This window comes from Anabaena sp. WA102, from assembly GCF_001277295.1.
Lineage (GTDB): Bacteria > Cyanobacteriota > Cyanobacteriia > Cyanobacteriales > Nostocaceae > Dolichospermum > Dolichospermum heterosporum.
The window spans coordinates 4518807-4576477 of sequence record NZ_CP011456.1 but is presented as its reverse complement, the minus strand read 5'-3'; the positions used below and the strand labels follow the sequence as shown (position 1 = coordinate 4576477).

Sequence of the window (57671 nt, the reverse complement as noted above, 5' to 3'; positions counted from 1 at the left end):
TCTTCACGATCAATTCAGTGAATGATGTACCGGAAATAGTTAATCCTATTCCCGATATTAATTTCTATAGCAACACTTTCTCTAATTTCAATATTTCTGAAAATGCTTTCCGCGATGCAGATTTGGGTGATTCCCTCACCTATTCGGCAACTTTAGCTGATGGTAGTCCTTTACCCAGTTGGTTAACCCTTAATAACAAGATTTTTAGCGGTACACCACCAATTTCTAGCACTGGAAAATTAGAAATTAAGGTGACAGCTACAGATCCAAATAATGCTTCAGTTGCCGATAACTTTATTTTGACTGTTATCAATAGCGCACCTACATCCATCTATCTCAGCAAGAATACAATTCCCGAAAATAGTGCCAATAATACTGTAATTGGTAATCTTATTTCAGTTGATGCTAACGCTAATGATACCCACACTTATACTCTAATTAATGATGCTGGTGGCAGATTTGCACTGAATGGTAATCAAATAGTTGTTGCTAATGGCGGATTGCTGGATTATGAAACTGCAACAGGGCATATTATTCGGGTAAAAACCACTGATAGCACTGGTTTATCTTATGAGGGAGATATTAGTATTTCCATCTCCAATGTTAATGATGCTTTTACAGGTAGTTTCTCTTTCACCGCAGCAACCTACAATATCAATGAACGTGGTACAGCGATTATTAGTCTGACTCGTACAGGGGGAAGTGATGGTGAAGTTAGCGTTACTGTAACTGCTACTGATGGTATAGCTACAGCAGGTAGTGATTATAATAATTCAAATTTACCAGTTACGTTGACTTTTGCTAATGGAGAAACGAGTAAAAACGTCATCATTCCTATTATTGATGACAATGTTTACGAACCTACAGAAACCGTCAATTTAGCTTTATCCAATCCTAGCAATGGCGCAACATTAGGAACAGAAACAACAGCCATTTTAAACATCATTGATAATGATCCTAATACTAATTTACCTGATTTGGTAGTTAGTAATATTGTTGCTCCAATTAATGCCCAATCTGGAGAAGTAATAAATATTAGTTGGACATTAACTAATCAAGGAATTGCTACCGCTTCTGGAAGTTGGGTGGATTACGTTTATCTATCCGATGATGATAAGATAGGGAATGATAAATTGTTAGGATCGTTTACTTTTGATGGAGCGATGGCTACGCCCGCCGCAGGCATCGCAGCAGGGGCTTCTGTTGAACGGACTCAATCAATCACGCTACCTTTAATACTTAGCGGTAATCAACAAATTATCGTCTCAACTGATGCCAATAATCAAATTCTAGAATATTCAGGAACAGAAACTAATAATACAACAATTGATGATATACCAATTGCCGTTACTTTAAAAACCTTCCCTAATCTTCAAGTATCTAATGTTGCTGCACCTCTAACGGCCTTTTCTAGCCAATCAACCGCCATTCAATGGACGGTCAAAAACGTTGGTAATGGGGCAACCAGTTCCCCCTACTGGAGTGATTCCGTTTATTTGTCCCTAGATAATACTTTTGATGATACGGATATTTATTTGGGACAAGCGAATAATCCCAGTTATCTCAACGCAGGAGATAGTTATACCAATCATCTGGATGTAACTTTACCGCGTGGCATTAGTGGTAATTATTATTTCCTAGTCAAAACAGATGTTCGTAATAATGTCTTTGAAAATGACAAGGAAAATGACAATCTAACAGTCGGTAGTCCAACAAATGTTTCCCTTACACCACCACCCGATTTCCAAGTTACTAATGTTACGATTCCCTCCCAATCTTTTTCAGGTCAGTCTTTGAATCTCAGTTGGACTGTCACCAATAAGGGAATCGGCAAAAATCTGGAAACCGTCTGGTACGATCAGGTTTTCTTGTCCACTGATGAGGTGTTAGATGCAGATGATCGCAACTTAGGGACGTTTTCTCAGAATGGAATCCTTAACAGTAATGATAGTTACACCTCGTCACAGACGGTTTCCTTGCCCATTGGCATTAGTGGAGACTATTACTTCTTTGTGCGGACGGATGCGGGTAATCAAGTCTTTGAAAGTGTATTTGATGGCAATAATACGGGCTATAAAGCAACCCCAACTCGTATCAATCTGACTCCACCGCCCGATCTAGAAATTCTTTCGCTGACGCTTCCAACCCAAGCAACAGCAAGTCGCGCCCTAAACTTCAGCTATCAAGTTACCAATTTTGGCTCAACGACAACCCCTAATTATTATTGGACTGATCGTTTCTATCTTTCTTTAGATAATCAACTTGATACTAATACCGATCTGCTTATTGGCGATCAACCCCATTACGGAAGTTTGGCTCCTGATGAGTCCTATACCAATAATTTTAGTTACACTCTACCCAATACCTTGACAGGTAATTACTATCTCTTTGGTATTACCGATAGTAATAATGAAGTCTTTGAATTGAATAATGAAAATAATACTTTTCTAGCAACAACTCCCATTGTCATTACCTCTCAACCTGCGGATTTAGTAGTGGTTTCGGCTTCTGTACCCATGACAGGAGAAGCGGGTAAGGCTCTGCGGGTAGAATGGACGGTTCGTAATCAGGGAACTGGGGATACGGCAATCAGTAGTTGGACGGATCAGGTTATTCTTTCTAAGGATGCTCAAATCGGTAACAGCGATGATCTTGTTTTGGGATCGTTTAGTCGTGGGGAAATTCTGGCTCCCAATCAGTCCTATACTCGTAGTGAATTAGTCACCCTTCCCATTGACGCGATCGCGGGGTATCAAGTTTTTGTGGTGACGGATGCGGGTAACTCTGTCTATGAGGCGACCCAGGAAAATAATAATAGTTCTACTGGTCAGCCCCTAACGGTGACACGAGAAACAGCCGATCTTCAGGTCACTGAGGTTAGTTCGCCGAGCAGTGGCCAATCGGGGCAAGCTTTAACGGTTAATTGGACAGTTAAGAATTTTGGAAGTAGTACTACCAATAGCAATTATTGGTATGACGGCGTTTATCTTTCGACCGATAACCAAATTAGCAGTGATGATATTTTCCTGGGCTATGCCTATCGTTCCGAAGCTTTGGATGTGTCTGAGCAGTATAGTGTTTCGCGTAGTTTTAATTTGCCGAATAACTTGCAAGCAGGGAATTATTACACCCTGGTTCGGACTGATGCGTTGAGCTACGTTTATGAAGGGTCTTTAGAAAATAACAATGACAAGGCCACCCAGGGAACCACCACAGGAACGGGAGGAGAAACCACTGGGGGAACAAGCGTTGGTGTCACAGCCAGTCCAGACCTGGTGATGGTCAGTGTGGATGCGCCCACAACGGGTATTGGTGGTCAAAATCTCACGGTTAGTTGGACGGTGCGTAATGCGGGAACGGTGGAAACAGGCGATCGCAGTTGGTACGAAGCTTTTTATCTGTCCCGCGATCAGGTATTTGATCGCAACAGTGATATCTATCTAGGCTATCGCTCCTACACAGGAAATCTTGCAGCAGGGGCGACCTACAGCCAAACTGAGTCCTTCCGTTTACCCCAAGGTATATCGGGATCATTTTATCTATTTGCTAAGACCGATGCAGGTAATTCGCTCTATGAGGGAACTGTCGAAAACAATAATGTCGCCTATGATCCCACTTCTGTTGTGGTGTCGTTAGCCCAGCCTGCGGATTTAGTGGTGGGTACGATTACGATCCCAGCCAATGGGGTGACAGGACAGAGTGCCAGCATTACCTATACGGTGACAAATGAGGGTAGTAATGCGGTTGTGGGGAATTGGTCAGATTCTCTTTATCTCTCGAAGGATGGTCAATGGGACATCAATGATCTGTTCTTGGGACAGGTTGACAATTCGAGGGAAGTCCTCAGTGGCAATAGTTATACCAATACGCTGACGGCTTCTTTGCCAGGGGTGGTTCCAGGGGATTATCAGGTCATTATTCGCAGTGATATTCGCAATGAAATTCCTGAATCGAATGAAAGTAATAATCTGAAGGCGACTCTGGATAAGGTGAATATGGATGTGGAGCGTTTGATCTTGGGAACACCGAGTACAGGGTCTTTGGCTCAGGGGCAGGGGGGTACTACCGCTTTGAGGTCGGCGCGGGGGAAACGCTACGGTTGAAGTTGGACAGTGTTTCGACGGAGGCGGTGAATGAGCTATATCTGCGTTATGGAGAAGTGCCGACTCGTTCTGCCTTTGATCTGGGTTTTTCGGAGGCTTTATCTCCCGATCAAGAAATTGTTATACCCGAAACACAAGCAGGAACCTATTATGTTTTAGCCTATGGACAAACGGTTGCCGAATCTACGCCAAGTTTTTCGATTGAAGCAAAACTTCTCGATTTTGAAATCCACTCTTTATCAACAAAAGTAGGAGGAAATTCAGGTAAGGTAACAGTCGTAATTTCAGGCGCAAAATTTGATAGTGGAACAACCTTTACTCTTGTGGATAAAAATCTCGGTATAGAGATAGCTACTAGTCGTTTAGATTTACTGGATTCGACTAAAGCATTTGCCACTTTTAATTTAAAAGGAAAGAAAGCAGGAAGTTACAATTTGGTTGCTAAGAATAAAGACAATCAAACCGTTACTTTACAGGATAGCTTCTCGGTTGTAGAAGGAGGTAAAGCTAATTTTGAGACTGATATTATTGCCCCCTCAGCAGTGAGACCTGGTGATATTATTTCCATAACAATTCAATATGCCAATAATGGTAATGTTGATTTTGAAAGTCCTTTAGGGTTGTTGGTTAGTGAAACAGAAGCTCCCGTTTCTTTTACAAAAGAAGGCTTAACCAATGAAACAACTCTAGATTTAGTCTTAAAAGCAGAAAATAGTCCTTTTGGCGTTTTGGCTCCAGGAGCAACAGGTTCAATTACTTTTTATACCAAAGCTCTCAGTTCTCTTAATTCTCTTGAGTTTTCTCTCAGTGTTCTTGATGATCCGACCACTCCTTTAGATTGGAGTCCATATATTAAAAGGTTTGAAAGTGAGTTTCCCGAATCATTTACTGATCCGACCTTAACTGCGAATTTTTGGAATATTTTCCGTGCTTCAGTCGGAGAAACTGTAGGTGATTTACAAACTAATTTAGTGGCTGCTCAACAATTATTATTGTCGAGTTTGCAAGATGCAGCACAAAGCGCAGGAACAACACTTTCAAAAGATAACTATGCGACTGTTTCTATTGAAGATTTTTACAATGCCGCCTTTTTAACAGCCAGTTCTTATGCCGATCAGCCCATTACCGCTCAAGCAGTAAATAATCTCAATATAGCTCCTTTTAGCGAGAGTTTGTCCGATTCTTCCTTTTCTCAAGAGGTAAGTAAATTAAATTTAGCATCCTCAGAGGGAGCTTTATCTGCCTTATCGGCAGGCGATCCGCCCCTAAATAATGGCTTGACAGATCATAAACAAATTAACGGTAAAGATATCTATTTCAACATTTGGAACAAGGGAGATGTTCAGAAGAATGAAACTTACGTCATTATTCATGGATTAAATAATACTGGGGGGAACCCTGGTAATAATTTTCAGGCGGCTGAGTGGATGCAACAAATGGCGGCGGCAATTAAAGCAAAAGATAAAACTGCCAACATTATTTTAGTGGATTGGCAAGCAGCCGCTGGTTTCGGGCAAGTCAGTTTGGGCAGTCAATTGTATTACAAAGCTGCTGATAATTCGCAGCTTTTGGGAAATGTTGTTGCTCAATACCTAAAAGAGAAAAATTACGCACCGGGGAAAGTCACTTTAATTGGGCATAGCTTAGGTGCTCAGATGGCAGGTGATGCAGGCAATGTCTATGATGCACAAAACGGTACAAGGTTGAATCGAATTATTGCCTTAGATGCGGCTGGCCCATCATTTGAAAAAATACTTAATTTAATAAAGACTGGCCCAGACAGACACGTAGATGCCTCTGATGCTAATCAAGTGATCGGCATTCATAGCTCAAATTGGTTTGGTTATGACGATCCTTTTGGCACGCAGGACTTATACCTTAATTCAAGGATGAGAATTGGCGGTATATTTTATGCTCATCCAACAGCACCAAATGTAAAAGAAGAAAAAATTTATCAAATTTACAATCATGGCTATGCAATTAAAATATTTAACTCAATCTTGAATGGAAATACAATTAAAGATAATTCAGGCTCAAATCAGGATTTAAATTGGAATACGTTACTTAGTTCATATCCAGACAACTACAAAAAGTTGACCTCTTCTCCAGGTGTGTGGGATTTTCAAGAGCAGAAAATAGGAGTTGTTTTAGATCCTGCTTCTCCTAAAGCAGATTATCCCTCTATTAAAGAAAATCATATCCCAGCGTCAGCGTTAATTGGGACATTTAAAACCTATGAAAAGAACGCATCTTCCACAAATTTTCAATATAAGCTTATTGGTAATCCAGAAAACGGATTCGAGATAAAAAATAACGATGAATTATGGTCTACTAAACCGTTTGATTACGAAACAGTCTCGTCCTACCAAATTGAGGTTGAAACAACTCAAACAGACCCTTTTGATTCAAAATCTTTAATACCCTATGATGATTCTGAATTTTTTACCATACGGATTTTGGATATGCCTGGCCCCGATGATCCGAATGACGGTGCAGGTGCAGGTGGGGGTGCAGGTGGGGGTGCAGATGGTGGGGGGATTACATCTGCGTCCTACCGTTCTCAACCATATACTCCACTCCCGCCAAAACCAAAACCCAATAAAAGGAAACGAATACCCGTCGTTTTCCCCCGCGACCCCAACGACATCATTGGCCCCACAGGCTTTGGCGAAGAAAAATGGACTTCTGCCTCTTCTACCCTGCCCTACACCATTCGCTTTGAAAACATATCTACCGCCACCGCACCCGCCCAAACTGTCACTATCACCCATCCCCTCGATACCGACCTAGACTTCCGTACCTTCCGACTCGGTAGCTTTGGTTGGGGAGGACTAATCTTTGACGTACCCACCAACACCCCCTTCTATAACCAACGCCTTGATTTAACCGCCACTCGCGGCTACTTCGTTGACGTAACAGCAGGTATTGACCTTGTAAAAGGAGAAGCCTTCTGGATAGTCACCACCATTGACCCCGATACAGGTGAAGTTACTACAGATGCGCTCACAGGCTTCTTACCTCCCAACAACGCTGATGGTATTGGCGATGGCTTCGTTAACTACACCATCAAAGCCAAACGAGACGTGCCAACAGGTACAGTCATTGATGCTAAAGCCACCATTATCTTCGATACCGAAGCTCCCATTGATACTCCCCCCATCTTCAACACCCTCGACGCAGGCAAACCCACCAGTAGCGTTAAGGCTCTCCCCACAATCGTTCCCGACACTGAATTTTTAGTCAACTGGACAGGAAACGATGACGCTAACGGTTCAGCCTTAGCTACCTACGCAATTTATGTATCCGATAACGGTGGTGAATTTACAGCTTGGTTGGATAAAACTACGCTAACCGAGGCAACTTACGTAGGTAAAATCGGTCATACTTACGCCTTCTATAGTGTGGCAACCGATAACTCAGGCTTGACAGAAGCAGTCCCAAATCAAGCTGATACCATAACAAGTGTTGGCAGTATTGTTGATGTGAATCATCCGCCAACAGTACTGCAATCAATTGCAGATCAAAGCACTATAGAAGATACGACATTCAGCTTCACCATCCCAGCCAATACCTTCACCGATATTGACGCGGGTGATGTTCTTAGTTATTCAGCAACCTTAGAAAATGGTAATTCTCTACCAAGTTGGTTGACTTTTAATTCCACAACTCGCACCTTTAGCGGTACACCAACTAATGATCATGTAGGGAATTTGAATGTTAAAGCGATCGCTACAGATAAAGCCGGTGCAACTGTTAGTGATGTCTTTGTTCTCGCAGTTGAAAATATTAACGATGCACCAACATTATTAAATGCGATCGCAGATCAAAACGCCAAACAAGGAACTGCTTTCAATTTCCAAGTTCCCAGCAACACCTTCACCGATATTGACGCTGGTGATGTTCTTAGCTATTCTGCAACCTTAGAAAATGGTGATGCTTTACCAAGTTGGTTAACCTTTAATTCCACAACTCGCACCTTCTCTGGTACTCCCACTAATGATAATGTAGGGAATTTGAATATTAAGGCGATCGCTACAGATAAAGCCGGAGCAAATATTAGTGATATCTTTGTAATTACCGTTGAAAATGTCAACGATGCACCAATAGTTGCTAACCTAATCGCCGATCAAAACGCCAAACAAGGTAACGCTTTCAGTTTCCAAATTCCTACCAATACCTTTACCGATATTGATGCTGGTGATGTTCTAACTTATTCAGCAACCCTAGAAAATGGCAATGCTTTACCAAGTTGGTTAACCTTCAATTCTACAACTCGCACCTTTAGCGGTACTCCAACTAATGATAATGTAGGGAACTTTAATGTTAAGGCGATCGCAATAGATAAAGCCGGAGCAAATGTTAGTGATATCTTTGTAATTACCGTTGAAAATGTCAACGATGCACCGATTCTAAATAGTGCGATCGCAGATCAAACCGCCAAACAAGGTGACGCTTTCAGTTTCCAAATTCCTACCAATACCTTCACAGATGTTGATGCTGGTGATGTTCTAACTTATTCAGCAACATTAGAAAATGGCAATGCTTTACCAAGTTGGTTAACTTTCAATCCTACAATTCGCACCTTTAGCGGTACTCCCACTAATGATCATGTAGGGAATTTGAATGTTAAGGCGATCGCTACAGATAAAGCCGGGGCAACTGTTAGTGATATCTTTGTAATTACAGTTGAAAATATCAACGATGCACCGACATTAGAAAATACAATTGCAGATCAAAACGCCAAACAAGGAACTGCTTTCAGTTTCCAAATTCCCACCAACACCTTCACAGATATTGATGCTGGAGATGTTCTGACTTATTCAGCAACATTAGAAAATGGTAATGCTTTACCAAATTGGTTAACCTTCAATTCTACAACTCGGACTTTTAGCGGTACTCCCACTAATGATAATGTAGGGAATCTGAATGTTAAAGTAGCAGCTACAGATAAAACAGGAGCATCTGTTAATGATACGTTCACTATTAAGGTACAAAACGTGAATACCGCACCCGTTCTCAAAAATCCACTTTTAGATCAAACAGTTAAGGTCAATTCTACCTTTACATTTACACTACCTCAAAATACCTTCTCAGATCCAGATGCAGTTAATCCTTATAAAAACCTTGTCATCTTTGGTGATAGTCTCTCAGATACAGGTAACGCCTACAAAGCATCTGGTAACACCTTTCCACCATCACCTAATTATCAAGGTCGTCTTTCTAATGGCTTAATTTGGGTTGATTACTTTGCCCCTGATTTACAATTTACAAACCCATCAATTCAAAATTACGCCTTTTTGGGCGCAAATACAGGAGTAAGTAATACTTTTGGGCAAATAACCGTACCTGGATTATTAACACAAATTCAGCAATTTAAAACTGTAAATACCAATTCCATTGGTAAAGATGGACTTTATGTAATTTGGGCTGGTGCTAATGATTTTCTAAATCTTGCCACAGATCCTACTCAGGCTGTGACTAATGCAGTTACTAATATTAGTAGTGCAATTACAACCTTAGCCGGATTAGGTGCTAAAGAAATTGTTGTTGGCAATTTAACAGATTTGGGTGCTACTCCTTTGAGTATTGCTAATAACAATGTAGCGAATGCCAGAGCAATTTCTATTGGTTTTAATGCAGCTTTAACTCAAGCTTTAACTAACTTAGAACCAGCCCTCAATGTTGATTTATCTTTAGTAGACATCTTTGGTTTGAGTACAGCATTTCAGACTAATCCTGCTAATTACAAATTCACGAATATTACCCAACCTCTAATTACAGTCACTACTCCAGTTAATCCTGATCAATATGCTTTTTGGGACGATGTTCATCCCACAAATAGACTGCATCAGTTAGTAACAGATACATTTGAAAATACACTGCTTAATGATGCAGTAATTCCTGATTTAATTAAATATTCTGCCACTTTAGCTGATGGTAGTAAGTTACCAGATTGGCTGAATTTCAACTCTACAACTCGCACCTTTAGTGGTACTCCCAACACAGGAAATGTCGGTAAATTAGATGTCAAGGTAATTGCGACAGATAAAGCCGGGGCAACTGTCAATGATATCTTTACTCTCGCAGTCAACCAATCTACAATTGTAGGAACTCCAGGAGATGATAAATTAATTGCCACTCCTGGTAGTCAATTCGATGGTCAAAGCAACATTGTATTTACAGGTGCAGGTAAAGACGAGGTAGACCTGTCCACTGTATCTGCTTTTCCCAACTCAGGTAACAATATCGTTGATCTGGGTAGCGGTGAAGATACAATGTTTGTGAATAAAGGCGATCGCGCTTTCGGTAGTGATGGTAATGACATCTTTGATGCTAGAGATGGTCAAGGTAATAATCGGATGTCCGGTGGTGCTGGTGATGATATCTTCTACTTAGGTGCAAATGACCGGTCTTTAGGTGGTGATGGTAAAGATATCTTCAGAGTTAGTCTTGGTGGTGGTAACTTAATTTCCGGTGGTGCTGGCGCTGACCAATTCTGGATTGTCAATGCTGAATTACCAAAAGCTGCAAATACCGTGCTTGACTTCCAACTGGGTACGGATGTTATCGGTATTCAAGGTGCTGTTAGCTTAGGTATTACCACCTCTACACTCCAGTTAAATCAAGTTGGTGCAGATACTGCGATCGTCTTCAATAATCAAACTTTAGCTACTCTGACTGGGATTCAAGCCAGTAGTTTGAGTTTGACAGATTCTAAACAGTTTGTTTTTGCTTAGAATCTAACTCACCAGTTAGGGGTTTAACGCAATGCGTTAAACCCTGATGGGCAAAATCTCTGTAATTTGGTTTGCATCTTTTTGAACCACTGTGAAAAGTGTAATCAATCTCAGAAACCTGGGTTATTTTCTAACAATTCTTCTAACATACCTCTAAGATACAAAGCTATCGCTTGACAATCAAGACAGTCGCTACAAAAGTTATAATTATAACTTAGTCGAGAAACTTGTAAAAGCGATCGCCAACCCATAAAACCTATAAATTAAAATTATGACCCTCGCACAAGAAACACGCTACTATTCACCTGAAGAATACCTAGAATTAGAGGTAAACTCGGAAATACGTCACGAATATATCAACGGATTAATTATACCATGACAGGTGGAACACCCAATCACAACCAACTTGCAGGCAATTTTTACGAAATGTTAAATTTTGCGCTCAAACGTCAACCTTATCAAGTCTTTGTTCCAGATCAACGTCTTTGGATTCCCACCAGAAAAATTCATACCTACCCTGATATTATGGTTGTGAAAAATCCCTTAGAATATGAAGAAGGAAGAAAAGACACTTTAGTAAATCCCGTGATGATTGCAGAAGTATTATCAAAATCTACCAAAAGCTATGATAGAGATGAAAAATTTGCAGCTTATCGGACAATTCCCAGCTTACAAGAATATATTTTAATTGACCAATACACAATGCACATTGAGCAGTATTTTAAAACCGATAATAATAAATGGATATTTTCTGAATTTACAGACGGAGATAGTAGCTTAGAGACTTCCAAATAAAAAAATGTCCCAAAACTGATGCAGAAATTCTCTCTCTGTGTACTCTGTGCCTCTGTGGTTCGTTTCTTAGGATAATTTATTTCTTGGAAGTCTCTTAAACCTATCTTCTATTCCCTGCCAAATCTTGTTAGCAGATATTTATGATAAAGTAGATTTCAACACCGAAGAATAAAAACTCAATCTTCCTCTCCGCGTCTGGAGCGCCTCTGCGTGAGATAATCATAATTCTAAATACCAAAGGAGTCAATAAAAATGAGTCGCATTAATCCCTACACATTACAAATGCAAATTACCCAAATGTTTGCACAAGGACAATCATTTTTTGCCCTTACTAAAGTTCAAGATTGGTTAAAAGAACATAATCAAAACCCATTAGATTTTGAGATTTTCTTTCATAAAAAACCTGCACCTCCCGGTTCTAAGGAAGTCATGGTCATAGAAATAGAACTCAAACGCAAAGACGGACAACCCGTAGATCCCTGGTTACAAGAACAGGCTAATTTACACGCTTAATTTAGATATTGCATCTTGATTACCCTGTAAACCTCCCGTATGGATTAATAGCAAAGATTCCGATTTAAAAAACCCTTTTGCAATTAAATCCATCACTCCATAAAACATTTTTCCCGTGTATATATAATCTAAAGGTATATCATATTGTTGTTGGAAATCTTGACAAAATAGCTTTAATTTATTAGTCACTTTAGCGTAACCACCAAAATGATAATCACATATAAGTTGCCAAGGTGCAGGAGTATTAACAAGTGTTGGTAAACCAGAAGCTAGATAATTTGTTAATAAGTTATTGATATCTTCGTTGAGAAAATCACCACCTTTCAAAACAGGAAAACCAATTACTTTTTGTTCTTGACTTAATGATAGTGTCATTCCTGCTAATGTTGTTCCTGTCCCGCAAGCCAAACAGATAGTATTAAATTTTCTAACTGTTTGTAATATCTCTATACAACCGCGCAGACCATTTAAGTTACAACCTCCTTCAGGAATAATAAATACTTCTCCAAATCGCTGTTTTAACTGATTTTGTAATTCTTCTGTATGACGTTTTTTATATGTTTGACGATCAATATATACTAATTCCATTCCCTGTGCTACGGCAAATTGTAAAGTAGGATTGAGAGGGATATTTTCTTCTCCACGAATTAAGCCAATAGTCCGAAAACCAAACAGATTTCCTGCGGCTGCGGTAGCATAAATATGATTAGAATAAGCGCCACCAAAAGTAAGAATTGTTGAGAAATTTTTCTCTTTAGCTTCCACTAGGTTATACTTTAGCTTAAACCATTTATTACCGTTAACATGAGGGTGCATTATATCCAGTCGTAAGACATATAATCTAGTATCTGCAATAGCACAGATTTCACTATGAATTTGTTGAATAAGTGGCGGAAAAAAAATTGATGACATTTCCAATAAAAGTTAATCTTTATTAGTATAGTATAAAATACTAAATTTATAAAAAACATCCACCAATTATGGCTAAACTTTTTGATTTAATCACCGAAGAACTGCAAAAGTTTATTATTAATCAAAAAATATTTTTTGTCGGCACAGCACCGCTAAGTTCGACAGGTCATGTTAACCTTTCTCCCAAGGGTTTGGAAAGTTTTCGGATTCTCTCCCCCCACCGAGTTGGTTATTTAGACGTAACAGGTAGTGGTAATGAAACATCTGCTCACTTGCAGGAAAATGGACGAATAACCGGCGTTGCTGATTAAGGGTATGAATTTTAGTCTCACGCAAAGGCGCAAAGACGCAAAGGTAAGATTTTTAAAGGTTCAATTTGGAAATTTCATACCTCGATTCAGCAACGCCTGGACGGATAACCTTGATGTTTTGCGCTTTTCAAGAACCTGCTTGTATTCTCCGTCTTTATGGTCAGGGACAAACTATTTTACCGGGTTCTCCCGAATGGGATTCTCTTTATCCTTTATTTCCTCCGCTTCCGGGAACTCGACAAATTATTATTGCAGATATTGAAAGAGTGCAAACTTCTTGTGGTTTTGGTGTCCCGCTGTATGAATATCAAGGACAAAGAGATACTTTAGTTAAGTAGGTAAACAAAATAAAAATGAGGGGTATTGCGTTTTGTAAAATGGCTGAAACCCAATCAGAATCTCGCATTGAGACAACTTTACATACCGTTATATACCTTTAAATTTTTCTGTTCACCTACTTAATTGGGCTAGTAAGAAAGGGGAAAAAGGAGTTAAGGAATATCAACAAAAGAAGAATCTTATTAGTATTGATGGATTATCAACGCCTTTGAGTAAATCCCAGAGTGTGGATGATTGCGGATAGGAATAGATAAATAAGATTAGTTGGTTTTACCGCTTTTATTGTGATCAAATATCCTTTTTGTTAATCCAAAACCATGACTGTACATGGATTTTAATTATATCAGTAAAGGATGAATCTGGATGCGTTTCCCCTGCCTATTTTTGATTCAGAGTTATATATACTTATTCCTGCTTCCTTAAATAAGTCCTAGAAGACCCTGGAAAAGTTTTTTGCGAATATCAATATGTCCTTAGCACGCTTTATAAACGCTACGACGCAAATGAAGTTCACGCAGTTAAAATTATTAATAATTATGCTACCCATTTACAAAATACTATATCAGCAGGTATATTGGAAAGTTAAGCCTGAAATATAAAATTACGAACTCAGAATCAAATTAATAAAAAATGAATTCTAGCCCCCTATTGTCCAACATTTTAAACCCGCCAGTGTTATTCTTCTTTTTAGGAATGCTGGCGATTTTTCTGCAATCTGATTTGGAAATTCCCCAACCATTACCCAAATTATTTTCCCTTTACCTGCTACTCGCAATTGGTTTTAAGGGTGGATATGAAATTGAAGAAAGTGCCATTAATCCAGAAATTGTCCTCACTCTTTTAGCGGCTATATTCATGGCTTCTGTTGTTCCTATTTACTCATTTTTCATTTTAAAACTGAAACTAGATACCTATAATGCAGCCGCTATTGCTGCAACTTATGGTTCTATTAGTGCCGTTACTTTTATTACGGCTCAATCTTTTCTCAAAGTTCTCAATATTGATTCTAGTGGACACATGGTAGCTGCTTTAGCACTCATGGAATCTCCAGCAATTATTGTGGGAATTGTCTTAGTGAGATTCTTTGCTAAAAGTCAGTTAGAAGCAGGAGAAGGAGAAGGAAAAGCAGAAAAGTTTTCTTGGGGTGAAGTATTAAGAGAAGCCTTTTTAAATGGTTCTGTATTTCTCCTCATTGGTAGTGTAATAGTGGGAATTCTCACAGGAGAAAAGGGTTGGGAAAAATTACATCCATTTACCCAAGATATATTCTATGGAGTGCTATCATTCTTTTTACTAGATATGGGTATGGTAGCTGCTAGAAGAATCAAAGACTTGAGAAATACAGGTCTTTTCTTGATTGCTTTTGGCATTTTTATGCCTGTATTTAATGCCATTATTGGTATCTTTATTAGTAAATTAATTGGGATGTCTGAAGGAAATGCTCTTTTGTTTGCCGTACTTTGTGCTAGTGCTTCTTATATTGCCGTACCGGCAGCAATGCGAATGACTGTTCCTGAAGCTAACCCCAGTTTATATGTATCTATGGCTTTAGCTATCACTTTTCCGTTTAATATTATTGTTGGTATACCTTTGTATTTCAACATTATTAAGACAATAGGAGTATAATTAGGTGCAAGTTTTCAAAAAAGTCGAAATAATTATCAATTCTTTAGAACTACAAAAGGTGTTAAAAATTCTAGATCATATAGGTGTTTCTGGATATACAATTATTGAGGATGTCACAGGTAAGGGATACAGAGGTCGAGTTATTGACGATTTAGAAGGTCATGCACTTACCAATGGTTATGTAATGACTATTTGCAATGAAGAACAAGAACGGCAAATAGCTGAAGCTGTTCGACCAATCATCAAAAAATATGGTGGTGTATGTATTGCTGCTGATGTTAAATCAATCGTAGATTAATTAACTTTTGTAAATAACAATTAGCAAATAAAATCTAATTTTTCGATGAATTTTGGCGAATGCTCCGGTACAAAGGAAATAGATGCAGGATTACCCGGTAATAGGTTATAACCCTACATTACTATAATCATTGTACAGATTAGAGAATAATCTCTGGAGTGTACAAAATGAAATCTTTAATTGCAACTTTCACCGAAAAGTTAGATTTTTCGGAATCGGAAATAGAAGCAATACTTTCCACACCCTTAAATGAGGTGCTGAATTCACCGGCTTTAAAACAAGAATTAGACAGTTTAGATATTAGCTTACTCAAAAAAACCTTACCCACAGCCGGTGCAGTTTTATCTGAACATTTACCACTTTTTTATGATTGGCTAAAAAATGAATTAGGTGTTCAGAATGTTCCTGATAGTCCAGACCATACAACAAAATGGGTAGTTGGTTTTCTTAATAATCAGGAAAGTATCAGTCATCTGGTTGAATTACACCGTCCCGTTCCCCACGCAGCTTTAGAACAAGCTGTTCCCCGGTTGGTGGGTTTGTTTGATGGTGTGGAAGATGAAAAGGTGCGTGAAGAATGGGAAAAAGCAGTTGCAGCACTTTGTTTAGTTTTGGTTGTTGATGCTCGTGAACAGGCAAAACTGGCTAGTTAAAATGTCTGAATCAGGATGCTCAGGATTGAAGGATTAACAGGATTGAATATGGAAATATTTGCCAACTTTCTGTTTTTTAGATCGTTTCTATGTCTGAATCAGGATACTCAGGATTGAAAGATTAACAGGATTGAATATGGAAATATTTACTAACTTTCTGTTTTTTGAGATTATTTTATGGATAAGAGGATGTTTGAAAAGTCGTATCCCGTAATTTTCATCACATTGTTACCCCCCTTTCCCCTTATAAAGCTACGGTGTACACACAAGTTATCTAATCACCATTATTCCTCAAATTACCCCACCCTAACCCTCCCTGATGCTTTGGGGAGGGAACTAATTTTTCCAGTTTCCCCCCAATGCTTTGGGGGGATTAAGGGGGGTAATTTAACTTGTGTGTACACGATAGCCTTATAAAGGGGGGAAACAATAAAAATCCAGTTCCCTCCCCGATGCTTTGGGGAGGGTTAGGGTGGGGTAAAAAATATTTGATACATCAACCATAACTTTTCAAACACCCTCTAACAATCCTGTAAATCTTTAAATCCTGTAAATCCTGATTCTGACATTTTGTAAATCCTGATTCTGACTTAAAGTGATGGCTGGTGTTGAATCCAAGGGTTAGCGGCTTCTAATTGGGCTGCTAGACTAATGAGGGTAGACTCAGCCGCAGGTTTACCAATTAGCTGTACACTCAGGGGTAAACCATTGCTATCAAAACCGACGGGAAGAGCGATCGCAGGTAATCCGGTAGCATTTGCGACAGGACAAGGCGCGACCCAGTGGACAATTTTGGCGAATGTCTCTTCTGGACTCAAATCTGCCCATTCACCGACGCGAATGGGAGAATGTAAATAAACTGGTAATACCAATACATCTACAGTATCAAAAAAGGCGATAATTTGCCGAGAGACTATTTGCATTTGGGAAAGTGCTTGCAGATATTCAGCCACAGAACCGCTTTTGGCGAATAACCATTGGTTCAAAGGTTGCAAAGCTGGTGACGGGATTCCCGCTGCTGCGATTCCCGCTTGCCAAACTACTTTAAATGGTTCGATTAAATTGCTAAAATCTGGGTATTTTTCCTCAACTTGATGTCCAAATTGTGCCAATAACTCGACGGTTTTAAATACTCCTTGTTGACAGTTAGCGTCAGCTTCTCCAAAGGGGAGAATATTGGTACTAAAAGCGATTTTTAAAGGATCTAATTTAACTTGAGTTGCAGACAGAAATGATGGTTGGGGATCTGGTAGCCAATAAGGATCACCAGTGACATAGCCAGAGATTACATCTAACATAGCGGCTGCATCCGCCACTGTGCGGGCAAGGGGACCATCAACAGCGATGCCCCCCAAGCGATCGCCTACAGGGGCTTTAGAAACTCTTCCCCTGGCTGGTTTGATGCCCACAACACCACAACAAGCCGCCGGACCACGCACCGAACCACCACCATCTGAACCTTGAGCGATCGCACTTAATCCTGCTGCTACCGATGCCGCTGCACCACCACTAGAACCACCTGGAGTATATGCCAAATTCCAAGGGTTTCTGGCTGGGGGAAATCCCATAGGTTCGCTGTAAGGATAAGAACCTAATTCAGAAGTTGCGGTTTTACCCAGAATAATAAATCCCGCTTGTTTAATTTTCGTCACCACGCCATCATCATGATTGGCAATATTGTTTAACAGTGCTGGATTTCCATAAGTACAAGTAACACCTGCAACTGCACTTAAGTCTTTAATAGAAATTGGCACACCAAAAAACGGCGGTAATTCTGAAGTTGTAGTTAGTAATTCTGTTTTATTTGTAGCATCAGCGATCGCTAAATCTGCCGTAACTGTAAAATAGCTCCCCAATTGAGGATTTAAGCGTTCAATTCTTTCCAAATATACTTCCACCAACTCCAACGGCGACACTTCCCGTAGACGGATTAATTGTGCTAACTCTAAAGCCGGAGTAAAAGCTAAATCATTGTTATTCATTGCAAAAAAGGGAACAGGTAATGGGTAATGGGTAATAAACACTCATTTTCACCAGTTTAGAGCTTCAGTCAAAAAAAAGATGCTTAGTCTGAAAAAACAGTCCCATTATTTCCATCTTTTCAAAAACATGAGTTTTTTCTGTTCCCTCTGAATTTAGCAGGATTTTTGGGCGTTGCTGATTAAGGGTATGAATTTTAGTCTCACGCAAAGGCGCAAAGACGCAAAGGTAAGATTTTTAAAGGTTCAATTTGGAAATTTCATACCTCGATTCAGCAACGCCGATTTTTGAAGCTTTTGTTGCATCAACTTCATAGCAATAGGTGAAGGTTGAAAATGCCTATTTTCCCAACGGTTAACTGTTTGGCTCTGATGTATGGGCGATCGCTCAATTATTGGTTAAATTGTATCTTCTAAGTATTGCAATCCCCATTGATACAAAGAGCGCATTAATAGATTGTTGAGATTGGGGGGAGTGCTAACTTCCTTGAGTAGTCCCATCATCAGCTTTTTAATGATTTCTGGTGTTGTTGGTATCTTAACTCCGTCAAATCCATTGTTAGCCCAAAGATAGCTAATTTTCGTTGAAGTTATAGATTCGCCATCATGAATAATTGTGTTGCGCTTTTTCCTAATATCGGTCATTAATTTTGACCATTTATTATCTTCTTTGAATTTTTTGTAAATACACCAACCTTGCATTAATTGTTGTAGGGTAGCCTCATCTTGATGATTAACTATCCAACCTTTGACATACCATTTTTGATTGATAGATTGCAGATATAATAATTGTTCTAAAATCTGCACGAATTGAATAAATGCTGTGGTGTAGTTTTCCCGATTTAATGCTAATTCTAATATCAGGGTAGACTCCCATAAATTAGTAATTTTGTCATCTTGCAGCTTTTGCAGTTGGGTTTTCCAATTTTCAACTTGTTCTGCATTGACTAATTTAGATGCATCCTTAGAACTCACCCAATCTTTGAGTTTTTGGTAAAAATCTTTATTAGATTCCCAATTACTATATTGTGCTAAAAACCCTGCTAATTTATATAATACTGGATGACGATGTTGATGGACTTTCAGCCAAATTTGTGCTTCTGAAAAATCTCCCCGTTCCCAAGCAGACTGAATTTTTACTTTTTCTAGTGACCAAAAATATTCAGCCATAGAAATTAAACTGAAAGTTTGGGAATGATTAGCAGTAACTAAACCATTTTCTAAAGTGGTGAAAAACTCCTTTGGTTCATTAGGACTAGCATTAAATACTTGATATTGACGTACTAAAGCGGCTGCACATATTTCTACATTAGAAGCAATGACAGGGGTACATCCTTTAGTTTGTATCCATAGAATAAATTCTTGATTTTCGTTAATACTTATAGCTTCTTTTAAAACCAGTTGTTCTAATTCTTCTCGGATTTCATCACTATTACCAGCATTAATTTTTGGTGAGTGAATATCAACTCTAACATCAGGAAATAAACTTTTAATTTTTCCTTTCATTAATTCTGCTAACCATAAAGTATCTAATCGGCGAAAGTTCCAAGTAATACTTTCTGGTTGGTCTGTTCCCCATAAAATAATATGTTTTAAACCTTGGTTTACTCCTCCTTCAATCACAATTTTATCTAATAATAATTCAACATTACTAAAATCGCCACCTAACCATTCTTTACAGTATTCATAATAACGTTGACCTAAATCTCGACCACTCCAAGGATAGGTTTTACCATCTTCATCTTGATGTTTACCGCGTTCTATTCCTAGTTCTTGGTAGAGTTCGTTGATATGCTTAGGATAACTAATATTACCATCTGCACCAAAGGAACGAATGATACCATCTTTACACCGCCATCCTATTTGTCGAGTTCCTACGGTGATGATTAATGTACTAACTTGATTTGTGTTATTTGTGGTTTTCATAGTGGGAAGATTTGAACTTTATTTTGTAATGTTTCTAAATATTTTTGACGAGGATCTGCATTAGCGCCAAATACTGTTACTACTTGGTAATCACCTAAGTCTGTAATCCATATAGGCGAAGGTTTAACTTCTCTACCTACTTTTCCGCAAAGATTACCATCATAATTACCATTGAATTTCAATTCTTCACTATGCAATACTGATAAAGCATAAGGTTTACCAAAATTTTCATTTCCAGAACAAACAATTATCCGACAATTAGCATCAATAGCTTCTGTCCATTGGTTATTTCTAACTATTCCACAATTCCTGATCTGCCGATAATTTAAATTAATACCTAACCCTTGCAATGCTTGATAAAATGCTTCTATTCTTTGTCGGAATAATTTCTGAAAATGATGTGTAGTTTCCGGTAATTCCCAAAATGAATCTTTACTATCAGGTATTAAAGTAGACCCACGCCACCAAGGGGCATAAGGGCGGGTTTTACGAGAATAACAAGGTCTTCTTGCACCTTGACCAATACCACCTAAATGAAACATTAACCAAGTCAGATTTTTGATTAATTTCTGTAAATTATCCTGGTTATCTTGCGGTATTCCTGGTGAGTAATTTAATGTTAAAATTCCCTCTTGTTCACCACATTGATCATTCTTATGCTGGGCTTCTTTTTGGGTAATTCTTCCTTCTAAAACTCTAACCATTAACCAACCATATTGTTTACTAGGATTAATCCCACCAAAGATTTTATTTTCCCATTCTTGAACTTGTCCAGTCTCTAAAATTCCTAGTGCAAAAGTTCTAAACCAATAACGTAACATTGATTTAAAAGCAACCGGGCGGACTTCTGGATGATTAATTGTTTCCGTTCTTATGTTTCCATTATTAGCTATTCTATAAGGTTGATTAATATTTCTAAACTTCTGCTGCCCGTGAATTAATTGACCTTCTATAATAAATTTAACCCGGAAAAATTCACTGTTATTCTCAAGTTTACCTGCGGGATTTAGTTGACCATAACCTGTGTTAACCTGAGAACCCACACCAGCTTGTAAACCCTTGATTAACCACTGTTTTACTTGTTCTAATATCTCTTTATCTTGACACAGAAATGTTGAATAGCGTAATAAAACTTTACATATTGAAATAAACTTAGCCTATAAGTGCTATTTTTCATCTTATCCAAATAAGTTTTCTAAACCAATGAACATAACTTATTTCCTGACACATATAGGACTGAAGATAACGGAGTTTATCTAATAAAGTTTTGCCAAATTCTTGCGGTATTTCTATTAGTTGCAATATCAAATAAGCGATTAAACAGCACATTATCTGAATTCTAATTCCATTCTCATTCTTTGTCATAAGTCTGTCTAACTTGAGGTGCATTTTTAAGAATTTCCATAACAATTCAATTTGCCATCTTTGTATGTAAATTTCCATAATCTCTTGATTACTAACTTGCTCTTCTCCTTCATTTAATAAGTTTGTTGCTAAACGAAATTCACTCTTAGTTTCTATATCACAAAATGCTACTACTCTAATTTCCACTTCTCTTTCATCTTTGCCAACTTTACAATTACCATTTTCTAGCATTTCTAAAGTGACATTATTTTTAATTCTTAAGACAAAAGCTTTATTTTTTTGTTGTTTTAATTCAGATATTCTTTCGGAGGATGCAAATCCTCTATCCATTATCCCTACTCCTTTTGACGGAATTGCTTCTACTGTTTCTTGTCCATATTTATGGTCATGTCCTTGCCCAAAATGAATCACCATTCCACCAACTTCTGATGTCAAACTATCTAACCCACAAAATAGTTTTACTTGATGATATCCTTGACTCCATAATAATTTACTTGTTAATGTAATAATTGTTGAATCTATAGGAAATAATGCTTGGGTTTCTTCCTTTCCTTTTTTCTTTCTCAGTTGATTGTTTAATTCAGTTATTATCTCCAAAAATACTTGAGTATCTCTCTTTTTACTTGCCTTGGAAAAATTTGATATTTTTAAATCTATCCCTTGATTATTTAGTCTTTGAAATAAATCTCTCATACTCACTATACTTTTATCCATGACATACTGTAACCACACTGATACAAATGAAAATGTGTCCAGAACTGGATAATCTTTTTTGGGCAATGGTTTCAATATTGTTTTGACCACTTCTGGGAAATTCTTTAAGCGCATAATTTGATAATTCTTTATCTAGATTTTTTTAGATTGTATCAAATTATGGTACTTTTTTTTAATCTTTTCCTAACATTCAACACTTCTGGTTTACATCCATTGTTGGACAAATCCACGTCCTAAACTTTCTTGTCCACCAATCTGTAAGATTTCATTAGCGGCTAATAAACTTTTGAAATCATCGTAAGATTTTTGTGATGTACCATTAGCTTGTGATGTAATTCCCCAAGGTAAATACATAAGTGTATCCGGTGGAATTGCTTCTTCATAACGGAAACCACCATCTACAGATTTATGTTCATCAAGTTTAATTTTTACTTGTCGCCATAAACTCATTTGAATTAATGTAGCACAATGTTTATCTGGTAAAACTAATAAACGATTTATAGAAGTTGTTGCTGATGATTGGGGTACAAATTCTTCTGAGTTTGTCCAAGATTTTAATTCATTACTTTTAATAATTGCATCTTTGAGATAAACAGCAGAACCATTAGCAAAGTTACAGCTATATTCAGAAGGTATAGTTAATTTACTACTCTGTAAACGTTGCCAACGTTGTAATAAGAGAGGACAACTAACCCAAACTACACTATGACTTAATGAAGGTACTGGCAACCATAATATGGAAGCATCACCAATCCAAATATTACCTTGTTCTAATTTGCCATCTTTTAAGTCATTGCCAAATAGTTGATATTGTGTATCTTTGTCTGTGACAGTTGACCGAACTTTACCACGAACTGTACTGGACGGAATGTAAGGTAAATTAGTATGTGATTCACGGGCAATTCCTAGCAAGTTACCTTCTTGAGTTGTGCCGCCTGTATGTAATGGTGACAATAGATATAAATAGATGTATTCAATCATGAATTTTCCTCACTTTTTTCTTAATATTTAATCCACAACATTTCCGAATAACCCAGTTGTCTCCAGTTATTGATCCGAGAACCAGTATTATCCTGAAATAATCCTTGAGGTTTATTCAAATAGTATAAACTCCCCGGTGGTGCTGCAAAAACCTGGGGTGCAGGAATACTTCTTTCATCATCTTTATCCCTGATTCTACAACTGATTGGGACTGGTCTATCTGTGGACATACTCACAAAATTACCATCTTTGATTTTCCATTCCCAAGGATAAGGACGACATAAATTCATTCTTTGTTGGTGCTTATCTGTATGTGGTCTTTCAAAAACCCCAGGGGTAACTAAATAAGCAATTGATTTATCATGATGATTAAAATTATCACTGGAAATCTTCTGTAATTCTTGCCATTGCTCCCCCAATTCTGGACAAGATTCTACAATTACTCTGTGTCCTTCTCCTCCTAATCTGATTGTAGCAGGTGTTGTAATTTCGTGATTAATTCCTATAGCAAAACTCCAATTTTGATGTAGTCTAATAGCATTTTCCACAAAGTACCCATCGGCATCTTTGACTTGTTTAGTTCCGGGTTCGATACTATTATGAGAACGGGTTTCTATTGTCCAGGGTTTGTCTTCGTGAGTACCATCAACTACCTTCCAATTGTCTTTATTAATTTCTCCTGTTTCTAAATAGTTCTTAACAACACAATAAGGTAAATATTGTCTAAATTTTACCTCAGAACTTTCTTCACATTTCTGTAAACTATTTATTTTCTCCTCATCTTTCTCATCTTCCTCATCTTCATCTTTAGCATTATGAGGTTTGACTAATGGACAAGGTTGAGTTTCATCCCATAACGCATTATTTATATGAGATTTGGTTTCCCATTTCAAAGGTAAAAGGGCTGTAGATTTCACAAACCCCAACGGACGCGGAAGATATAAGGTGTTTTCTGTATTTTCATAGCAGAGGAACGGACCAACTATATTAAATGTTTCTTTTCCTAATAAACCCCGTAATGCCCCAGCAATAGTATGACCATTGGGAGGAAATACACTACCTGCCCAAGCCCTTTCTTGTGGTGAAAATGGTTTGGCATCTCGTAACATCAATATATCTAGTGGTGTGAGTTTGTACCAGTACATTAATTAGCACCTCCTAGTTTGATATCACGGTTACGTTTCACAAATGCCGCAAGTTTCAGCCAACTTTGAATTTCGTTGTCTAGTTCTTTGCTTTGGGTGGTCAGGAATAACGCTTTGAGAAAATTAGCTAGGTTTTCTTGAAACTGTGTTTTCGCGGGTTTGTTGTTTTGGAATTGGTCACGGCGATCGCAAAATACTTGCGTCCAAGTTAGAATTGCCCCAAAAATCGGCGCTGGATGTTGACTCCACAGACTCGCTGCTTGTTCAAATATGGCGCTGTCTGATTCACACATGATTAATTGTTGCCACTGATAGAAAACATCGAATTTAGCGGTAGATTTTAAAGTATTACCGTTACCATATAATACCCGCACCTGTACAGCATCTTTTTTGTTAAAACAATCTTTTTGACCACAGTTTTCAATTGGTAATTCGCAACGATGATAATATTCGTGTTTTTTGGCTGCGTCTTCTGCTTCCCAGAGGCTTTCCAATGCGATCGCCAACGGTACTGAATGATGGGCAATTACGATACCAAAACTAATTGTGGCTGCGCTACCCATTGTAAATAATGGACGATCAACTAAACCAACTTTTTTACCATCATCTTTTAAATATTGCCAATAATCACCCTTATTACTAAACTCTTCATGGGGGTCTTCAGCACCTCTAAAACATTGGCGGATATCCCACAACCATTTATCCCATTCCCAGAGGTTCGTATAGGCTAAAACATCATCACCACCACCGTAAATTAGTTTACCTGCATAGCGGGTTTGAGTGAGGTAAGGAACTAATTGATTAGAGAAGTCTAATAATGCCCGACTTAATGCGCTGTGGGTGCTAGGTCCCATTCTTTTAGTCAGTTCTAGGAAGTCTGGGAATTTTGTGAGGGTTACTTTTTCTGCAAAACCATCGGGAATATAATCACGATATGTTTTCATCTTTGTTCCCTTTAACCATTCACTCATGCCATCACCATCACCGGCTGCTAATACATACCAATTTGATGGGTTATTACTGGGATAATATTTACTAATGCTTTCATTAATTTCTTTGGTGTATTCTTCTTTTAGTTCCTCACTGTTGTCTAAATATTCTAATATCCAACCAGCATTAAGTAAGCGGGGATGATATTGTTGAGGATTCTTTTTCTCATCCATCCAAGGAATACCCCATTTATCTCGCATTTCGGGAAGTATTCTTGTAATTTCATCAAATTTAGATCCTATTTCTCGACAAGCATTATCAAAATTGCGTTTATGTTCAGTTTTGTCTTGATTAACTTTTAAATACCCAGCCACACCAGATGTTAAGTCTGGATAGGAAATTTCTAAATCCTTTATTCCCAATAAGTCAGGTAGAATTTTGTGTAATCCACGTTTGAGAACTTCTGTAGCATTTAGCTGTTCTGTACCATCAAATAAACCTGCTTGTCGTTGCCAATAATTCTGAGTTTCACCTTCTGTCATCCAGTCTTTTCCGTCTTTACCAGGATTAACAACAGGACCAATACCAGAAATTGTAGAACGTGGTCCAAAGGCTGTGGGCATTTCCCAGTTTCTAGCATTTTTAACAGAGGCTAAACTAGCACGGGTAGCATCGAATATATAACCCCACCATGAACCAATATTAGCACTAAAACCTCGGCTTTGTCTTTCCCAACGTTGTTTATGGGCTTCTCGTAATAATTCTAACTCTTTCTCTTTAAAAAGCCGATTCTGATTGTTTATTATATTATAGGCTTCGTTTTGAGAATCTGACCATTTTTCAAATTCTGAATGTTTCTTTTCATCAGCAGAACATTTAAACTCTTCCCCAAGTTTACCAATGGGTAATGCTGTCCAGTAAAATTGCCATTGGGATTTTAACCAACTTTTCCAGGTAGTATGATTGGATTTTAACTGTTTCATCCAATGCCGCTGATCATGCAATTCATTAAATACTAAATCCCCAATTTTTAACCATTCTTCCAACAGCGTTTGCTGGGCTGTCTGCATGGCAGCTTGAACCTTATCTTTCGGCAACACTAAGACTATAACGTTAGGAAAGCCTGCGGTTAATAATGATTGTGGTGATGGTGTTTTTATCAAATCCTTAAATTCTGGATATTTTTGTAATAACCAATGGTCAATTAATGGTTGTTGATAAAGACTGGGATAAAGTAACGCATCCGGTCCATACTGATTTGCTAGTACCCAACAAACTTTGGCTGAGAGATAATGCAGTAACCAAGAACCTGCCCAAAAGTCGCGCATTTTCCGACTGGCTTTAATTAGTTCCTGTACCGGACTAAAACTGAATACTGCTAAATAAGGATGAGAAACTTCTTTTCCTCTTGGCCAATTTTTAATTTCATCTAATGTTAAATCATATCCTGCAAATCCACCGGCTAAAGCTGCTGTCATACTCACATGACTCCAAATGGAAGCATCAGGAATGCGGGTTTCTGCTGGCATTAACATTAATGAAGAATCTTCAAATAAATTACAGGTTGCTTGAGGTAAACAACGCCATAACCACCAATATAATTGTTTGATTTTGGGAATATTATCTTTAATACTTGGATCTTGTAATTCTGGGGGTACAAATGCAAGTAGTTGTTTTTCTTTGTTTTCTAAATATTCTTTACGTTTAGATTTTATAAGTTCTGTGTGTAGTTTAATTTTGAAGTCTTGTTTTGCACCTGATAATAAATGAGTAATTTGTAGCCCTTTGTCATGGTTATCACCGGGAGCATAGTTAATAGAAGCTGTAGTGCTACCTATAGCGGATCTGTCACTAGCTGAGGCTATATAATCCGCTAACAATATATTTGCTAATGCTTTACCACCTGATTGATCAGGGGTTCTACCTGTCTCAACCCAAGGTTTCATCACTTCTAACTGTTCATAGAAGCTATTTTTACCCCGACCACTATTGTTATGTAATGCCTTTAATACAGGGTCATGTAGTAACCCCCAAATCTTAGCCCGCCAATATTCTTCTGACACTAGTAATTTCCTTATGTAGCTGATATACGCATCATATAGTCTTAATTCAGTATTTGTCTATAAATATAAAATATTGCAACATTTCTCTAGATAATTCCTAGAATGCTCTGTTTGTAAGGGTTTTCTGCCGATAAGAATTTAATTACAAATATTTTCTTGTTTTTGACATCGGTTCTTATTTATGCAGGTACTAAACTCTAGTTTTTCGTTGACTCTGCTTAATAGTTCAAATGTATTGTATTAACTGTTGTTGGCATCATTTTTTTAAGGTTAAAACAGATACTGCTTTATTAGGGAGCGATCGCTAATAAAGCAGTTTTCATTCAATTAATATCCCCAGCGAGTGGGAAATGAAATCTCGAATAGATGATCATATTAGATATTGGGAGTTTCCATTCAATTAATATCCCCAGCGAGTGGGTATTTAATTACAGTTTTAGAAGCTTACAAATCTTGGAAGTTTCCATTCAATTAATATTCCCAGCGAGTGGGAATTTGTTTATCTGCCCGCTCGACCTCTTAGACAGACCGAGAAAAGTTTCCATTCAATTAACATCCCCAGCGAGTGGGAATCCAGAATCGAATTGATGATCATATCCGATATTGGATGTTTCCATTCAATTAACATCCCCAGCGAGTGGGAATGGTGAATGGCAATTAGAGCGATCGCCAAAGGCAGATCCATCGTTTCCATTCAATTAACATCCCCACCGAGTGGGAATGGTCTAACCAATTATGGCACATCCAATTTATTCTGCGTTTCCATTCAATTAACATCCCCAGCGAGTGGGAATAGTCTGGAGGCTTTAATTATGCAAGTAAGTTTGATTGAGTTTCCATTCAATTAATATCCCCAGCGAGTGGGAATTGGAACCACATTTTATCCCCAAAAACGGACGGACTTGTTTCCATTCAATTAATATCCCCAGCGAGTGGGAATATCGCTGAGTGATGACCAATTAATAGTGCAAGAGTAGTTTCCATTCAATTAATATTCCCAGTAATTAGGAATCCTTCTCCTATCCTTCCTCAGATTAAATATTTCCTGTTTCCATTCAATTAATATTCCCAGTAATTAGGAATGGTTATCTGAGGGATATTAAAATCTTTGTTTTCTCGTTTCCATTCAATTAATATTCCCAGTAATTAGGAATGATAAAGAAGCCAGGGCGATCGCAAGTTTAGTATTGTTTCCATTCAATTAATATTCCCAGTAATTAGGAATAAGGTCAACTACCATGTCAGATTTAAGTTTTGCAACAGGCAGTTTCCATTCAATTAATATTCCCAGTAATTAGGAATACCTCCATTTTAAACCCAGACGGTGCAAGAAGTCCAGGGGCGGTTTCCGAAGGTCACGAAACAAGGTGGCAGAATAACCTCTAAGCTACCCTTCAAAATGCACAAAACCCTTATCCAGCAAGCAACCGAAGCTCGCAACGAAAAAATCAACATCTCAGCCATTTTCCCTGACCTTCGGACAACACACTTTGCCATCATCAAAACTACACAATAATCGAACTAGGCGTTTCAATCACTGATATCCCCACCCCCCAAGTTTCCACTTGAGATAGAGTATGTCGAGACAAAGGATAAAACCTGACATTATCTTCTTCTAACTTCAGTTTTTTTCTCAACTGACGACGTAAATCCTGATATTTTTCTGTACTCAACTGACATTCAAACACAGAATATTGTACACGCTGTCCATAACCTTCCAATAAATCAGCTACTTTTTTGCGCCGTTTATTACAGGGAATATCATAAGCAATCACATACAAAAACATAAGTAGGTTAGCATTGAAAATTGTCGTTATGGGAAGGCAAGAGGCAAGAGGCAAGAGGCAAGAGTGAAGAAGCTTTGGGCGATTTTACTTTTCTTTACACACTTTGGTTTTATTGTGTTCACCTACTTAATATAATTTTAGTCAATTCGATAGGGTTGATAATGATGACTAGGATTGTAAACAAACTGCTTAAAAGCCCTCACCTGTTTAGTTAATAAATCCCATTTTGGTTGTTTAATTCCCTCATCAGTTTGTATTTCTTCAGACATCCGTTGTAAAAACGCCCGTAGAAATTTCTTCCTTCCCGCATTATTCAAATAACAGCCACCATTTTTAAACTCAAAATCAGCTTCAGCACTAACGATTTTGCGATTAATTAACCACATCACTAAAGAATCTATAAATGGGGCGCGAAACTCCTCAATTAAATCAGAAGCTAATGCCGCATGACCATCATGAGCTTGATGTAAACAGGCATAATAAGGGTCTAATCCTTGAATTTCAATTAACGCTAATAAATGATTCCAAAGAACTTGATAACCAAAACTTAGCATGGCATTCACTGGGTTTCCTGGAGGACGACGACTCCGACCAGAAAACACAAAATCAGGGTTTGTTAAACATTCACTAAAAGCCGAAAAATATTGAGCCGCACCCGCACCTTCAAACCCCATTAACCGTTCTAAATTATCAGCCTGTGCTACTTGGTCAGCTAGATAATCTAAACTTTGTAAAACCCGTTCTAAAAGCTCCGATTCCTTTTTTTTCTTTTGTCTTCGCAACAACACCCTACTATTTTTTAACTTACCTTTAATCATAGCCCTAGCAGTAATCAACTTTTCTACGGGAGATAATTGTTGTTGATAACGTGATAACTGCCGATATCCCCTAGAAATTGGTAAAATTCTGCCATAGCAATAACCCATGCGTGATAAGTAAGCAATGGGAATATCTCGCCATAAGCAAGCACGAATAACTTGGGTGGTTAATTGGGATTTCCCAAAGATCAGAATTTGCTCTAACAGAGGTAACTGGACTTCAGCATATACAGTTTCCCCTTGCTTAACTAGCAAAGTTTCTTTTTGTAAACACACATAGCAATTCTGCTCAGAAACATAAAGACTTTGCATGAAATTATCAATTATTAACTCAAGTTGCTAGTTATCTCGTTGAAGCTGGTAATAGGTAATTGGTAATAGGTAAGTAGGTGAACACAATAAAACCAATCTGTGTAAAGAAAAGTAAAATCGCCCAAACCCTCTTCACTCTTGCCTCTTGCCTTTTGCCTCTTGCCTTGCCATAACGACGATTTTCAAGGCTAACCTACTTAATTGGTGATGAAAACAGAAATTTCATCCTGTTCATCCTTTAATCCTGGACATCCTGGTTCTGACAATTTACCTAACTAGCAACTTACATTATTAACGCCACCAACGTTGTAAATTAGATTTCTTGGGAGAACGATATTCACCGTTTCCAGAAGATGTTAATTCTGCATTCTGTTCCGGTTCTAACCACAAAACAACTCTAAGTAGGTGAACACAATAAAACCAAACTGTGTAAAGAAACGTAAAATCGCCCAAACCCTCTTCACTCTTGCCTCTTGCCTCTTGCCTTTTGCCTTGCCATAACGACAATTTTCAACGCCAACCTACTTATCGGCTGCACTGGCAACTATATAAGTAGCAACAGCGACTAACATAGTATTAATAATTACTGCTGCTAAACCTAAAGGTGCAATCAACAAAATCACTAAAGTAATACCACCATTAACAGTAGATATAGAAACATTTCTGACAGTGGCAGAACGTCGGGAAATATACATGGTGCTAAAAAGACTGACTTCAAAGTAATGATATTAGACATCTCCAAAAAAGATGTAGAGACGTTCCATGGAACGTCTCTACTTTACCGGAGAAGTCTATTGACTACCATAACCGCAGAATTAGCCAAAAGCTAGAAAAAGGTTATAAACTAAATTATTATAGTTATCTTCCCTAAAGCAATATTGACAATGCTTACAGCCAATTTTTATTAGCATTCTAAATATTTTCTTTTTGCACTGAGATTAATTTACTATAAATTCCTGCCAGTGATTCCTTTACCATGCCTAAAAAACCTACTCATCCTTACACAGAACGGTTAGCGTTTGAACGCTTACTGCTGTTAATTGCTACATTATTAAAACATCCAGGTATAGGTAGTCCTGATTTTTTTGATCTCAGTAACAATGAGAATCATGATGCAATTAGTTCTGTGAAAGTATATCTGCAAAAATTAGCAGCAGAATTGGATATAGAATTACCCGCAGAATATCCAGCAATTCCGACATTACGCAAAGATTTAGAAACCCTCAGACGTTGCGCTATCCTTGATCGGCGGATGTATCGTTGGGGATATTATTTAGGTACTGGTGCGCTTTCTATCGCAGAATTAAAAGTAGCATTTAATGCTTTAGCCTCTCAAGCTCAATATCAAGGTGATGCCCAAGCTAGACGCATTCATGAAACTCTTAGTAAAAGATTACGTGGGTTAGATATGGAACTCAAGGGTGATTTTTTTTATCCTACTCGGCAACATCTTAACCGGGCTATTATTCATACCGACCCAGAAGAAATGGTAATTCAGGGAGAAACCCGCGATACACTATTTCATAAATTACCATTATTAGAAAAAGCTATTAGTAAGGGAGAAGCCATTGAAATTTCTCGGAGTAATGACTTTTATGGTTTTAATCGGATTGGACGGATACAGATTTTTCCCCTACAATTAATTTACCATGATATTGCTTGGTATTTACTGTATGAATATTGTGAAAATGGACATTTAGCCATAGGAAGATTAAACCGTTTTAATAATCATTGTATTTTTATTAAAATCTTGCCCAGGGGTTTAGAAAAACAAAAAGAAAGTTTAGTTAAAGCATATAAGTTACTAGAAAATGGCTGGGGTTTAAATTTAGGTGAACCAGAACCGCAAAAATTAGAATTAGATGGAACTCTCAACTTAATTAATGTGAAAGTCCGGTTTTTTCCGCCAGTATCAGCATTTATTTTGGAAGGAGAGCGTCGTCATCCTCATCAAAAAATTACCACTGGATTGATTGATAAAACTGGGCAACATACTTATATAGAATATGCTGTAGATTTACCACCTCGGTCTTTAAATGAATTTAGCCGCTGGGTTTATCGTTATATGGACAAAGCAGAAATGTTGTCCCCTCCTCAATTAGTGGAACAACACCGCCAATCTGCACAAGCTTTATTTGACCGCTATTTTCATGGAGATAGGTAGGTTGGCGTTGAAAATTGTCGTTATAGCAAGGCAAGAGGCAAGAGTAAAGAAGTTTGCAGCGATTTTACGTTTCTTTACACAGTTTGGTTTTATTGTGTTCACCTACTTAGAGAACTCCACAAAAAAGATAATCCAATCTCGTGGGATGGGCATCTTGCCCGTTCTTGTATTATTAGCGGGCAAGATGCCCGCACCACAATAAATTTTGGGATATTTTTTTAATTGGAGAACTCTTAGGTAAATCTCTTAGGGATCACCAAAAAATAAATTACCCAATTTTGTGGGATGGGCATCCTGCCTGTCCTTGGTAATTAGCGGGCAAGATGCCCGCACCACAAGAAACTTTTGGGGATTTTTTTAATTGGAAGTCCCTTAAGTAGATAAACCGGAAAAAACTGAAATATGTAACAAAAAGTAAAGTTGCCCAAAACCTCTTCCTTCTTCCTGATTGTGCTAAAAATATGGTTAATTATGGATGTCACCATTAAAACCCTGCTCGTTTAAAAATTTATGGTTAATTCTAGTCTTGTTGCCACACTCTATGTTAATCCTGTGACAGGAAACGATGCTAATACTGGTTCTCGTTCTGATCCCCTCAAAACCATTACCCGCGCCCTTAAACAAGCGAAAACATCAACAATTATTCAGTTAGCCAGTGGAACTTACAGCACAGCCAATGGTGAAGTATTTCCCTTAGTCATTGCACCGGGAGTATTAGTAGTAGGAAATGAAGCAAATAAAGGTCAGGAAACGATTATTGCCGGCAGTGGGGAATATCAAAGCTCTAGTTTTGGAATACAGAATATTACATTACTCTTACTAGGTGATGCTAGTCTTTTAGGTATGACAGTGATGAATCCTGCCGCTAAAGGGACTGGGGCGTGGATTGAATCATCAATACCGACTGTAGCTAATAGTACATTTAAGGACTGTACTAGAGAAGGCATCTTCATTACCGGCAATAGCAAACCGGGGATTGTGGATAATTTATTTATTAATAACAAAGTCTGTGGGTTGGTCATAGCCAAGAATAGCAAAGGAGAAGTGCTGCGGAATGTATTTCAAGATAATGCTTTAGGCATAGCCATTAGTGACTTTGCCGCCCCTTTAGTTGCCAATAACCAACTTTTAGCCAATGGGACAGCGATCGCCCTATCTCGTGATGCTAAACCAGTATTACGGCGAAATCTGATCACCAGCAATACCCAAGGCGGTCTGTTAATCGCCGGTAATGCCACTCCCGATTTAGGCAGTCCCCAAGACCCAGCCGACAACATTTTTCGAGAACAGGGTAAATTCGATTTACAAAATGTCACAGATCAAAAAATTATCTCCGTCGGTAATCAATTAAGTGTTCCCCAGGTAATTGGGGCAATAGATTTCATCGCTGCTACCGCTGACACCCCCAGTCAAATTGGAGTTAGCAGTAGATTTGCTGATTTAGAAGGACATTGGGCGGCAGCCTTCGTCGAAGCCTTAGTCAGTAAAGATATTATTAACGGTTTTCCCGACGGCACTTTTCAACCAGCCACACCTGTTAACCGCGCCCAATACGCAGCTTTAATCACCAAAACATTCCAACTACCAGAAAGTAATCAACTAGATAAATTCAAAGATGTCAAATCCGACTTTTGGGCTGCCAAAGCCATAGCCAGTGCGTCCGATAGAGGCTTTTTGAAAGGCTTTCCCGATGGTACATTTCGACCCGGAAATAACATCACCAAAATTCAAGCAATAGTCTCCATTGTCAACGGTTTAAACTTGAGTGGTGGTAATCCTAACGTCTTAATGGTATACCGCGATCGCGCCCAAATTCCCAGCTACGCTACCAATGCCACCACCGTAGCTACGCAAAAACTATTAGTCGTCAATTATCCCCAACCAGATCAATTAGAACCACTGCGGGAAATTACCCGCGCGGAAATCGCAGTCCTAATTTATCAGGCATTAGTCGCCACCGGTCAAGAAAATCCCCTACCCTCCGCCTATATTGTCAAACCAGAGACAGAGATTCCCTCTTTTTCCGATATTGTTGGTCATTGGGCAGAACCATTTATTCGGGCATTAGTTAGTATGAACTTAACCCAGGGTTTTGCTGATGGCACATACCAACCAGATCAAGCCATGAGCCGCGCTCAATATACAGCTTTAATTGCTGCCGCCTTTAATCCCCCAGCCAAACGTCCGTCCCCAGAATTTACAGATATAGCCAAGGATTTTTGGGCAGCTAACGCCATTGAAATCGCAGCCAGAGGCGGTTTTGTGGGCGGATTTAGCGATCGCACCTTCCGTCCTACCCAAAACGTCCAACGGCTGCAAGTCATCGTCTCCCTAGTCAACGGACTGGGACTTGTGGCAAGTGATCAAAAAACCTTAACCTACATTGACCAAGAGAAAATTCCCGAATACGCCCGCACAGCCGTTACCATCGCCACCCAGCAAAAAATTATTCTTAATTATCCCGACCCCAATTTACTAGCACCAACCAGAGAAGCCACCCGTGCCGAAGTTGCTGCAATGGTGTATCAGGCATTAGTCACCAGTCAACGCACAAAAGTTATTAACTCACCTTATATTGTTTTGCATATCAGCAATTGACAAGTAGAATGGAAAACACTGCCTATGACTTTTGCTGCTGGTGAAAAAAAACACTAATGTAGCCAAAAGTACGTTAGACTAGATGCGATGGGTGCAATGTTTATACCTATTGCCTATAACTCACAGCCCATGTTAACAACAGCCCCGGTCACTCAAACTTTCGCACCTCCTGCGGAACTAGCAGCTAAGTTATTAACTCACTACAGCTTTGATCTCAACGGATACAATGCCAGTGAGTTGATTAACCAATGGCAATCTGAATATCCCCTGCATTGGTTACACTTAGCAGTTATCGAAGCTTTGTATCAAGGTCGTTATAAAGCCGTATCTGTACAGCAAATCTTGAACTTTTGGCGACGAAAGGGCGAGACAACCTACCATTTCAATATGGAATTTGAGCGCATGATTTGTAGCAAATTCCCTGAACGGCTCACTTCTGCGCCTCTACAAGTTTTACCACCCACTAAACAGGAAATCAGGATGGAAGAATATAAAAATCTTCGTTTATTACCTGCTCCAGTGAGTTATAAGTATCAAATAAATAAGAATTTACAGCCAATAGAAGAAAACCGAGACTATGCTCCAAAAAGCCTAGCCCCAGTGCCTTCTTTTGGGCAATTAACCGGAAATATCAGACAAAAGCAAGTTATTGAGGAAATTTCACCCCCACCTGCCCAACAGTTAATGCTCACAGCAACAGCCAATCATCCTCCTATTGGTCAGTTTATGCCCCAAAAGAGCGATCGCACCGAATCCTTCACCTCCAAACTCAAATCCATGACCAGTGAAAGATTGGAGTTGGCATTTTAGTCAGTTGTTCGTTGTCAGTTGTCAGTTGTCAGTTGTCAGTTGTCAGTTGTTCGTTGTCAGTTGTCAGTTGTCAGTTGTCAGTTGTCAGTTGTCAGTTGTCAGTTGTTACTAATGACCAATGACCAATGACCAATGACCAATGACTAATTACTTCACAGTCTCAACCACTGATTTTAACCCTTTGCTATTAAAGAGGTTTACTGCTTTAGCGGCACTTTCTTGACTATTGAAAATTCCCACCTGCATCACCCTACGACCTTGCCAAACCTTGGGAAAAGCATCATTAACTAGAGAAACGACTAAATTCTCTTGCTGCTTATTGGCAACCATCACTAACACCCGGTAACTGACATTTTGACCAGTAGCCGTAGACATTTCGGGGTTTGATACAATAGCTGCTTGAGGGGCGACAAATTCAATAGCGCCCGAATCAAGTTGGGTATAATTAAACCGAGGGGAATCCGCTAAATTATTGGGTAATGATGGTAATTGATTGGGATTGGCAACAGGTTGAACTTTTAAGGGTGTTACCGTTCTTTGAGAGGGAGTAAAAGTGATAGGTTTGCGGACTGAACTTGGTGTTAGTGAAGGATTAGTACCAGAAATTCTGTCTGTAGATGCGGTTGTACCTTTCAAATCCACATTACCGCTGATGCGATCGCTAACCAAATTATTTCCAGCCGCAGAAATTACCAATTTAGCAGCTTTGGCATTGATGTCAAGACGACCATTATTGCGAAAGATATTCTTGCCTGGGTCATAACTACTACCTAAATCTGGTTTAGCTTGGGCAATTACAACTAGACCATCTTCTCTGTTATTTTGAATAAAATTATTCCTTAACATCGGTGTAGCATTGGCTTGGATAATAATCCCTGATCTGTTATTCTGAATTTGGTTAGCTACCACCACCGGAGACGCATTTTGGGCAATATTAATCCCAAAACCAGTTTCTTGAAAGATATTTTCCCTGATTTCGGGGCGAGCATTCCCAGAAATAGTTATGCCATTAGCACCATTGCGAACAAAAACATTTTTACTAATACTGGGTGTGCCATCACCAGCGATCGCAATTCCGTCTTGGGTATTATTAGTAAAGGTACTTTCCCGAACTACAATGTTACTGGATTCAATCCATAGTCCATAACCACGAGGATTGGTATTAGTAACGGTAACACCACTCAAACTAGCTTGGTTAGCACCAACAATAGTCACATTTTGACCACCAAACTTGCGACTGAGAAATTCGCCACCACCAGTAATTGTCACAGTTTGGCCTTTATTGTTAATATTGCCCTGAATGGCTATACCTGGTTTCAAAATTAAAGGAAATACTTCTCCACTTTGGGCGCTATATGTACCAGAAGAGAGGATAATTACACTATTGGATGGTGATGCTTCCAAGGCTTGGCTAATTGTCCGCCAAGGTGCGCTGATACTACCATTACCTGTTTTGTCATTTCCTGTACTGGGGTTGACAAATGACTGGTTAATCTGAGAAATTGTTTTTTCACCTTGAAGTATTTGTTCGCCGACCGTCGGAACTTGAGCAAATACACTACTTACACTTGTCATCAAGAGTATTGTACTCGTCACTCCTAAACCAACTGTTAAACTCAGAATTGAGCAACTCAGGGAGTTATGCAGGGTGTTCACAGATTTTTGGGGGATTATCATTGTTTCTAAAACTCCTCTGAAACTTATAGTAACAACACTGAAAGTCTATTTGGATCTGAGACTGGATATCAACAGCTATCTGGCAACTGCTATACAATCAATTTTTATACTATTTATATAGTAGTATGTCTATGATGTTACTTGTATCTTGACAAATTGACCGCGATTAGTTAGCAAATATTTAATAATCAAAATATTAAAATATGAATCAAGCTGGCTATTACTATAAAAACATTAAAAATGAGGTTTTGTAATGGTTTCAGCCCATAGTCACACACAACAAACTGTTTATCGCATTTTAGATGCTAATTTGGATCGCGCTCGTGAGGGTTTGCGAATTATTGAAGAGTGGTGTCGGTTTGGTTTAAATAATGCCCAGTTTTCAGGTATATGTAAACACTTGCGCCAAGAGTTGGGTGCTTGGCATACGGCAGAAATCCGCGCAGCCCGCGATACACCGGGTGATACAGGAACGGATTTAAGTCACCCCCAAGAGGAACAAAGGGCTGATATTACATCGCTATTACAGGCTAATTTTTGCCGTGTGCAAGAAGCATTGCGTGTATTAGAAGAATATGGCAAACTTTATCATGGAAATATGGGGATAGCTTGTAAACAAATGCGTTATCAGGTTTATACCCTAGAAAGTAATTTGATGGGTTATCAGCGTCATCAGTTATTATGGCGATCGCATTTATATCTAGTAACATCTCCCACAGATAACTTATTCGCCATTGCCGAAGCGGCTCTTCAAGGTGGTTTAACTCTGTTACAGTATCGGGAAAAGACTGCTGATGATTTAGTCCGCCTAGAACGGGCGACAAGACTGCGGGAATTATGTCACCATTACGGTGCTTTATTCATTATTAATGATCGGGTGGATTTGGCTTTGGCTGTGGACGCTGATGGTGTCCATTTGGGACAACAGGATATGCCCATTGCTATAGCGCGTCAATTACTAGGAACTCAGCGTATTATCGGACGCTCTACCACAAATCCTCAAGAAATGCAAGGGGCAATTGCCGAAGGTGCGGATTATATTGGTGTGGGACCTGTGTATGAAACACCGACGAAAGCGGGTAAAGCCGCAGCAGGTTTAGAGTATGTGAAATATGTATCCCAAAATTGTCAAATTCCCTGGTTTGCGATTGGGGGAATAGATATGAGTAATTTGAATGATGTGATGAATGCAGGAGCGCAACGGGTAGCTGTAGTGCGATCGCTTATCGAATCAGATCAACCTACATTGTCAACTCAGTATTTTCTTTCCCAACTGCACCGCATCAAATAACTCCCGGTTCGCCTATTTTAAATTGAGTTAGAAAAAACCTGAACGATTTAATAGGGGTTTTAGCCTGTAATTCAAATGTACTATGACGTAGGCGATAGCGAAGCGCTGCTGCAAGCAGTTCGCATAAAAATAGAGTTTTTAGCACCGAGGGTAGTTCAAGCTAAATTTCGGGAAATCGCTAAAACCATTACGAAACCTAGATTTTCTATTTTTTTGGCAATTTCTCGAACTCCAAAAAAAATGAGCGAACCGGGAGAAATAAATCAGGAGTTTTGACAATCCCCGGTCTAAAGACACACAGATGCCAGTTCTTGGTCAATTGCTGCCAATACATCGGCATTTAGTTGCACTCCTGATGCAGCAGCATTATCAACAATTTGTTCTGGACGACTAGCGCCGATAATTGCTGAAGATACGTATTCAGAGTGTAGTACCCAAGCCAGAGCTAACTGTGCCATACTCAAATTTAAGTCTTGGGCAATGGGTTTCAGTTTCTGTACTGCTGTGAGAATGCGATCGCTAAACAAATTCTCCAGCAAAAACAAATTCATTTTTTCGTTTGCAGCGCGAGAATCTTGAGGAGGAGCTTGTCCCGGCTGGTATTTACCTGTGAGTATACCTTGAGCTAACGGCGACCAAACAATCTGACCAACACCATTAGTTGCACACAATGGAAAGACTTCCGCTTCCGGTTCGCGCCAAAGCATAGAATACTGGGGCTGACTGGAAACAAAGTGTTCAACATCAGCCAGATTGAATGCTGCTTGAATTTGCTCTGGACTCCACTCGCTAAAGCCGATGTAACGAGCTTTTCCCTGATGCACTACCTCAGTGAGTGCCATCATTGTTTCCTCCAAAGGTGTATTCGGATCGTAGCGATGGCATTGATACAGGTCAATATAATCGGTACACAATCGCTTTAAGGAAGCATCAATTTGTTTTTTGATCTGGACTGCTGAAAGTCCTTGATCAGTAGGTGACATGGGAAAAAATACTTTTGTCGCTAAGATATAAGAAGATCGCTCAATTCCTTGTAATACTTCTCCCAAAAATGACTCAGCGCCACCGGCAGCGTAAGAATTAGAAGTGTCAATCAAGTTAATACCAACGTCAAATGCTTTGTGAATGGAAGCCTCTACATTTTGCTGTTCTACACCTTCATAAATACCCCAGGAACCGAGACTGATTTCGGAAACGTGCAGTTCGCTGTTACCCAATTGTCTGTATTTCATTTTGATTTTGTATTTGATTTCTTAATTACGAATTACTTATTATTTGGTCAGTTTCATTTCCAGAGAAATTAATTAGGTAATGAGTTGGCAACAGCCTCATTTTGCTCTTTTGATGGCAAAGTCATATATATCTGTATTCCCAAAGTAAAAGCGCAAGATAACATAAACATAAATAAAGCTAACCATAAGAAATGATTACTATGAAAATAAAATGTTGATAAAGATAGAGAAATCAGTCCTAGTGAGCCACTAATCAAGTACGTATTGCGGATAGCAGATCCTTCACCCAAGCCAGCAAGATATCCATCTAGAATATAGGTAACTCCCGCGCCTAGGATCACAAGAACTAACCAAGGGATATAAATTTTAATTGCTTCTATCAATTCAGAATGGTTGGTGAATATATGAAATATAGGATCAGGAAAAAAGACAGCAGCCAGCCCAATTACTAAACTAATTACTAGGTTAGTTACTAATCCAACTTGCAAAAGTGGTACAAATTTATGTGTTACTCCTTGACCTTTAAAGTTACCTGTGAAAGTTGCAGTAGCATATTCCACTCCATCGCACATATACATACTTAATCCTACTATTTGCAGAAGTAAAATATTTTCAGCCAGAACATCAGTCCCCAGTGTTGCACTAAAAGCATTGAAGAGGACAAAAATAGAGACGATAACTATAAACCTAACAGACAGATTGCGATTCAGAACGAAAGAAGTTTGGAAGCCAGACAAATTTAGGAGTTTTCCTGTTAAAGCACCTACTTCTTTTAAGGTAACTTCACGGCTAATCATCACAAACCCTACAAATAAGGTTATGTACTGGCTCATAGCTTGCGATATTCCTGCCCCCATGCTTGCCCAATCCCAAAGGATAATGAAAAGGTAATTCAGGGCAACATTAGAACCATTTCCAACAATAGTGAGTAACAAAACGTTGCGATTTTGTTCTCGTCCAAGAAACCATCCAATTAAGACTAAGTTGACTAAAGCCGCAGGCGCTCCCCAAATCCGGCTATTAAAATAAGCAATGCCAGCAAGTTCCACATCTGGAGTGGCGTTCAACAACATAAAGCCTAGCTTCCCCAGAGGGTATTGCAACAGTAGCATCAGCAGACCCAATGCCAAAGCTATTAAAGTATTTTGTAGTCCGGTTAGAAGTATTGCTTCTCGGTCATCTCGTCCGACGGCTTGAGATGTAATCGCAGTTGTTCCTGACTTGATAAAGAAACAACTGTGGTAGAGAAAATCAAACACAAGACCGCCTAATGACACCCCTGCTAAATAACTAATGTTTGAAAGGTGTCCCAGGAAAGCTGCGCTCATTATACCCGCTAAAGGTATCATAATGTTTGACGCTACATTGAGAGCAGCCATCTTCAAAAAGCGATATAGAAAGTCGTATTGGGAAAAAATTTTTGTATTCATTCAATTTTCTTGCTTGCAATTGATTTTATAGTGTGATAAGTTAGTCTACTGCACATTTATTTATTCACCAATCTTACACCATTCTCTAGCTAACTATGATTTCTCAAATTGAACCTTGGATTGATGAAAAAGAGTTCGATGAAGTTAAGCGCGTAATTGACTCGACATATCTCACGGAAAGTAAAATCACTGCTGAATTTGAAGCAGGAATACAACAATTAACGCAATCTAAACATAGTATTGCTACTTCCAATGGAACTACAGCTTTGTACTGTGGATTAAAAGCATTAGATATTGGTTATGGTGATGAAGTAATTGTCCCAAATCTTACATTTGTCGCTTCATCCAATGCTGTAATTATGGCTGGAGCTAAACCTGTTTTTTGTGAAGTCAAAAAAGACACGCTTTGTATTGATGTTGAGGCAGCAGCAGCATTAGTGACAGAGCGCACTAAGGCAATAATGCCAGTCCATTTATACGGGCAAAGTGCTGACATGGTTGCAGTAAAAGAATTTGCTCTTGAGTATAATCTGAAAATAATTGAAGACGCTGCTCAAGGAATTGGCGTTAAATTCAAGGGAGAACACGTAGGATTACAAAGTGACGTAAGTGCTATTTCATTTTATGGTAATAAAACCATTACTTGTGGTGAGGGAGGAATAATACTCACTCAAAGCGACACCATTGCCCAAGCTTGTCGGCGGTTAAAAAATCACGGACGCGATCGCAGAGGCACATTTGTACACGAACATATAGGTTTTAACTTTTCTATTACCGAACTACAATCAGCAATTGGTGTGGCACAACTCAAGAAACTGCCAGAAATTATTCGCCGCAAGCAGGAAATCTGTGACATTTACAATCAAGGATTAGGAGATATCTCTCAACTACAAATACTACCAATAGATGAACGCTGTGAACCTGTATATTGGTTTACTTCATATTATGCCCAAAATCGAGCCGAATTAGAAACCTTCTTGTTGAGTAACGATATTCAAACAAGGCGCTTTTTCTGTCCTCTTCATATGCAGCCTTGCTACAAAGATTTAGTTGACCCCAATCTTGAATATCCTATCAGTGAGAAGGCTTATGAACAAGGAATTTCATTACCATCAGCTTATGGATTAAAGCCAGAAGATCAAGCTTATGTTATTGAGAAAATCCGTGAGTTTTATTTAGGGTAATGAGCAATTTTGAATTTACTCAATGCCTAGAAAAACTTGTTACCAATCTGGTAACTTTGCCAGATAGTGAAGTTTTAGCTGAAGCTTTGGCCACAGGAAAAGATTATATAACATTGCTTCAACACCAGGAAGTTGCAGGCATCACAGAAATTCGGACTATTCCCGGACAGGCTGCTCAAAATATTACCGGAGAGCCTGTGAATACCAAATTTCATGAGTACATAGATAACATTATTCGACCGCAAATTATATCAGGAGAAATTTCTGACGGCACACAAAGTAAATATGATGATAGAAAAGCTAGATGGTCTGGAGCAGGTGTAAGGGGAAATTGGTTTTGCAAAAATGAAGTTTTATATTTAGAAGTTGGACCGACAACTTATCCTAGATATCGTCAAGACATAGAAAGAACTAAAATTGAGTCATTAGAATTGATGATCAAAGGGTTGGAAAAATATAAAGATCCCTTTGTATATTTTTCTAGAACAATGGGTGTTACTGTAATTCCTATCTCTAGACAAGGTGGTATTTACATTGGAGAACGATCTTCCAATGTTGATTGTCCTGGATTACTCAATTTTGTAGCTGGTCTGGCGACATTTAATGAAATTCCTGCAAATATTAACTTTTATACTGATGCTCAACAAGAGTTAGCCGAAGAAGTCGGTATTTGTATGGAACTGAATAATTCTAATACTCAATTTGTTGGGATTGCTGGAAATCCTTTTACAAGTGAAAACGACTTAGTTTTTATAGTTCAAACCTCTCTTGACGAAGACCATTTTGAATCGCAAAGATTGAGTGAACACTCGCGGCTTGTACGTTTAAACAATAAGTCTGATGCTGAGAAGTTACTAAACGAAGGATTGTTACCTGGGGAAAATACAAAAAAAGCTATCGCCTATGCTTCTAGGATAGGACTAGAATATTTGGTTAAATATTTTTTTTAAAAAATCTAGCAAATATTACGCCTTTTTTAATAATTACAATGATAACAATTGAAGCCACTGCCACTGTAACAACAGACCATAAAGTAAAAATTTCAGTTCCCGCTAATATTCCTCCAGGGACACACAAAATGGTGCTAACTATTGATGAGCAATTAATAGGAGATAACATAACCATATCACCCGATCAAGCCTGTGATCAGTTTAGACCTCCAATGGAATCAAATTTAGATTGTGTAGAGTTGTCTATAGTAGTACCTCTTCACAATGAAGAGCCTAATATTGATCACTTATTTGAGCGTCTTTCTTCAGTTTTGAATAAGCTAAACATTACTTATGAGATTATTTGTATAGATGATGGCAGTAGGGACAATACTGTCAAGTCTTTGATCAATCACCACTATCAAAATCCAGCTATTAAAATAGTGAGTTTCTCCCGTAATTTTGGCAAGGAAATTGCGTTAACAGCAGGAATTAATCACTCACAGGGAAAAGCCGTTATTCCAATAGATGCGGATCTTCAAGACCCTCCAGAACTAATTGAGCAACTGATTGATAAGTGGCGCGAGGGTTATGATGTAGTTTATGCTCAACGTCGTTTACGGTTAGATGATAGTTGGGTCAAACGCTTAACAGCTAAAGGATTTTATTGGACTATAGCCAAGGTAAGTCCTGTGGATATTCCTGCAAATGTGGGTGATTTTAGATTATTAGATCGACGAGTTGTAGAAGCACTCAAAAAAATTCCTGAACGAACTCGTTTCATGAAAGGTTTATTTGCTTGGGTGGGTTTCAAACAATATTCAATCCTCTATGATCGCCAACCCCGTTATCAAGGAGAGAGCAAGTGGAATTATTGGAAACTTTGGAATTTTGCCCTTGATGGAATTACCTCTTTTAGCCTTATTCCCCTAAAAATTTGGACTTATTTGGGGTTCGTTCTCTCATTTTTGGCATTCTTGTATGCCGCCTTTTTGATTATTTTAACCATGATTAAAGGAATTACAGTACCAGGCTATAATTCCTTAATGGTCGTTGTCCTCTTTCTCGGTGGCATACAGTTGATAGGATTAGGGATAATTGGAGAATATTTAGGACGAGTTTATGAAGAAGCCAAGCAACGTCCACTATATTTGGTGCAAGAATATCACGGTTTTTCCCATAATCCCCTGGATCTGGAATGCAATCAAAAAAGTTGACAATGTAGCACTATTCATGTAAGATTTTCCTGTTAATCTTAAAACAGAGTTTTATGAATAATCTGACTAATAAAGAAGTTGTGAAACGCTTTTTTGAAATCTATAACACTCAAGATTACGAAGCTGCATACAAGTATATTGTTCCAAATTATATAGATCATGGGCTACCTCAAGTGCGAAGCGTAGAGGATGCGATTGAGATTTTGAAGCTGACTCATAAAAGCTTTCCAGATATTAAAGTAATTATTGATGATCTAATTGAAGAAAATGACAAAGTGGTGTTTCGAGGTTGCTTTACAGCTACGCACCTGGGCGAATTTCTTGGTATACCTTCCAGTGGAGCAAAGATAAAATTTGAAGCGTTGGAAATATTCAAGGTTGAAAATCAGAAGATTACAGAATCTTGGGGATACTGGCCGCTTTCAGAAATTGTGAATCAAATTCAGGTTTCACAAAAGCTTTAGGAAATTGGTTGCGCTTAACCGACAAGTATTGTTCTGGAAGCTGTTATCACCTTTATTTTAGTTTTCACCTGAAAAGTGGTATGCTTATGGATGCTGATTACCCAATTACGAATTGTTGAGGAATCAATGGAAGGAAACATATTTTTAGAGAAAATTTTTAAATTTCTGATCGGTGGAGGTATCACAACCTGCTTTAACTTATTTTTAATTTTTTTGCTGATTGACTGGTGGGGATGGGATACTCCTGTACTACACAATATAGCCAATGCTATATCAATTGAACTCTCTGTGTTATTGAGTTTTTTCATTTATCGTATTTGGATATGGACAGAGGGGGAGTGGAAGATTAAAGAAGTTTTATTTAAGCAACTTCCCCTGTTTCATTTAGCGGCAGGAAGTGCAGTAGTTGCGCGAATTTTTTTTCTATTTCCCGTGTTAGACTATTTGAGTATTGATCATAAAATCAATACACTGGTTGGAGGTTTATTCGGTGCGACTATCAATTATATTATGAGCGATCGCTTTGTCTTTAAAAGTGACAATGATCAACAAACAGAACTTGATTTATCTGCTCTTCCAGAATTAGACGCATCTTTAGACCAAACAGAGAATTAAGCATCTTAATGAACTGATATCAAAATCATCAAATCGTTAATCTCAATGAGGTATCAATAGCAATGGAATCTCAAATGTATCAGGAAATGATGGAAGTCGAAGACAAACATTGGTGGTTTGTGGCCCGACGATCAATCATTGAGCAAGTTATTAAAAAGTTGAATTTACCCGCAAATGCAGAAATATTTGAAGCGGGTTGTGGAACTGGAGGTAACTTAGCTATGCTTAGTCATCATGGAAAAGTCTATGGTATGGAGTTAGATGAAACAGCACAAAATTTTGCTAATGACCTGAAAATAGGAGAAATTCAGCCCGGTTTTTTACCAAATAATATTCCATTTCCTGAACAAAAGTTCGACCTCATAGTATTATTAGATGTCTTGGAACATCTGGAAGAAGATACTGCATCTTTGCAAGCTTTGTCTGCAAAACTGAAGCCGTCTGGATGGTTGTTAATTACTGTTCCTGCTTATCCTTGGCTTTGGTCTAAACATGATGAGCTTCTTCATCATCAACGGAGATATTTACTCAATAACTTGCGGCAAATTGTTGGTAGTGCTGACTATAATATAAATTTCGCCAGTTATTTTAATTCTGTATTATTTCCTGTAATTGCAGTTGCTCTCCTATTACAAAAACTATTTAATAAAGGAGGTAATGAACAAAATATACCACCGAAGTTAATTAATCAAATCTTAACCTTCCTGTTTGGAATTGAGCGTTATTTGATAGGACGTTTATCTATCCCCTTTGGTGTATCAATCTTACTCTTAGCGCGAAAAAATGAAATAGTATCTGTAGGGTGCGTTAATTAAATGTCACGCACCATTAATCAAATTTACTCAAAATCAATCAGGGAATTATTTATTTATGGTATTACCAAATCAGTTAGTTAGAAATATTGTAATTTTAGCCATTATTACTTTTATCGCTCATTTTTGGCATTATCAAAACTTAGGATTATATGAAGATGATTATTTTTTAATCGCTCAACCAATGTCCATGAACTTTCATGATTTTGGTGATTTCTTTAAATGGCATATTCTTCATTATGATGCTACAGAAGGTCGTCCCTTACTCTACATTATTGAGTTTTCAGTGGGTTTTTTAGGTAAATTAATTGGAAATTTCCAATCTCTTTATTTAATCAATTATTTAGTTCTTTTAATCAACAATATTCTAGTATATTTATTTCTCAGTTCTCTTTGGAGACAACCCATTTTTATCATCACGGGAACTCTAGCTTTTACTCTATTTCCAGCAGACACTAATCATGCCTATTTAACTCATATATTTCTATATTCATCTTTTACATTTCTATTGTTAGCTTTTCTCTCCTATTTATCTGGTAGACAATTATTATCATACTTACTGATTTTCGCATCTCTTTTATGTTACGAAACAATGTTACCTCTATTTATTACCGCTCCATTATTTAAAAATCAGTGGAACAAAAACTTAGTTAAGGAAATGCTCAGACATACTCTAATTTTAGCAGCTATGTTAGGGACGATTGCAATTATACGCAAGATAACAGGTGAAGCTAGAGTTGATGGTTTAGATATTATCAAACTTATGCTGATTCCCATCCGCCAAATGCTAATCGGACCCTTTGTGAGTTTAAGTATGTTTTTCTATCGTCCTGCTCAAACTCTGCTAAATTTGAAAGGAGAATTATTAGTTTTTATACCTCTATGTATTTTAGGTTTTACATTACTTTTGTCTAATCTAAAAATTGAAGCAGAAGACAATAAAACTGAAGATGATTTGCCTATTTTATCACCGATTAAAAAGTTAGCATTTTTGGGGTTAGCGTTATTAATTTTATCTTATCCTTTATTTTTTACCGTTGCAGCCACTGAAATTAATGGCCGTAATTCGCGGGTTCATATGACAGCAGCATTAGGAGCTTCAATCCTCATTGGTTTGTTCTGTTATCTAATTATTAATCTCTGCCATAATAATAATTTGGCAAAAAATCTCGCTAATACAAGTTTAGCTGTATTGTTCTCCTTAATATTAGGATTTGGCTTAATCGTACAGCAAGAAAATCAGAAAACCTGGGAATACCAACGAGCTTTTTGGACTGATATTGTACATCTTGCTCCAGATATTGAACCAGACACAATAATTTTAGTTGATAGCCCTCATTTAAACACTGGGAAACATCTACACTCTTTTATTGAGTGGGGTGTACCTATGACATTGAGACAAATTTATCAATTTCCAAAAACATGGGAACGTCTGGATGAATTACCTCAAAGTGAAGATAAACCTAGATGGTATTTTTGGCAGCAGTACACACTTTATCCTAAAGTATATAGGTTGAGTGTTAACTGGCAGGACACAATAGTAAATCAAGGTAAATTTGATTTTAACCCTAATAGCAAAGCATTTGATTATTTTCTACAATGGGAATTACCTCGCCTTATTGACAGTCATAATATTATTTTGTTGCAGGAACAGAATGGAAAATTATTCCGTAGAACTGAGCCTTTGAAAATTGCCAATCAAATCTTTAATTTTAAACCCATTTCTGAGTCAACACTTGATTTTGAAAAAGGTGCTTTATATAGTTCCTTGATTAAACCAGATGATGAACTTTCTCCTAGTTATTTTGATAGTAAGATTGTGCTGACTCCCAAAGAAAAGAAATTAGAAGAATTGGGAATAACAACAAATTTTTTGAATTGATGTTGTTATAGAAATTTATTAAAAGTGGGAAATCAATATGACCAAAGAAACAATAATTATGCTAAATTAATAGAAATCAATCATTTAGGGATGTAACAATGTTGAATTTTTTCAGTGATTCTGAAGCTAAGAATGACTTAGATAAGTCATTTTATGCAGTTACTACACCATTTTTATTTTTGATTCTTGGGATATTTGCTATATCTTCCACTGCTATTTTTATCAAACTTGGACTTAATGAACTAAGCGTAGAAGCTATAATTTTTGATCGTTTATTGATTGCTACAATCACATTTGTTTGTGGGAATTTAGTTTCACATCTTTGGAAATCTCCAACGGATAATGATAATGATACTATTTCTCCAACAGCAAAGGAAGCTAATCAAATAAATTGGATTATTGTCGGTTTGATGATACTAGAGAGTATCACTCATTTAACAGGACGCTATATATATATGTGGGCATTACAAAACACTACTGCGGTGAATGCCCTGACTTTATCCAACTTCACACCAATTTTCACATTCTTAGTGGCTTGGTTATTTATTGGTAAGCAGTTTGATCGCCGTTTTTTGATGGGATTAGCGATTGCTGTAGGAGGAAGCATTTGCTTAACCCTAGAAGATTGGTTACATTCAGAAAATCAATTATTTGAAATAAAGGCAATACTAGGAGATGGAGCAGCCTTATTGTCTGCTATGGTTTATGCTTTAGCTATGTTACAGATGGAAAAATTGCTAAGATATTTACCAAATATCACTTTTTTAACATGGCGTTGTATTATTAGTTTGATTTTGATTACACCATTTGTATGGATTAAAGGTGATTCAATTTTTCCTAGCACTACTACAGGATGGTTAGCAATTTTAGGTTTAGGATTAATTTGTGAAGTAATTGCCCGTAGTTTAATTACTTATAGTTTTAAACATTTTTCTTCTACTTTTTTGACTATCTTTTTTTTGATAGAACCTTTCCCAGTTGCTTTTTTTGCTTGGATTTTCGTAGGGGAATTTCTCTCACCATTCAATGTCATGGGATTTGTTCTAATTGCTGTGGGTATTTATTTAGCTAAAACTGGGAAAGGTTCTGATCGTGACAATGACTAACTCTCTTTTACTTTATTGAGGACTATTAACTATTTCGACCATTCATTATTAGAAAGTGTTTTTGCTAATACATATCTTTGTTTTTCTAATGGATTCACAAAAAAATGAATAATAACCACAGAAGCTAATATTGTTATTAGTGCAGATATTTTACCTAGCCAAGATTCTGATATACTACAATAGGGAATTATAATCTGTGAAATTTTAATAACTATTGTATGGATTAAATAGATTGGATATGACAAATTTCCAATGTATCTATCTAATTTATTATTAGCTGTTAGTTGAAATAATATAGGAATGATTGCCATCCAAATTAAGTAGGAAATTAAATAAGCATAATTCATCTTAATTATGCTCCCTAGTTGCTGGGTTGCAAATTTTGTGAGAAAGAAGAAAAGCAAAATAAAACCACAATAAAAAATATAGTATTTGTTACTAATCTGCAAGTTTATAGGCAATTTTTTGGTTAAATTAATTAACCAATTTGAATACAACCTAAAGCTGAAAATTCCCATTACAAATAAAGCGATCGCACATACAAAAAACCTATGAATCCAACCATTATACTTCACTCCAATCATTTCGTAAAAGAAAATACGGATTGTCAATGAAGATAGCAAGATTAAAAGTAATTTTTTGTTAGTAAATTTCACTATAACTGGAGCGAAAAAATAAAAAATTAATTCAACACTAATTGACCAAGCTGGTGGATCGAGTAGATATTTATAAAAAGGATATTGTCCCTCTGAAAGATCAATACTAAAATTTAATGCCGAAGGTAAATCATAGCTTAAAATAAAAACTAAATCCTGAAAAAAGATTGTTAAGTTAGAAAAGGTTGCAAATATCATTAAGAAAGTCGCATACAAGCTATTTTTTGCTACAGAGAAATTAATAAATGGCTCTAATTCTAACCATTCTCCCCACACAATGCCAAATATTAGACTCAGCGTTAAAATCATTCCACATATTAAGAAATAGGGAATAAAAATTCGGAGGAATCTGTTGAAGTAAAATTCCATTACATTAGAGTATTTTGGCAAAATCATAGCCATATAAAAACCAGAAATCATAAAAAATATTTCTACTGATTCTAAACCATCATGGACAAGCCACGGAAGTACAGAATTTGAGTGTTCTGCAATCACACATAATGCTAAATAAAACCTTAATATTCCCATGTCGTTTAATCTGTATTTTTTATTTTTTTAAACCCAGGAGATTGCTTATAAAATAGTTAAATTTTATTTCCGTCAGAGGATGCTTAAAAAATTTTTGGCGCATATAATAGAGCCTCCAGCACACTCCGCAAACGCTACTACATAAGTCCATGAGATATAATATCATTAAATAATGTGACTTTATCAGATGACTTAATGATAAAATATTCGTATAAAATTTTTATACCTAAAACAAAAATGAACCGAAAAATAAAACTGACCTATATCTTTACTCATCAAATCCGTTGGGTTCAGTTTGAGTGGGTTGCCCAATATACCGATAATTCTAAGTTTGACATTGATTATCTGATTTTAAATGAAGGTGATCCCATAGTTGATTTTTTACAACAGATGGAAATTCCTTATAAAACAACCTTTTACAACGATTATAGAAATACCCCTGAAGTTGTTAAATTTATTTATGATCATTTAGTAGAAAACAAAACAGATATAGTACATACCCATTGGTTTGCTGGCCATTTAGCAGGATTACAAGCTGCTTACTATGCCAAAGTTCCAGTCAGGGTTTATACGACAGAAAATACAGGTATAAAATGGACAAGACACGCTCGCAGTAAATATGAGTTAATTTGGCAATTTGCCACTAATGCGATCGCCGTTACAAATCAGGTAAAAGCGGGTATGATTGCCGATGGTGTGCCAGAAGATCAAATAACAGTCATTCCCAGTGGATTTGATCTCACACAGTATGAAAATATAGATCCCCAAAGAATTAAACAACTTCAAGACAAATATCTCAAAAATCACACTGGACCAGTTATTGGTGTATCGGCAAGGTATGTTAAATGGAAAGGAGTTGAATATATAATTGAAGCATTTAAAAAGGTACTAGAAACTCATCCTAATGCCCTTTTACTGTTATCAGGAACTCATACAGATACAAAGAATATACAAGAGCAATTCCAAAACATCACAAAAGATAGTACCAATAAACCTAACTATGCAGAGGCTTTGAGTGTAGTAGATAAATTGGCAGAATTACCTGCTGATAGCTATGTTGAAATCTATTTTGAAGAGGATCTTTTTGCCTTATTTCGTCTCTTTGATATCTTTGTTCATGTTTCTGATCCCATGATCGAAGCATTTGGACAATCTCCTATTGATGCAATGTTATCGGAAGTTCCTTCTGTGATTACAGCAACGGGTATTGCTCAGGATTTTGCGATCCACAAAGAACACGCTTGGATTGTTGATTATCAAAATAGTCAACAAATTGCTGAGGGAATTTTAACCTTATTAGAGGATAAGTCATTGAGGGAAAAAATCAAACAAAATGCTCTTATTTCTGCAAAAAATTATAGTATTCAAAATAAAATGCTCAAATTGGAAGAACTATATCTAAGAGGATGTTTTAAAAGTTCTTGATGATGTATCAAATATTTATTACCCCCCTTAATCCCCCCTTACCAAGGGGAGAAACAAGAAAATGAAAAAATGGCACAATGAACCACCAGATTGGAAACATCAGGAACAAACACTATCAGTCACTTCGGGACTGAAAACAGACTTTTGGCGCAAAACTCATTACGGTTTTATCCGTGATAACGGACACTTTTACTATCAAGAAGTCACAGGTAATTTTAGGGCTGATCTGAAAATTATCGGCAAGTATGAGGTGCTTTATGACCAAGCAGGATTAATGATCCGCGAAAACGATTTAACATGGTTAAAGTGTGGAATTGAATTTGTAAACGATGTACAATATGCCAGTGCTGTAGTTACACGGGATTATTCTGATTGGTCTGTAGTGCAGCTACCTCAAAACACAGCTTACTTGTGGCTAAGATTGGAACGATTTGAAGGTGCTGTGGAGGTGAAATATTCCCTTGACGGTGAACAATATACAATGCTCAGACTAGCGTATTTGAGTGAAGCACAAACTTTACAGGTTGGACCTATGTGTGCATCACCTGAACGGGAAGGTTTTCAAGTAATTTTTGAAGATTTCCAAATTACACCATTAACTAATGTATAACTTATTCTTTATCCGCTCCTTTGCCTGTTTTTGCCAGATATATACCTTGTAAGATGAAACTAAGCGCTAAAAGGTTAACCAAACTTAGGCTTTCTGAAAAGATGAACCAAGCTAAAATTGCAGTCATGACTGGTTCAAGTAGCAGAAATATTGTCACGAAGGATGATGATAAATACTTGAGACTGTAGACTACTAATCCATGTCCTAGAACTTCGCAAATAGCAGCTAATCCAAATACCGTGAGCCAACCAAACCAGGAAATAGGAAAAATTTGCTCTTCAAAGGTTAGCACCACTGGGAGGATAAACAAAGTACCTAAAAAGCAGCGCCATACAAGTATATTTTGTACAGGTAATCTAGTTCGCAGTCGTTCGATCATCAGGAAACTAGCTGCATAAAACACAGACGATAACAAAGCAGCCGCGTCACCAATAATAGCTTTTTGGCTGATTACCAGATTTTCAGACCAGAAGAAGTCATCTAATCCTAAAGTAAATGCCCCCGCAAGGGCAATTACCATCCCAATCACGAATCTGCGGTTAAAAGTTTTACCTAATATCAACCAAGCCCCTAACGTGGTGAATAATGGGGGGAGATTCGACAGTACAGTAGCATTAGCAGCCGTGGTTTGAGTCAAAGACCAACTCCAGAGAACTCGACCCACGACATGAACAACAGCTACTGCGACTAAAAGTATGATGTCTCTTAATTGGTAGCTTTCTTTGGTTGTAGGCTCGTCATTTAAATTTTTCGCGCGTACGCGTAATTCATTGAATCCATTCCACAGCCCAAAGATAATCGTTGCTATCCACAAGCGATTAAATACTGTGGCGTTAGCACTAATTTCCCGAACCGATAGCTTGATTAAGATAGCTGTCCAGGACAGCGCAACTAGGGCAACAGATAATAAAATAAACGCTATCACATTTGGCGATGGCGTGGAATGTAGTACCGGAGGCAATTGCTCTATATTTAGGTCTGTTGACTCCAGTTTCGTTGATTCGAGTTTATTTGTTGTCATGAACGCCAATTTATATTTTGTTAAGAAACGTATAGTCAATTTAGGCATCACCGTACCAATCTGGGGATTTTGGTAATTCCCCAGGTAGGATTATTCCATTGAAAGCAGAATTATGCTAGTATTCAGGCTAAGTCTAGAAGAAAAAGATAAAAAAGTCGTTTCCATCAAAACACAAACTTGCTATCGAATCGCTCGTAAACATAAAGATATTAAATTATTAGACCTATCTTTAAAATAAATTATGTGGAAAAATAAAAGCTTTTCATCTTTTGTGGACAAGTCCATTCTCCATAGATGTTACCCAAACTCTTATAACTTTCATAGTCCTCAATTCAAAATTTCTCACAGCTTTATGTCAAATCAAATTAATCTCCAAGTCAACGGAGAAACGCGCAATTGTGTATCCCCAACTGCTTTACCAGAATTACTGCAACAGTTGGGTTTTAATCTGCGCTTAATCGCAGTAGAATACAACGGTGAAATCTTACATCGTCAATTTTGGACGGAAACCCACATCAAAAATGGCGATCGCTTAGAAGTAGTCACAATAGTTGGTGGTGGTTAGTTCAACAAGCAGGAATAGATTCAGGACTATATAACCAGCAATGATAGGTTTTCCGTATTTTAAGGATTACAAATCGGCAGATTTTAAGCTAATTAGTTCTTATTTGCGGGATACTCAATATTACAAAACAAAGTGCATAATGTGACAGACAAAAAATTGTTATGGGTAGGAATTGGTTGTCAAAAGGGAGTTTCTCAGAACCTAATTAATACTGCAATTAAACAGGTTTTTCAAGAATACCAACTTATATATAGTGAAATATCTGGAATTGCAACTATTGATAAGAAAGCCTCAGAAATTGGTTTAGTAGAATTTTGTAACTCAGAACAGTTACTTTTGAAAGTCTTTAGTGCTGAACTTTTAAATAGTGTCCTTGTTCCCCATCCTAATCATAGTATTACTAAGTTTGTGGAAACATCTAGCGTAGCTGAGGCTTCGGCTATGCTGGCAGTCTCGAAAATCACATCTGCGAAAATAATATTATTAGTTCCTAAACAGATTTTTCGATTATCAGGGGAAATGGGAGCAGTCACAGTAGCTGTGGCTAAAAGTGATTAGAAACTAAATATTTAGTCAAGCATATTAACTATTTGGTTAATAATACCAGAGACAATTGATAAAACAATTGAACCTAAAAAAGCAGGAATAAAACCCCGAATTTCAAAACCATAACCGGGAGTTATCGCACTAGCAAACCATAGAGTTAAACCATTAATTACAAGGGTAAATAAACCTAAAGTTATTAAGGTAATGGGAAATGCTAAAATCTGCAAAATTGGCCGGACAATGGCATTTACTAAACCAATGATAACAGCGGCAATTAAGGCAGCAGTAAAACTCGTGAGAACAATTCCGGGGACAATTTTAGAGGTAATTAACAATGCTACCGCAGTACCAAGCCAAGTTAAAATAAAGTGCTTCATAGTTTAATGTTAAGTAGGTTGGCGTTGAAAATTGTCGTTATGGCAAGGCAAGAGGCAAGAGGCAAGAGGGTTTGGGCGATTTTACGTTTCTTTACACAGTTTGTTTTTATTGTGTTCACCTACTTATTGGGAAGTGCGTTTTAAGAAAACTTTCCATGTACCACCACCGACTACACCATCAGGTTTTAAGCCATAACGAACTTGTGCAGCTTTGACTGCGGTTTCTGTGGATAGTCCGAAATATCCGTCTATTTTACCATTTAAGAACCCCAAGTTTTGTAGTTGTTTTTGCAATTTAATCACTTCTGTACCACTCATGGGTAAACGCAAAATTGGCCATCCTTCGTCAGTATATTGGATACCGGGCATTTGTTGATGGGGAGGAGTGGGTTTAATGCTGGTATTTTGTGGATTTTTGGTGGTTGGGCGTTTGGTAATTTGTGGTTTTGTAACTCTTACCGGTTGGGTGGGAACAGTTGTAAAACTACTGGCAGGTTTGGCTGTGGTAGCGGTAATATTTGAGGGGCTGGGAAATAGTTTTTGCCATGTGATATTATCTACATTACCAGTGGGGTTTAAACCGGCAGCTTGTTGAAATTGGGCAACGGCAATGACTGTACTTTGTTGATATTTACCATCTACAGCGCCCGCGTAAAAGCCTAAAAGTTTTAAAGCGGCTTGAAGTTCGGTAACTCGTTCACCTTGACTACCCATGTTCAGGGACGGACGATTAATTTTAATGTCTGTGTTAACTTGGACAATTTTGAGTGGTGTGGCTGTGGAAATGAACCCAGTGGCAGTAATTAAGGCGGGTGTTGTGGTTAACAAGATTAAGCAATACCAAGAATTTGCGCCCATGTTGGGAATACTAGCTATCAAAGTATTTTTCATACAACTTTTGTATAATTTTCTGATGCTGATCTTACACCTATTGCGATCGCTTTGTTAGTTGTTAATTTTTTGGGCATGAAGATCAAACATCACCGCATATTTACAGGATTTTACTAGGTTGGGTTTTCTTGCGTCAACCCAACCTAGTAAGTAATTGGACAAAAATATTTACAGTCATTGCGAGCGAAGGGAAGCAATCACAACCCTTGGAATTGCTTGATTTCACTTCGTTCCATATGGCTAACGCCACGCTGCGCTAACGCAATGACATTGTGTAATTAATTCTGTCTCACTACTTAAATTTAAGGTTTCACAAAATAGCTGTCTGAATGGCTTCTTCTGGTCCAACTAAAGATAGGTATGGTGCTTGTAAAAACTTACAAGCGGATGTAATTGCTTCCGTTGCAGTGACATTATTAATTAATTCGGGAAATTGTTGATCAAATTCAATCCCTAAACCCAAAATTTCATACCAACCATATATTTGAGCAATATGTCCATTAGTTTGTTTACCCAAAGCATATTGACCAATGATTTTATTTTTAGCAGTTTGTAATGCTTCTGCTGACAGTTCGGTGCTACACAATAGTTCTACTTCCTGGCGAAGTCCATTAAAAGCAACTTTGGTATTTTCCGGTGCAGTGCCAATATAAACTACAAAGGCAGCGGGAAAAAGTCGAGTTGAATAAATAGCAGATACGTCATAAGCTAAACCTTGCTTTTCCCGTAATTCTACAAATAAACGACTAGAAAGACCATTGCCTAAATAGGTAGCAAGTAACTTGAGGGCTGCATATTCTGGGTTAGTTACTGATGGTCCTAAATAACCCAGCATGATAATTGATTGTTGTGTATTTAAGGGTTTGAGGCAAGGTTTAGGTGATACAGTAATTGGTGGTAAATTCAGGGTAGGTTGGGCGGAATTTGGTATTTCCCAATCACCAAAAATCTTTGTTACTAATTTCTCAGCTTCTGCTGGGGTAATGCGTCCAGCAATGCTAATGACAATATTATCAGGACGGAAATGAGTTTGGTGATATTCTACTAAGTCAGACCGGGTAATGCTGCTCATCGTTGTTTCATCACCTAAAACTGACATAGAATAGGGATGATTTGGGTACATTACCTGACGCAATTGTTCAAAAGCCAGACTAAAAGGTTGCTCTTTTTGGGAACGAATATCTTGGATTGCTAACCGCTTTTCTAGTTTTACCTGATTTTCAGGAAAAGTAGGCGATCGCAATAATTGTCCGGCTAATGATAAAATGTCAATAAAATCAGTAGTGACAGTTTTCAAAGATAGCAAAAAATAGTCTGTAGCCGCATCTGTGCTT

At 37.8% G+C, this 57671-nt stretch carries 43 protein-coding genes and 4 pseudogenes (2 of these 47 cut by a window edge); 28 read left to right on the top strand and 19 right to left on the bottom strand.

All coding sequences use genetic code 11. From position 1 onward, the window contains the following. The 4 genes and pseudogenes from AA650_RS28220 to AA650_RS20115 form a co-directional block, all read left to right on the top strand. On the top strand, positions 1 to 4103 hold the 3' end of the coding sequence (locus tag AA650_RS28220) for an ELWxxDGT repeat protein (protein ID WP_053540396.1). The gene continues 4570 nt to the left of window position 1, outside the view; only the last 4103 of its 8673 coding nucleotides appear in the window; the start codon falls outside the window, past its left edge; its stop codon occupies positions 4101 to 4103. After that, positions 4100 to 10840, top strand: a complete 6741-nt coding sequence (locus tag AA650_RS20125; RefSeq protein WP_081424285.1) for a putative Ig domain-containing protein — start codon at positions 4100 to 4102, stop codon at positions 10838 to 10840. The genes AA650_RS28220 and AA650_RS20125 overlap by 4 nt, the downstream gene beginning before the upstream one ends. 271 nt (positions 10841 to 11111) lie before the next feature. Continuing rightward, positions 11112 to 11617: pseudogene (locus AA650_RS20120) on the top strand (Uma2 family endonuclease); the annotation flags it as partial. Positions 11618 to 11887: 270 nt separating this feature from the next. Further along, positions 11888 to 12148 (top strand): hypothetical protein, encoded by a 261-nt coding sequence (locus AA650_RS20115; RefSeq protein ID WP_053540394.1) that lies wholly within the window; start codon positions 11888 to 11890, stop codon positions 12146 to 12148. Here the strand turns inward: AA650_RS20115 and AA650_RS20110 are convergent. After that, positions 12137 to 13060 (bottom strand): 1-aminocyclopropane-1-carboxylate deaminase/D-cysteine desulfhydrase, encoded by a 924-nt coding sequence (locus AA650_RS20110; RefSeq protein ID WP_053540393.1) that lies wholly within the window; start codon positions 13058 to 13060, stop codon positions 12137 to 12139. The two genes, AA650_RS20115 and AA650_RS20110, sit on opposite strands and share 12 nt — an antisense overlap. A 68-nt stretch (positions 13061 to 13128) precedes the next feature. Here AA650_RS20110 and AA650_RS20105 point away from each other — a divergent pair. The 5 genes and pseudogenes from AA650_RS20105 to AA650_RS20085 all read left to right on the top strand — a co-directional run. Then, a pseudogene (locus AA650_RS20105) lies at positions 13129 to 13353 on the top strand (pyridoxamine 5'-phosphate oxidase family protein); the annotation flags it as partial. Positions 13354 to 13478: 125 nt separating this feature from the next. Then, positions 13479 to 13954 (top strand): annotated as a pseudogene (locus AA650_RS29505) (hypothetical protein); the annotation flags it as partial. Positions 13955 to 14340: 386 nt separating this feature from the next. Continuing rightward, the gene (locus tag AA650_RS20095; protein WP_053540392.1) at positions 14341 to 15336 is read left to right on the top strand and encodes a sodium-dependent bicarbonate transport family permease; all 996 of its coding nucleotides are present in this window, start codon (positions 14341 to 14343) and stop codon (positions 15334 to 15336) included. A gap of 4 nt (positions 15337 to 15340) precedes the next feature. Continuing rightward, positions 15341 to 15634 carry a P-II family nitrogen regulator gene (locus AA650_RS20090; RefSeq protein ID WP_053540391.1) on the top strand — a complete coding sequence of 98 codons (294 nt, stop codon included), beginning with the start codon at positions 15341 to 15343 and terminating at the stop codon, positions 15632 to 15634. Positions 15635 to 15801: 167 nt separating this feature from the next. After that, the gene (locus AA650_RS20085; RefSeq protein ID WP_053540390.1) at positions 15802 to 16287 is read left to right on the top strand and encodes a hypothetical protein; all 486 of its coding nucleotides are present in this window, start codon (positions 15802 to 15804) and stop codon (positions 16285 to 16287) included. Positions 16288 to 16877: 590 nt separating this feature from the next. Here the strand turns inward: AA650_RS20085 and AA650_RS20080 are convergent. The 7 genes from AA650_RS20080 to cas10 form a co-directional block, all read right to left on the bottom strand. Then, a complete protein-coding gene (locus AA650_RS20080; protein WP_053541354.1) occupies positions 16878 to 18269 on the bottom strand; it encodes an amidase in 1392 nt (463 codons plus the stop codon). Between the two features lie 396 nt (positions 18270 to 18665). Beyond that, entirely contained in the window at positions 18666 to 20192 is a 1527-nt protein-coding gene (locus tag AA650_RS20075; RefSeq protein ID WP_053540389.1) for a hypothetical protein, read from the bottom strand. After that, positions 20189 to 21235, bottom strand: coding sequence for an RAMP superfamily CRISPR-associated protein (locus AA650_RS20070; protein ID WP_234413231.1), 1047 nt, complete (start codon positions 21233 to 21235; stop codon positions 20189 to 20191). Before AA650_RS20070 ends, AA650_RS20075 begins: the two co-directional genes overlap by 4 nt. 130 nt (positions 21236 to 21365) lie before the next feature. Next, the gene (locus tag AA650_RS20065; RefSeq protein WP_053537527.1) at positions 21366 to 22385 is read right to left on the bottom strand and encodes a transposase; all 1020 of its coding nucleotides are present in this window, start codon (positions 22383 to 22385) and stop codon (positions 21366 to 21368) included. 90 nt (positions 22386 to 22475) lie between these two features. Beyond that, positions 22476 to 23252 (bottom strand): type III-B CRISPR module RAMP protein Cmr4, encoded by a 777-nt coding sequence (gene cmr4, locus AA650_RS20060; protein WP_053540388.1) that lies wholly within the window; start codon positions 23250 to 23252, stop codon positions 22476 to 22478. A gap of 20 nt (positions 23253 to 23272) precedes the next feature. Continuing rightward, positions 23273 to 24397, bottom strand: coding sequence for a type III-B CRISPR module-associated Cmr3 family protein (locus tag AA650_RS20055; protein WP_053540387.1), 1125 nt, complete (start codon positions 24395 to 24397; stop codon positions 23273 to 23275). Then, a complete protein-coding gene (gene cas10 / locus AA650_RS20050; RefSeq protein ID WP_053540386.1) occupies positions 24397 to 27390 on the bottom strand; it encodes a type III-B CRISPR-associated protein Cas10/Cmr2 in 2994 nt (997 codons plus the stop codon). The genes AA650_RS20055 and cas10 overlap by 1 nt, the downstream gene beginning before the upstream one ends. A 650-nt stretch (positions 27391 to 28040) precedes the next feature. Here cas10 and AA650_RS20045 point away from each other — a divergent pair. After that, entirely contained in the window at positions 28041 to 28238 is a 198-nt protein-coding gene (locus tag AA650_RS20045) for a hypothetical protein (protein ID WP_053540385.1), read from the top strand. Positions 28239 to 28895: 657 nt separating this feature from the next. Here AA650_RS20045 and cas2 read toward each other — a convergent pair. From cas2 to csx18, 3 genes and pseudogenes are all read right to left on the bottom strand, one after another. Further along, positions 28896 to 29177 (bottom strand): CRISPR-associated endonuclease Cas2, encoded by a 282-nt coding sequence (gene cas2, locus AA650_RS20035; protein WP_053540383.1) that lies wholly within the window; start codon positions 29175 to 29177, stop codon positions 28896 to 28898. A 137-nt stretch (positions 29178 to 29314) separates the two neighbouring features. Continuing rightward, a complete protein-coding gene (gene cas1 / locus AA650_RS20030) occupies positions 29315 to 30307 on the bottom strand; it encodes a CRISPR-associated endonuclease Cas1 (protein WP_053540382.1) in 993 nt (330 codons plus the stop codon). 524 nt (positions 30308 to 30831) lie between these two features. After that, positions 30832 to 31002: pseudogene (csx18, locus tag AA650_RS28215) on the bottom strand (CRISPR-associated protein Csx18); the annotation flags it as partial. Positions 31003 to 31283: 281 nt separating this feature from the next. Here csx18 and AA650_RS20025 point away from each other — a divergent pair. The 3 genes from AA650_RS20025 (at position 31284) to AA650_RS20010 (ending at position 35879) form a co-directional block, all read left to right on the top strand. Further along, positions 31284 to 32471 (top strand): helix-turn-helix transcriptional regulator, encoded by a 1188-nt coding sequence (locus AA650_RS20025; protein WP_053540381.1) that lies wholly within the window; start codon positions 31284 to 31286, stop codon positions 32469 to 32471. 510 nt (positions 32472 to 32981) lie between these two features. Further along, entirely contained in the window at positions 32982 to 35069 is a 2088-nt protein-coding gene (locus AA650_RS20015; protein WP_053540380.1) for an S-layer homology domain-containing protein, read from the top strand. Positions 35070 to 35165: 96 nt separating this feature from the next. Next, a complete protein-coding gene (locus AA650_RS20010; protein WP_233455537.1) occupies positions 35166 to 35879 on the top strand; it encodes a hypothetical protein in 714 nt (237 codons plus the stop codon). Positions 35880 to 36026: 147 nt separating this feature from the next. Here the strand turns inward: AA650_RS20010 and AA650_RS20005 are convergent, their stop codons facing one another. Then, positions 36027 to 37454 (bottom strand): DUF1565 domain-containing protein, encoded by a 1428-nt coding sequence (locus tag AA650_RS20005; RefSeq protein WP_234413425.1) that lies wholly within the window; start codon positions 37452 to 37454, stop codon positions 36027 to 36029. Between the two features lie 355 nt (positions 37455 to 37809). On the opposite strand from AA650_RS20005, the gene AA650_RS20000 reads away from it, so the two are divergent. Together AA650_RS20000 and AA650_RS19995 are read left to right on the top strand one after the other, a co-directional pair. Next, positions 37810 to 38847: a thiamine phosphate synthase gene (locus AA650_RS20000; protein WP_053540378.1), complete on the top strand. Its 1038-nt coding sequence runs from the start codon at positions 37810 to 37812 to the stop codon at positions 38845 to 38847. 75 nt (positions 38848 to 38922) lie between these two features. Beyond that, positions 38923 to 39123, top strand: coding sequence for a hypothetical protein (locus AA650_RS19995; protein ID WP_053540377.1), 201 nt, complete (start codon positions 38923 to 38925; stop codon positions 39121 to 39123). Positions 39124 to 39134: 11 nt separating this feature from the next. Here the strand turns inward: AA650_RS19995 and AA650_RS19990 are convergent, their stop codons facing one another. Together AA650_RS19990 and gntT are read right to left on the bottom strand one after the other, a co-directional pair. Then, positions 39135 to 40079: an aldo/keto reductase family protein gene (locus AA650_RS19990; RefSeq protein ID WP_053540376.1), complete on the bottom strand. Its 945-nt coding sequence runs from the start codon at positions 40077 to 40079 to the stop codon at positions 39135 to 39137. Between the two features lie 68 nt (positions 40080 to 40147). Further along, positions 40148 to 41509, bottom strand: coding sequence for a guanitoxin biosynthesis MATE family efflux transporter GntT (gene gntT / locus AA650_RS19985; protein WP_053540375.1), 1362 nt, complete (start codon positions 41507 to 41509; stop codon positions 40148 to 40150). 95 nt (positions 41510 to 41604) lie between these two features. Here gntT and AA650_RS19980 point away from each other — a divergent pair, with 95 nt between their 5' ends. The 8 genes from AA650_RS19980 (at position 41605) to AA650_RS19945 (ending at position 49718) form a co-directional block, all read left to right on the top strand. Further along, the gene (locus tag AA650_RS19980; RefSeq protein ID WP_053540374.1) at positions 41605 to 42693 is read left to right on the top strand and encodes a DegT/DnrJ/EryC1/StrS family aminotransferase; all 1089 of its coding nucleotides are present in this window, start codon (positions 41605 to 41607) and stop codon (positions 42691 to 42693) included. Next, a complete protein-coding gene (locus AA650_RS19975) occupies positions 42693 to 43643 on the top strand; it encodes a hypothetical protein (RefSeq protein ID WP_053540373.1) in 951 nt (316 codons plus the stop codon). The genes AA650_RS19980 and AA650_RS19975 overlap by 1 nt, the downstream gene beginning before the upstream one ends. Positions 43644 to 43681: 38 nt before the next feature. Further along, positions 43682 to 44839: a glycosyltransferase family 2 protein gene (locus tag AA650_RS19970; protein WP_269465207.1), complete on the top strand. Its 1158-nt coding sequence runs from the start codon at positions 43682 to 43684 to the stop codon at positions 44837 to 44839. Positions 44840 to 44892: 53 nt separating this feature from the next. Further along, on the top strand, positions 44893 to 45303 hold the full coding sequence (locus AA650_RS19965) for an ester cyclase (RefSeq protein ID WP_053540372.1): 411 nt from the start codon (positions 44893 to 44895) through the stop codon (positions 45301 to 45303). Between the two features lie 90 nt (positions 45304 to 45393). After that, on the top strand, positions 45394 to 45918 hold the full coding sequence (locus AA650_RS19960) for a GtrA family protein (RefSeq protein ID WP_053540371.1): 525 nt from the start codon (positions 45394 to 45396) through the stop codon (positions 45916 to 45918). A 62-nt stretch (positions 45919 to 45980) separates the two neighbouring features. After that, entirely contained in the window at positions 45981 to 46733 is a 753-nt protein-coding gene (locus AA650_RS19955) for a class I SAM-dependent methyltransferase (RefSeq protein ID WP_053540370.1), read from the top strand. Between the two features lie 55 nt (positions 46734 to 46788). Next, complete coding sequence (locus AA650_RS19950; protein ID WP_053540369.1) at positions 46789 to 48612, top strand: hypothetical protein; 1824 nt, start codon at positions 46789 to 46791, stop codon at positions 48610 to 48612. Positions 48613 to 48710: 98 nt separating this feature from the next. Further along, complete coding sequence (locus tag AA650_RS19945) at positions 48711 to 49718, top strand: DMT family transporter (RefSeq protein ID WP_053540368.1); 1008 nt, start codon at positions 48711 to 48713, stop codon at positions 49716 to 49718. A 29-nt stretch (positions 49719 to 49747) separates the two neighbouring features. Here the strand turns inward: AA650_RS19945 and AA650_RS19940 are convergent, their stop codons facing one another. Next, a complete protein-coding gene (locus tag AA650_RS19940; RefSeq protein WP_053540367.1) occupies positions 49748 to 50902 on the bottom strand; it encodes an acyltransferase family protein in 1155 nt (384 codons plus the stop codon). A gap of 237 nt (positions 50903 to 51139) precedes the next feature. Between AA650_RS19940 and AA650_RS19935 the strand changes: the two genes are divergently transcribed. Both AA650_RS19935 and AA650_RS19930 read left to right on the top strand, forming a co-directional pair. Continuing rightward, on the top strand, positions 51140 to 52327 hold the full coding sequence (locus AA650_RS19935) for a glycosyltransferase family 4 protein (RefSeq protein WP_053540366.1): 1188 nt from the start codon (positions 51140 to 51142) through the stop codon (positions 52325 to 52327). 61 nt (positions 52328 to 52388) lie between these two features. After that, positions 52389 to 52937 carry a DUF1349 domain-containing protein gene (locus tag AA650_RS19930; protein ID WP_053540365.1) on the top strand — a complete coding sequence of 183 codons (549 nt, stop codon included), beginning with the start codon at positions 52389 to 52391 and terminating at the stop codon, positions 52935 to 52937. A 1-nt stretch (position 52938) separates the two neighbouring features. Here AA650_RS19930 and AA650_RS19925 read toward each other — a convergent pair whose 3' ends face one another. Continuing rightward, a complete protein-coding gene (locus AA650_RS19925; RefSeq protein ID WP_081424387.1) occupies positions 52939 to 53958 on the bottom strand; it encodes a DMT family transporter in 1020 nt (339 codons plus the stop codon). Positions 53959 to 54070: 112 nt separating this feature from the next. Between AA650_RS19925 and AA650_RS29160 the strand changes: the two genes are divergently transcribed. From AA650_RS29160 to AA650_RS19915, 3 genes are all read left to right on the top strand, one after another. After that, positions 54071 to 54196: a hypothetical protein gene (locus AA650_RS29160; RefSeq protein WP_257720879.1), complete on the top strand. Its 126-nt coding sequence runs from the start codon at positions 54071 to 54073 to the stop codon at positions 54194 to 54196. 114 nt (positions 54197 to 54310) lie between these two features. Next, positions 54311 to 54523 carry a sulfur carrier protein ThiS gene (gene thiS, locus AA650_RS19920; RefSeq protein ID WP_039203927.1) on the top strand — a complete coding sequence of 71 codons (213 nt, stop codon included), beginning with the start codon at positions 54311 to 54313 and terminating at the stop codon, positions 54521 to 54523. 141 nt (positions 54524 to 54664) lie between these two features. Beyond that, the gene (locus AA650_RS19915) at positions 54665 to 55081 is read left to right on the top strand and encodes a cobalamin biosynthesis protein (RefSeq protein WP_234413230.1); all 417 of its coding nucleotides are present in this window, start codon (positions 54665 to 54667) and stop codon (positions 55079 to 55081) included. 11 nt (positions 55082 to 55092) lie between these two features. On the opposite strand, the gene AA650_RS19910 is transcribed toward AA650_RS19915, so the two are convergent. The 3 genes from AA650_RS19910 to AA650_RS19900 form a co-directional block, all read right to left on the bottom strand. Beyond that, entirely contained in the window at positions 55093 to 55446 is a 354-nt protein-coding gene (locus AA650_RS19910; protein ID WP_053540363.1) for a phage holin family protein, read from the bottom strand. Between the two features lie 123 nt (positions 55447 to 55569). Next, positions 55570 to 56337 (bottom strand): peptidoglycan-binding domain-containing protein, encoded by a 768-nt coding sequence (locus tag AA650_RS19905; protein ID WP_053540362.1) that lies wholly within the window; start codon positions 56335 to 56337, stop codon positions 55570 to 55572. Between the two features lie 310 nt (positions 56338 to 56647). After that, on the bottom strand, positions 56648 to 57671 hold the 3' portion of the coding sequence (locus AA650_RS19900) for a M16 family metallopeptidase (protein ID WP_053540361.1). The gene runs 248 nt beyond the window's last position; only the last 1024 of its 1272 coding nucleotides appear in the window; its start codon lies beyond the right edge, outside the window; the stop codon is at positions 56648 to 56650.

Excerpts from the sequence above, each read along its gene's own strand:
- AA650_RS20115 (WP_053540394.1), top strand. The coding sequence starts at position 11,888 with ATGAGTCGCATTAATCCCTACACATTACAAATGCAAATTACCCAAATG.
- AA650_RS20110 (WP_053540393.1), bottom strand. The coding sequence starts at position 13,060 with ATGTCATCAATTTTTTTTCCGCCACTTATTCAACAAATTCATAGTGAA.
- AA650_RS20095 (WP_053540392.1), top strand. The coding sequence starts at position 14,341 with ATGAATTCTAGCCCCCTATTGTCCAACATTTTAAACCCGCCAGTGTTA.
- AA650_RS20085 (WP_053540390.1), top strand. The coding sequence starts at position 15,802 with ATGAAATCTTTAATTGCAACTTTCACCGAAAAGTTAGATTTTTCGGAA.
- AA650_RS20080 (WP_053541354.1), bottom strand. The coding sequence starts at position 18,269 with ATGAATAACAATGATTTAGCTTTTACTCCGGCTTTAGAGTTAGCACAA.
- AA650_RS20075 (WP_053540389.1), bottom strand. The coding sequence starts at position 20,192 with ATGAAAACCACAAATAACACAAATCAAGTTAGTACATTAATCATCACC.
- AA650_RS20065 (WP_053537527.1), bottom strand. The coding sequence starts at position 22,385 with ATGCGCTTAAAGAATTTCCCAGAAGTGGTCAAAACAATATTGAAACCA.
- cmr4 (WP_053540388.1), bottom strand. The coding sequence starts at position 23,252 with ATGATTGAATACATCTATTTATATCTATTGTCACCATTACATACAGGC.
- AA650_RS20055 (WP_053540387.1), bottom strand. The coding sequence starts at position 24,397 with ATGTACTGGTACAAACTCACACCACTAGATATATTGATGTTACGAGAT.
- AA650_RS20045 (WP_053540385.1), top strand. The coding sequence starts at position 28,041 with ATGGCAATTAGAGCGATCGCCAAAGGCAGATCCATCGTTTCCATTCAA.
- cas2 (WP_053540383.1), bottom strand. The coding sequence starts at position 29,177 with ATGTTTTTGTATGTGATTGCTTATGATATTCCCTGTAATAAACGGCGC.
- cas1 (WP_053540382.1), bottom strand. The coding sequence starts at position 30,307 with ATGCAAAGTCTTTATGTTTCTGAGCAGAATTGCTATGTGTGTTTACAA.
- AA650_RS20025 (WP_053540381.1), top strand. The coding sequence starts at position 31,284 with ATGCCTAAAAAACCTACTCATCCTTACACAGAACGGTTAGCGTTTGAA.
- AA650_RS20015 (WP_053540380.1), top strand. The coding sequence starts at position 32,982 with ATGGTTAATTCTAGTCTTGTTGCCACACTCTATGTTAATCCTGTGACA.
- AA650_RS20010 (WP_233455537.1), top strand. The coding sequence starts at position 35,166 with ATGTTTATACCTATTGCCTATAACTCACAGCCCATGTTAACAACAGCC.
- AA650_RS20005 (WP_234413425.1), bottom strand. The coding sequence starts at position 37,454 with ATGACAAGTGTAAGTAGTGTATTTGCTCAAGTTCCGACGGTCGGCGAA.
- AA650_RS20000 (WP_053540378.1), top strand. The coding sequence starts at position 37,810 with ATGGTTTCAGCCCATAGTCACACACAACAAACTGTTTATCGCATTTTA.
- AA650_RS19995 (WP_053540377.1), top strand. The coding sequence starts at position 38,923 with ATGTACTATGACGTAGGCGATAGCGAAGCGCTGCTGCAAGCAGTTCGC.
- AA650_RS19990 (WP_053540376.1), bottom strand. The coding sequence starts at position 40,079 with ATGAAATACAGACAATTGGGTAACAGCGAACTGCACGTTTCCGAAATC.
- gntT (WP_053540375.1), bottom strand. The coding sequence starts at position 41,509 with ATGAATACAAAAATTTTTTCCCAATACGACTTTCTATATCGCTTTTTG.
- AA650_RS19980 (WP_053540374.1), top strand. The coding sequence starts at position 41,605 with ATGATTTCTCAAATTGAACCTTGGATTGATGAAAAAGAGTTCGATGAA.
- AA650_RS19975 (WP_053540373.1), top strand. The coding sequence starts at position 42,693 with ATGAGCAATTTTGAATTTACTCAATGCCTAGAAAAACTTGTTACCAAT.
- AA650_RS19970 (WP_269465207.1), top strand. The coding sequence starts at position 43,682 with ATGATAACAATTGAAGCCACTGCCACTGTAACAACAGACCATAAAGTA.
- AA650_RS19965 (WP_053540372.1), top strand. The coding sequence starts at position 44,893 with ATGAATAATCTGACTAATAAAGAAGTTGTGAAACGCTTTTTTGAAATC.
- AA650_RS19960 (WP_053540371.1), top strand. The coding sequence starts at position 45,394 with ATGCTGATTACCCAATTACGAATTGTTGAGGAATCAATGGAAGGAAAC.
- AA650_RS19955 (WP_053540370.1), top strand. The coding sequence starts at position 45,981 with ATGGAATCTCAAATGTATCAGGAAATGATGGAAGTCGAAGACAAACAT.
- AA650_RS19950 (WP_053540369.1), top strand. The coding sequence starts at position 46,789 with ATGGTATTACCAAATCAGTTAGTTAGAAATATTGTAATTTTAGCCATT.
- AA650_RS19945 (WP_053540368.1), top strand. The coding sequence starts at position 48,711 with ATGTTGAATTTTTTCAGTGATTCTGAAGCTAAGAATGACTTAGATAAG.
- AA650_RS19940 (WP_053540367.1), bottom strand. The coding sequence starts at position 50,902 with ATGGGAATATTAAGGTTTTATTTAGCATTATGTGTGATTGCAGAACAC.
- AA650_RS19935 (WP_053540366.1), top strand. The coding sequence starts at position 51,140 with ATGAACCGAAAAATAAAACTGACCTATATCTTTACTCATCAAATCCGT.
- AA650_RS19930 (WP_053540365.1), top strand. The coding sequence starts at position 52,389 with ATGAAAAAATGGCACAATGAACCACCAGATTGGAAACATCAGGAACAA.
- AA650_RS19925 (WP_081424387.1), bottom strand. The coding sequence starts at position 53,958 with ATGACAACAAATAAACTCGAATCAACGAAACTGGAGTCAACAGACCTA.
- AA650_RS29160 (WP_257720879.1), top strand. The coding sequence starts at position 54,071 with ATGCTAGTATTCAGGCTAAGTCTAGAAGAAAAAGATAAAAAAGTCGTT.
- thiS (WP_039203927.1), top strand. The coding sequence starts at position 54,311 with ATGTCAAATCAAATTAATCTCCAAGTCAACGGAGAAACGCGCAATTGT.
- AA650_RS19910 (WP_053540363.1), bottom strand. The coding sequence starts at position 55,446 with ATGAAGCACTTTATTTTAACTTGGCTTGGTACTGCGGTAGCATTGTTA.
- AA650_RS19905 (WP_053540362.1), bottom strand. The coding sequence starts at position 56,337 with ATGAAAAATACTTTGATAGCTAGTATTCCCAACATGGGCGCAAATTCT.